Source organism: Bacteroidales bacterium (assembly GCA_035647615.1).
Lineage (GTDB): Bacteria > Bacteroidota > Bacteroidia > Bacteroidales > 4484-276 > SABY01.
In genome coordinates this window covers 1-57,671 of the sequence record DASRND010000034.1, presented here as the reverse complement: position 1 = coordinate 57,671, position 57,671 = coordinate 1, and the positions used below count along the sequence as shown (strand labels likewise).

The following is a 57,671-nucleotide window of genomic DNA, read 5'->3' as shown; positions in this document are numbered from 1 at the left end:
AAGGTATCGTGAAGGTGAGCAACAAGTTTTTTGAAAGCGACGAGGTGAACAAGATCGCACTGGTAGCGCCTAATGCGTCGCTTATTGAGATACGTGATTATAAAGTGGTGCAAAAATCAAGGGTTCAAATTCCTGATCGCATACAAAAGATCGTCCGGTGTTTCAATCCCAACTGCATCACCAACCATGAGCATATCACCACAAGTTTTGATGTAATAAAAGATGAGGAATCGCTGAAGCTGCGATGTCGTTATTGTGAAAAAACAACCTTGCGGGAAGATGCTGTGTTTCTTTAAAATTCAGTTGGAGAGATTAGCGTGCAGCCATCAGATTGAAAAATAAACAGGGGAGCGCCGCAGGACGAGCTTTTTCCAACAAACTTTGACATCTGGTTGTTGAGGATAATGGCTAACGCTATTAACGTTAATTTTGTAAAAAGCATTCATTTTATGTCCGATAACGATCATCATCATCCTTCTGCATTGCATGTCAATGCCGGCGTGCCGCAGCCTGAGCAGGTCAGCAAATCTTCCGTTGAGCGTTTTAAGCGTGCCGGGCGCAAGGTGCTCACCGCACGTGAATATGCTGACGGAATCCTTGCGGGCGACCGCGTCCTGCTTAGTCAGGCCATCACCTTGGTAGAAAGTTCGCGGCAGCAGCATCACGAGCTGGCGCAGGATATTATAAGCCGATGTCTGCCGCATGCCGGAAACTCGATTCGCATAGGAATTACCGGCGTTCCAGGCGTAGGCAAGAGTACTTTCATCGAAGCGCTGGGTACGCATCTTACCGCACTTGGTCATCAGTTGGCGGTGCTGGCCATCGACCCCAGCAGCACCCGCACCAAAGGCAGTATCCTGGGCGACAAAACGCGCATGGAAGACCTCTCTGTCGATAAAAATGCATTCATCCGCCCTTCGCCTTCTTCAGGTTCTTTGGGTGGCGTGGCGCGCAAAACCCGCGAATCCATTATCCTTTGTGAGGCGGCAGGTTTTGATGTGATTTTTGTAGAGACTGTTGGCGTCGGACAATCAGAGACTACCGTGCACGGCATGGTTGACTTTTTTCTGTTGCTTATGCTGGCCGGAGCCGGCGACGAACTGCAGGGCATCAAACGCGGCATCATGGAGATGGCCGACATTATCTGCATAAACAAAGCTGACGGCGACAACAAGTTGGCCGCCCAGCGTGCCATGGTTGAATATAAAAATGCCCTACACCTGTTTCCGCCAGCTCCTTCCGGATGGACACCGCCGGTACAGACCTGTTCGGCTCGCGCTGGTACCGGCATCATAGAGATGTGGGACAGCGTGCAGGAGTATCTTGACAAAACGCGTGAAAATGGGTTTTTTCAGGAAAACCGGCAGGAACAGAAAAACCTTACCCTTCGAGAGGCCATAGATGAAATTTTGCAAAGCGATTTTTATAATGATGGTAAAATAAAAGCCTCGCTTCCGCAAATGCAAAAGGCGGTTCGTTACGATGAAGTAAGCGCTTACGTGGCTGCCCGCCGATTGGTTGATTTGTACGATCAGCAGCAATCAGGCAACAATCAGCCGTGAATCGTTGTTTAGTGCCTGATGAATTATCTGGCACATCTTTTCCTCTCGTTTGGTGACCCCAAAATCATGGTGGGCAACTTTATTGCCGACAGTGTAAAAGGAAAGCAGTTTCTCGCTTTTGCACCCGAAATACAGCATGGCATCATTCTGCATCGGCACATCGACACCTTCACCGACCAGCACCCGGTAACGGCACAAAGTCGCCAGCGTATCCGCAGCCGCTACCGAAAATATTCGGGAGTGATCGTTGACATTTACTACGATCATTTTCTGGCTGCCAACTGGAAAGACTACTCAGAGCAGTCGCTGCAGCTCTATACTAAAAACGCTTATCGTGTTCTCTTTGCCCATTATCTGGTGATGCCGCCGCGCATGAAACGTGTGCTTGCGGGTATGGCAATGGGAAACTGGCTGGCCTCTTATGCTTTTATCGACAATGTAGGGATGGCGCTGAGCGGCTTGGCGCAACGAACCCGCTTCGATTCGCAGATGCAGCATGCTACTGAGGAACTGGTGATGTATTATGAGGAATTGAAAAATGATTTCCTTTGTTTTTTTCCTGACCTTGTGGCTTATGCCCAACAACAGATTCCGGAAATTAAAAAAGAACTATTGATTAAAACATAAATAAATTCACTTTTTAATAACTTAAATCTCAATAACATGAAAAAAAGTACATTTTTAATTTTCGCTCTTATTTTATTTATTGGCTCGGGCCTAATGGCACAGGTTCCCAACGGGGACTTCGAAAATTGGGAGATAAACCTGTCGGGTGGTGAACAACCCGAGGGATGGATGGCTCCTTTTAGCATGGGGGATTTTTCTAACGTCCTGAAGGTAGAAGGCAGAACAGGCTATGGCGTCGAACTCAAGGCCGCTGAGGTTCCCGATTTTGGCATTGTTGCACCCATTATCATAACCGAGCCGTTTGCTGTCAATCAGCGTCATGCTAAGCTCACCGGCTACATTAAAGGTGCGCCACTGGACAACGACACCTTGATGATTTTCGCCGGGATGTTTTTGGATAACGAAAACGTTATAGGTGCCGGTATCGGGGTGGTTGCAAAAACGTTTGAAGACTTTTCACCCTTCACCATAAACATCTTTTATGAAGGCACCGCTACACCCGATTCATGTGTTATTTCATTTATCTTAGGAAACAGCCAGAACACAGCCACGCCAGGATCATCCTATACCATCGACGATCTGTCGTTTTCGGGTTTTGCAGGCCAGGAAGAGCTAAGCCCGGTTTTTGCCGGAATAGGACAAGCGTATCCCAACCCTGTCGCCAGTGAACTTACCATTCCGTTTGAGCTGCAGTCGGCCGATGAGATTTCCGTTGCTGTTTTCGACATCTCCGGAAGAGTGTTGCAACGACAAGCCGCACAACGCTTTATGCCAGGCGCCAACCAAATAAAGATGAATGTTTCGGATTTGCCAACAGGCAATTATTTCTATACCCTCGTCCCTTCCGACGGCATCAGTACCTCACGCAAGTTTATCGTGCGATAAGTTTTATCGTTTTAAAAGTTATCAACAACAAAACACAAACCCCGTAGTGAAAGAAACGCTGCGGGGTTTTTAGTATAAATATTTTCTTCTAAAGCCCATTCCGGACAAAGCTTCCAACTTTTGTGTCAACGATTTCTCACCCCATCACCGTCGCGCAGATTTTGCGTTCGCCGCCGTGGTTGCGGTATTCGCAGAGATAAATTCCCTGCCAGGTACCCAGGTGCATGCGGCCATTGCGGATAGGAATGGTTACCGAAGTGCCGGTGAGAGCAGTTTTGATATGTGCCGGCATGTCGTCGGAGCCTTCCATGGTGTGGCAATACCAGCTTTGGTTTTCGGGCACATATTTATCAAAAAAAGTTTCCATATCGCTGAGCACGGTAGGATCAGCATTTTCGTTGATGATCAATCCTGCCGAGGTGTGCATAAGGAAAACATGCAACAAACCCTGCTCTGGCAGAGTGGGAAGTTGTGCACTGATGTAGTCGGTGATGAGGTGGATGCCGCGGCGAAAGGCGGGCAATCGAAATTCGATTTGGTGCGTCATTGTGGTATGTTTTGTATTAAAAGCTAAAAAAGGAGCCCCAAAAAATCAGGAGCTCCTTTTTTTATTTTATTAAAAAGAACGATTATTTTATTCCTGCTATTTTTTCGAGCATGTCGGTGGTTATGGATTTGGGACGCTCAAGCGGATAATGCAAGGCGCGGTCCCAGATGATGTTGGCGCAGATACCTATAGAGCGGCCAACACCGAAGAGCACTGTGTAGAAGTCGTATTCGGTAACGCCGTAATGCCACTGGATGACACCGGTTTGAGCGTCAAGATTGGGCCACGGGTTTTTAGCTTTGCCTTGTTCTTTCAGGATGGGTGGCACCACTTTGTAAAGCATGTCGACGTATTTAAATAGTTTGTCGTCGGCCATGTGCTTGAGGCTAAACTCGCGCTGGATGGTGTAGCGTGGGTCGGTCTTGCGTAGCACGGCGTGCCCATAGCCGGGAATCACCTGCCCCGAGTTGAGGGTATCCCACACAAATTGTTTCATCTCATCTTCGGTGGGTACCTCATCGCCCATTTTTTCTTTTAGTTCCTGCAGCCAGCGCAGCACCTCCTGATTTGCCAGTCCATGCAGAGGTCCTGCCAGCCCGTTGATCATGGCGGCTATTGCCTGATAAATGTCGGCAAGAGTGCTTGCCACCAGGTGTCCGGTGTGCGCGCTTACGTTGCCGCTTTCATGGTCGCTGTGGATGATAAAATGCAGCCGCGATACATCGTCGTAGGGTTTGGGCTTCATCATCATGTGTGCGAAGTCGGCGCCGATGTCGAGGTTAGGATCGCTTTGGGTGCGTTTGCCGTCGCGGTAAAGCTTTGCGTATATGTACGAAGCTATCTCGGGTAGCTTTGCCAGCAGATTCATGGCATCCTCAAAAGTAGGATCCCAATATTCATTTTTGCTGATGCCGGCAGCATATTTTTTTGCAAAAAACGATTCGCGGTGAAGCGTCAGGATGGCATTGGCAAAGATGGCCATCGGATGGCTGCAACATGGGAATGCATCGATGACATCATAAACGTAACGAGGCACAATGCGTCGCTTGCGAAATTCATCCACTACGTCGTCCACTTCGGCCTGGTTGGGAATATCACCGGTGAGCAGCAGGTAAAAAAGTCCTTCCACGTATGGCATTTCGGCGCCTTTGGGTTTGGGGAGTTTTTCAAAAACCTCGGGCAGGGTGTAGTTGCGATAACGGATGCCTTCTTCCGGATCGAGATAGGATATATCGGTAACGAGGCTCTTGAGTCCGCGCATGCCGCCGATCACTTGCGCGATGGTAATTTTATCCACCACCACGTCGCCGTATTCTTTGAGCAGCCGTTCGGTGCGTGGGCGATGCTCTTCTATTTTTTGTCTTAATTTTTCTTTTAAGCTGGCCATGATAAAAAGCTATTATTGAGTGAATGTTTTCTGTTGAACCGGAAAGCCAAATGTCGTTAGTTTTAGCGATACTGTCAACACGCGGAAACGGTTATCTGTTCAGTTTTTTCCTAAGATTATTACCGAGTGCATCCAAGAAGTTTTCGGTGTTGAGATAATCTTTAGTGGTAAGCTTTGCGCCGTGGATGAGCAACGCCAGATCTTTGGTCATCTGGCCTGATTCCACGGTTTCGATGCACACCTGCTCAAGGCTTGCCGCAAAGTCGATCAGCGGCTGTTTATTGTCGAGGCGCCCGCGGTGCGCCAGCCCCCGTGTCCAGGCAAAGATGGAAGCTATCGGGTTGGTAGAAGTAGGTTTTCCTTGCTCGTGCATCCGGTAGTGCCGCGTAACGGTTCCATGCGCAGCTTCGGCTTCCATGGTTTTACCGTCAGGTGTCACCAGCACGGAGGTCATCAGCCCCAGCGAGCCAAAACCCTGCGCAACGGTATCGGATTGTACGTCGCCATCATAATTTTTGCAAGCCCACACAAAATTGCCTTCCCACTTCAGTGCAGCAGCCACCATGTCGTCGATGAGGCGATGCTCGTAAGTGATGCCGGCTTCAGAAAATTGGGATTGGTATTCATCTTCAAAAATCTCCTGAAAGATATCTTTGAAACGGCCATCGTACTTTTTCAAGATGGTATTTTTTGTGGAGAGATAAAGCGGCCATCGTTTTTGTAGCGCCATATTGAAGCAGGCGTGGGCAAATCCACGGATAGATTCGTCGGTGTTGTACATGGCCATTGCCACACCGTCGTTTTCAAAGCTGTAAACATCATAACTCTGCACCGGTTTTCCGTCGTCGGGTGTAAAAGTGATGGTGAGTTTGCCTTTGCCATGCACGCGGAAATCGGTAGCACTGTATTGATCGCCAAATGCGTGACGCCCGATGCAAATAGGAGCGGTCCATCCCGGAACCAGACGAGGTACATTTTTTATCAAAATAGGCTCCCTGAAAACCGTTCCTCCCAATATGTTTCGGATAGTGCCATTGGGCGAACGCCACATTTTCTTCAATCCAAATTCTTCTACTCTTTTTTCGTCAGGTGTAATGGTGGCACATTTTATCCCAACATTGTATTTGGCAATGGCATGAGCTGCATCGATGGTAATCTGGTCGTTGGTTTCGTCGCGTTTCTCGATGCCCAGGTCGTAATATTTTATATCCAGATCGAGGTATGGGAAGATGAGTTTTTCTTTGATCATCGCCCATATTATCCGGGTCATTTCGTCGCCATCCAATTCGACAACAGGATTGTGTACTTTGATTTTCGTCATTTTGTTCTGCTTTTTTGCCAGGAGACTGATATTTCAGATTCCCAAAGGTTATTAATTAGTGCAAATTTACCATTGTGAACCCAACGGATGATTTACAACTGCGCCTTTTAAGATTAATTAACGGCTGACAAGCTTGGTATCAGAAAATCCACCATTTATCTCATGATCAAAAACAATGAAAAATAAAGCGATGAACTCTTAAAAACCTCTCCAACATATTGCGCAAGATCTTCGATCAGTTACATGAGGAATTTGGAAAAATAGAGGAAGTGTCGGAATTATAATTCGCGCTGCTACAAAAGCTGGTAGCTGTGGTCGAAAAGATCAGAAAGCTCCTGAGGGGCAGCAAGCAGGTGTGCCGACATTCCCACCGCAGTGGCTGCTTCAATGTTAGCGCCTGTGTCGTCGACAAACAGGGATTCCTCAGCTTTAAGATCACAACTTTTGAGCACCATATTAAAGATTTCAGCGTCGGGCTTACGCATGCCGATCTGAAACGACCAAAATGCTTTCTCAAAAAGCGATTCGAAATCATAACCAAATCGTTCTTTAAACTCGCGCATGTAAACCTGGAAATGAATGCTGTTGGTGTTGCTAAGCAAAAAAAGCCGATAGTTTTTCTGCAGATGCTTCAGCAATTCGATACGCTCAGGCACAAAACCTATCAGGATGCTATTCCAAAGTTTATCGAGTTGCTGGTCGGCAATATCCAGCCCGAGGAATGTTTTGGCAGCAGCTCTGAAATCCTTATCTGAAATACGGCCACATTCCAAATCAGCAAATAACGGGTTTTGGCGTGCTTGCGAATAGACTTTGTTGAATCCTTTGTAGCCGAGAGCCTCGAAGGCATCTTGTTGTTTTTGGTGACTGATGTCGTAAATAACACCTCCGAAATCGAGAATTAGATTTTTGATATTTTGTGAATCTTGCATAGTTACTTCGTTAGTTTATGATGAGTTGGACAAAAATATCAAAAATACTTTTGTGAATTGCAAGGCAAAGACTATTTTTGCAGCCCTTTTCAAAATGAAAGGGCATCATCGAAATGATGATTGGGCCTATAGCTCAGTTGGTTAGAGCAACTGACTCATAATCAGTAGGCCCCTGGTTCAAGTCCAGGTGGGCCCACAAAAAGACCAAAACAAAAATGCCATCCACTTTACTCAGGATGGCATTTTTGTTTTGTTAAAAATCGGATTTCACAGATGCAGCAAAAGTTCCATCAGTTGTTCGTGTTTTCTCATCGACACCGGAGCTTCGAGATCGCAGGTAAGTTTTATTGTCCTGCCATTCGATCGTTGAAACGACTTAATGTGGTTTATATTAACAAGGTACTGACGGTGTGATCTGAAGAAAATATCTGTATTAAGCAAATTTTCATATTCTTTGAGCGTCTTGGATACGGTGATTTCGTTCCCGTCTTCCAGATAAAATGTGGTATAGTTACGATCGGAACGACACATGATAATTTCGGCAAGACGAACCACGGTAATGGCGGTATTGGTGCTAAGCACCAGCTTGTCGGATTTGATCATGTCGGGCAGGCTGCTGAAGAGTTTGCGCATTTGCTCGGCAACTTCTTTGTCCTGCAACTTTTTCGATGCTTTATCTACTGCTTCGATTAGCTCATCTGCGATAATAGGTTTGAGCAAGTAATGCGTGGCGCTGTATTTAAAAGCTTTGATTGCATAGTCGCTGTAGGCCGTTGTAAAAATCACATTAAAATTGATGTTCGATAATTTTGTTATCAAATCAAATCCATCGCCATCAGGCATTTGAATGTCCAGAAAAACGATGTCAGGATGGTAACGATTGATGCAGTCGATGCCGCTTTTCACATCGTGAGCTTCTCCTATCACATTTATCTGCGGGCAATGCTGTGATAAAAGTTCACGCAATGTTTCACGCGCACCCAACTCATCTTCCACAATTACAGCAGTTGGCATAGAAATAAGATTTTCGTTACTAATGATTTTTTTTCAGGCACGGTAAAAGTAATAAAAATCTGTCGATAGTGAAGTTTTGTCTGTTTATTTGACTTGAATGCAAACGCTATTATACTTAATGGATTAAAAGCTTTATTAATAATTTTTTTAATAAAAAAGCAACCAGCATATGAAGCGTTGCATGCAGCATCAATTGCTGTTGTTGTTTAAAATTTATCTTTGTTGTCTAAATTCTCAATATTTATGATCAAATCAATGACTGGCTATGGCCGGGCCGAAGGTGGAGATGGCGACCGCAAATACACCATCGAGATAAAAACAATCAACAGCAAGCAATTTGATTTGCAAATGCGCATGCCGTCTTTGTTTAAAGAAAAAGAACTGGAACTGCGCACATCTCTTTTGCAGCGCCTTGAGCGTGGAAAAGTGGAGCTGACCATCCAGGTGGATGCTTCGCAGACCGCCGAAAGCTTTATCATTAATAAAACCCTTGCCCGTAGATATTTTGAAGAGATCAGGCAGTTGCAGCACGAACTCGATCTGGACGAAAAACAAAACTTTGTCGATGTTATTCTAAGGTTGCCCGAGGTGGTTCAGCCGGCGCCCGAAGTTCTTGACGACGACACCTGGAATGCCATGCGTCTGGTTGTGGATGAGGCTGCAGAGCTTTGCGACCAATCGCGCCAACAAGAAGGGCGTCTGTTACAGATCGACCTTGAGTTGCGCATCGGACTTATTCAGGATTACCTGCTGCAGATCGAACCTTTTGAAGTAGCACGCATTGAGCGAATTCGCGAAAAATTGCGCAAAGACCTCGAGAAATATTTCGAAACACAAAACATTGATCAAAATCGTTTCGAGCAGGAAATCATCTATTATCTCGAGAAAATTGATATCACCGAAGAGAAGGTGCGTCTGAGCCAGCATTGCAATTATTTTATGCAAACGGTGGAAGAAAACAGTACCTCCAGCGGCAAGAAACTCAACTTTATCAGCCAGGAGGTGGGGCGTGAGATTAACACCATTGGTTCCAAAGCTTCCGACTACGAAATGCAGCGCCTGGTGGTGCAGATGAAAGATGAGTTGGAGAAAATAAAAGAACAGCTTTTTAATATTTTGTAATCGAGATGGGTAAAATGATTGTCATTTCAGCGCCTTCCGGATCGGGCAAGACCTCTATCGTTAAACAAGTTTTGGCTGCTGATCTCAACCTGGCATTTTCGGTGTCGGCATGCAGCCGTGCGCCGCGTCAGGGCGAGGTTGATGGTCGCGACTATTATTTTTTAACACCGGAAGCCTTCAGACAAAAAATTGATGCTGCCGATTTTATCGAATGGGAAGAAGTGTATCCCGGAAGCTATTATGGCACCTTGCGCAGTGAAGTAGAGCGCATCTGGAGCCAGGGCCGGCATGTAATTTTTGATGTGGATGTACTGGGTGGCCTGAATATTAAGCGGCAATACGGCACGAAATGTCTTGCCATTTTCATAAAAGCACCATCGGTGGCTGAGCTTGAAAAACGCCTGCGTCTGCGTGCTACCGATGATGAGGCTACCATTAGAGAACGCGTGCTGAAGGCGGATTATGAATTGACCTTTGCGCCAGAGTTTGATGCAATTGTTGTAAATAATGACCTTTCGACAGCGATTGAGGAAACCCGTCGGATCATCCTTGAGTTTTTAGAATCATAAAATCTCAATAATTATGACCAAAAGCAACCACCAGCCGTCCGTCATTTTATTCGTGGATTTACACCAGAGCGTTCCTGCCCCAGCGCAAAATGTGGCGGAGCATCAATCGGCGATGAAATATTTTGTGCGCATCATTGGCGAAATCGCTGCAAGTTTGAGTGGACAGCTGGTTTTGCATCAGGCATCGCAAGTGCTGGTTACGCTCACCACTGTAAAACATGCGTTGAATGCAGCTAAAATGATTGCTGCGGAATGGAAGGAATATAGTATTACGTCCCATTTTGATAAAAATCTAATTGCGCCCCGTCAGGCAATTCACATTGGCGAAGTGCGCGTTGACGAGCAGGGAATGGCCATCGGAGCGGATGCCAACATTGCACAACGCATCAGCCTGGCAGCTGTGCCCGGTGGTATTGCGTTATCGGATTCGGCTTATTCGGAGGTGCAATCGGTGCTGCACGAAATCGAAAAGGTGATCACCGAAATGGATTTGCCTGCCGTTGCAGCTCGTTACACGGTTTGTCTTCTCCCATCAATCGATCCTTTACTTTATCCGCTGAAGCATGCCGCGGTTGCGCCAGCAATAGAAAAAGATTTTGCCATTATCCAACTTAAAAATAGCACGCCTGAAAAACTTTCGGCAAAAGATACACTCCTCATAGCTCTTGGCGGTGCTATGTTTTTGGACTTTACTCTTGCTAATATTTACATGCGACTGCACGGCGTCGATCTGAACACTGCATTTTTAACTTTGAGCAACGTTTGGATGCTGCTGCTTAATATTGTAGTAATTGCCGGAATAATACTGTGGCTTTTGAGAAGCGCATTGCATGTTAAGGTGAGAGCCTTGACTGGTGTTGATGCGCTGGTAGCTTCGGTTATAGGAAAGTCAACCGGGGTTAATGCTAAAAACGAAATGTTGCTAAATACGAAAGGGGTGAAATGGCTGAAATTGATGTTCAGCAAAATGGAAATCCGCCTTAGCGGGAATGTTGCTATACTTTCGGGGCATTGGAGTAAGGTGAGGCGAATCAAAAAACTATTGAAAAGCCACAAGGTTTAAAGCAGCCAGAAACTTCAATTGGATTACAGAAGCATCTTTGAAATTTCGTCTGAATTTTCTATCCAAACTTTGCCTCCATTAACGGTTGTAAGTTTGATGTTGAAGAGCTTGTCTTTGAGTTTTTTTATCTTGCTGTTTTTATTGATCTCTTCCCACGAAAAGCGTTCGTAGAGTTGTTCGAGAAGCTGGTTTACTGTTTTACGTTTCATGATGTTGTGCTTTTAAAAGTTAAATTATTAAGGGTAATACACTATGAAATAAACGATTGCCATGAGATGAAAAGTATTTATTTTGGCTGTACAATAGTTCACAGGTATGAAGAATAAGATAGGATTATTATTTGGTTCGTTCAATCCGGTACACATCGGGCACATGATCGTGGCGGGATACATGCATCAGTTTACCGACCTCGATGAAGTCTGGTTTGTGGTGTCGCCCGAAAATCCTTTGAAGGAAAAGCGTGAGCTTCTGGCCGACCACCACCGGCTGGCGATGCTCAAAACCGCCATCCGTGAAAATCCCACACTGGACGTTACTGATATCGAGTTTGAGATGCCGCGCCCCAGCTACACCATCGATACGCTGACAAGGCTCAGTGAGCGCCATCCCGATTATGAATTGGTAATCATCGCCGGCACTGATATTTTAGGTTCGCTTCCGCAATGGAAAAATTACCGGGCACTCCTTGAGTTTTACAAATTTTACATTTACAACCGTCCGGGTTTCGATAAGGGCGAATTTGCAGGCCATCCATCCATCCAATATTTTGATGCACCGCTCCTCGACATTTCATCAAGTTTCTTACGCCAAGCTATCGCTGCCGGCAAAGACGTCCGTTACATGCTGCCTTCCGGCGTATGGGAGTACATCCGTGAAATGCATTTTTACGAAAAGTAGAAAATCCGGTTGTCAGAAGAAGTTGTTAGGTTTTCAATCGTCAATCATTCGGAATCATTATTTCCAGACGCACTTCCATGCTTCTCTAAAATAATTCTTTTTTCTCATCTCTCACCACTCATCTCTTCTTACTAAACCTCAATAGTCTGTCTGCGATCGGGGCCAACCGATACAATGCTGATTGGAGTTTGTGTGTGGGTTTGAATAAAACTGATGTAATCTGCGAAAGCGGCAGGAAATTCATTCTGTGAGGTAATGTTCTCAAGGGATTGGTTCCAGCCTTTTATGGTTTCATAAACAGGTGTCACCTCATGGAATTCAAATGGCACATGGTCGATGGTTTCTCCGTTTAGTTTGTAATGCATTCCGATCTTCAGTTCATCAAACACATCGAGCACGTCGCCTTTGGTGATCACCAAATCAGTAATGCCGTTGAGCATAATGGAATATTTTAGTGCTGTGAGGTCGAGCCATCCACAGCGGCGCGGGCGTCCGGTAGTTGATCCGAATTCGTGTCCGCGATCGCGCATCAATGCGCCTGCCTCGTCGTGCAGCTCGGTGGGAAATGGCCCGCTGCCCACGCGTGTACAATATGCTTTGAAGGTGCCGTAAACGCGTCCTACTTTTGATGGAGCAATACCCAGACCTGAGCATACGCCAGCCGCAATAGTGTTGGAGGAGGTAACGAAAGGATAGGCGCCAAATTCGATGTCGAGCAGTGTCCCCTGTGCACCTTCGGCCAGAATGCGTTTGCCGGAGCGCAGACTGCTGTTGATAAAATGTTCGCTGTCGGTTTGGTGGTAGGTTTTCAGCAATTCGATAGCTTCGAGCCATTGTTTTTCGTAGCTATCAAATTCAAGTCCGTCGATTTTTATATCGGCGATATCTGCATTGTACGAATCAATGATGCGCTGGTGTTTTTCTTTGAGTAACCGATACTGGCTGCTGAAATCGTCTTTGTGAATTTCGCCGACACGAATTCCCTGACGGGCAGTTTTATCGGTGTAGGTTGGCCCGATTCCTTTCAGGGTAGAGCCTATGCGATTTTTACCCATCGCTTTTTCGTACACGGCATCCAGCAGCCGGTGGGTGGGTAAAATCAGATGCGATTTTTTGGAGATGAGCAGATTGTGGTGTGGATTGATGTTTTTGCTTCTGAGTTGTTCTACCTCTTTGCTGAAGATGTAGGGATCGATGACGACTCCGTTGCCGATGATATTGAGCTTCGACTCATCAAATATCCCTGAAGGAATGGTGTGTAAAACGAATTTAAGTCCGTCGAATATGATGGTGTGGCCCGCGTTGGGTCCTCCCTGAAACCGTGCGATGATATCGTAACGGGGTGCAAGCACATCCACAATTTTACCTTTGCCTTCGTCGCCCCATTGCAATCCCAGCAGTACGTCAACTTTCATATTTTTTTTGATTTTGTATTAAAATAATAATGCAAAGCCGATTTTCTACAAAAGTATTCAATCAACTTTGCATAACAAATTTAAAAATTATCCGGATCTGACAGGATTATGCCGTAATCTTCTTGCGCCCTGGCAGCTTCATGGTTTTAACAGAGCGACCGTTGCAGTGGCCATAAAATGTAAGCGAATGGTGCGTGATTTTTACCCCCAGTTCTTTTTCTATGTCCTTCCTTATTTGCTGTATGCGCTCATCGTAAAACTCGATCACCTCGCTGTTGTCGAGGCAAATAAAGTGATCGTGTTTTTTGAAATTGAAGGTGCGCTCAAATTGTGCACAGTTGTTGCCAAATTGGTGTTTGGTCACCAGATTACAGGCCATCAGCAGCTCGATGGTATTGTATAGCGTAGCGCGACTCACCCGGTATTTATTGTTTTTCAAACGAATGTCCAACGACTCGACGTCGAAGTGACCTTCCGTTTTGTATATCTCTCCAAGGATGCTATAGCGCTCGGGTGTTTTACGGTGACCTTTGCTTTCGAGATAATTTGTAAAGATAGATTCTACCGCTTGGTAAGTTTCTTGATAAACGTCCATCGCCTCTGATTTTTGCTACAAAAATAATTATTTTTTGTTATTATTTAGTTTAAATAAAAATAAAGGCCAGGTATGAGTCGAAATGCCGGAATGAGGCTTGATGAGATAATAAAAAAAGATTGTCGGATTTATTCGGAGGGGTTCAGGCGGCTGATTTTTTTGATAGACTTGATTTTTTTCAGGTCGGAAATCAGATCGTTAAGTTGTTTGGTATCGTTCACATAGAGCATGATTATACCTTCGGATACCTCGGCGGAGCTTTTCAGATTAAAGCTTCTGATTTTGAGCTTGTGGCGGTTGGAAATGATATCAGAAATCTGATAAATGAAGCCTATTTTGTCGATGCTTTTAATTTCGAGTCCTGCCAGAAAAAGGATGGTTTCTCTGTCGTCCCATTTGGCTTTGACAATACGGTTGCCAAAACGCGCCATGGTTTCCTGTGCAATTTTACAACTCACCCGGTGGATCATCATGGGTTTTTTCGGATTTATCAGTCCGATGATGTCGTCGCCGGAGATGGGGTTGCAGCAAGTCGCTATTTTGTATTTGATGTCGGTATTTTCGCTTAGCAGCACCTCCTCGGGTTTGTTGCGTATGATGATACCGATATCTTCCTCGTCGGCTTTTATTTCCTGGCGGTTGCGGCTGAAAGGATTCAGTGCATCGTACCATTGGCCGCGCTGCGATTTCTGGCAACAGGCTTTAAGTTCCTTCAGTCCTATTTTTTCTTTGGCTACATCATAATACAAGTCTATCAGGCTGCTTTTACCCAAAAATTCCTGAAGCTGGCGGATGGTTTGTTTGTTGGCTTCTAATTCCAGCTCTTCGAAGAGTTTGCGCAGTTTGCGCAATCCGATGGTATAGTATGTTTTCTTTTCTTCTTTTAGCGCTTCTTTGATGTAGTTTTTGGAGCGTGCCGTCACCACAAAGTCAAGCCATTCGAGCTGTGGGCGTTGTTTTTTGCTGGTGATAATTTCCACCTGATCGCCACTTTTGAGCACATGTTTTAGAGGTACCAGCGCCAGGTTTACCTTAGCTCCGAGGCTGTGTTTGCCTATTTCGGTGTGAATGGTATAGCTGAAGTCGAGCGCCGTAGCGCCAACAGGAAGTTTCACCATGTCGCCTTTGGGCGTGAAGGTGTAGATTTCCTCGTTGTACAAGTCCAGTTTGAAGTCGTCGAGAAAGTCGAGCGCGTCGTGTTCAGGATTTTGAAACTGCTCTCTGATTTTTGTCAACCAACTCTCCACCACATTGTCTTCGTCACTATTTCCATTTTTATAAAAATGATGCGAAGCGTATCCTGTTTCAGCAATCTCGTGCATGCGCTGCGAACGAATCTGTATTTCCACCCATTTTCCCAGGTGGCTCATTACTGTGGTGTGCAGAGCTTCGTAGCCGTTGGCTTTGGGTATCGAAATCCAGTCGCGGATGCGGTCGTGCCGGGGTTTGTAAATTTCGGTGATGAGCGAGTAAACCTTCCAGCAGTCGAGGCGCTCAGTCTCCGGTGGCGAATCCAGAATAATGCGGATGGCAAAGATGTCGTAAACATCCTCAAACGGGATATTTTGTTTCTGCATTTTCTGCCATATCGAATAGATCGACTTCATCCGCACATGAATCGTGTAGGAGATTTCGTGTTTGGAAAGCAGATTTTTGATCGGATAAATAAACTTGTTGATCAGGCGGTTGCGATCGGTGCTTGACTCTTCGAGTTGTTCCTTCAGATGGTGGTACACTTCCGGTTCGGTGTATTTCAGCGAAAGATCTTCAAGTTCCGATTTGATATTGTACAAACCTATTCGGTAGGCCAGCGGAGCTATCAGGGTGAGAGTTTCGCTTGCAATTTTCAGCTGTTTGTCGCGCGGCATAGCGTCGAGGGTGCGCATGTTGTGCAGGCGGTCGGCGAGTTTTATCAGTATCACGCGCATATCTTCTGCCAAAGCAATGATCATGTGCTTGAAATATTCGGCCTGCATGCTAGACTTTCCGTCGTCGAGTATGCCTTTTATCTTGGTAAGCCCGCTGATAATCATGGCTACGCGCGGATTGAACATTTCCTCGATTTCTTCGATGGTGGTGTCGGTATCTTCCACAATATCGTGCATCAGCGCACAGACGATCGAAGTGCCGTCGAGGTTCATGTCTTTGGCGCAGATGGTGGCTACCTCCAGCGGATGATAGATGAACGGTTCTTTGGTGCGTCGCCGCATGCCATCGTGCGCTTTCACAGCAAAATCGAAAGCCTTGCGTACCATCAGAGCTTCCTCTTTACTTCGCCGGTTTTTCCATTCCCGCAAAAGAATGCGATACCGATGCGTTATTTCTTTGCGTTCTTCTTCCGTGTGCATTGAGAGAGACAACGTTTTTGGAATCAACAAAATTAGCTAAACATTCGTACCTGTTGGCTTTTGTATTAAAATTTAAAAAAATAACGTTATTAATTTTCGTTGTGATGAAAAAATGGATACTTTGCCGTCAAATTTTGGCAATACCATATCTGGTGTTTTTTTGTAATAATGTTGTTGCTTGATGAGAAAATTTACGCTTCTGATTTTTCTTCTTTTCGTCGTGTATGCTGCTAATGCCACGCATCAGCGTGCCGGCGAAATTACCTACAAAGCTATTTCGGCTCTCGAATACGAATTTACCATTGTCACCTACACATACACGCCGAGTCCTGCCGACCGTCCTGAACTTAGAATTAATTGGGGCGACGGAACTATGCAAATCGTGCCAAGAACCCTGCGGCAAGATCTTCCTAACAATATCCGTCGCAACGAGTACGCCGGGGCTGTTCATATTTTTCCCGGGCAGGGAACCTATGTTATTTGGGTAGAAGACCCCAACCGCAACTATGGTGTGTTGAATATTCCCAACTCCGTCAACGTGCCATTTTATATCTACACCGAGCTGGTGATTAATCCTTTTCTGGGGCCAAACAATTCAGTGGAACTGCTCTCGCCACCCATCGACAACGGCTGTGTGAACGAATTGTTCTTGCATAACCCTGGTGCCTACGACATCGACGGCGATAGTATTTCGTACAAGCTGGTGAACTGCCGTGGCGCTTTTGGGCTACCTATTCCAGGGTATGTGTTGCCCAATCAGGTCGACAACAGTGTGCCTACTACCTTCGATATAGACCCGGTAACGGGAACCATTGTGTGGGATAAGCCGCTGCTACAGGGCGAATACAATATTGCTTTTCAAATCGAGGAGTGGCGGAGCGGCATCAGAATTGGCTATGTAACGCGCGACATGCAGATAACCATTTTGGCCTGCGACAATGAACAACCGCAGATTGGGGCTTTGCAGGATACCTGCGTGCGTGTCGGCGATACCCTGACGTTTGAAGTTACCGCCACCGATCCCAACGCAAAGCCAAACGAAGACCTGGTGTTACGTGCATTGGGCGGCCCTTTTGAGGTCAGCGAAAGTCCGGCAACTTTTCCCACCACAACCGGCCATCTCTCCGTTTCGTCAACTTTTACCTGGAACACTACCTGCGCTCATGTGCAGATGCAGCCGTATCAGGTGGTTTTTATTGCCCGCGACACATTAAATTTCCCGCAGCTCACCGATATCAAAACGATGAACATTCGTGTGATCGCTCCGCCCCCCGAAAATCTGGCAGCTTCTCCTGTTGCCAACAGCATTCATCTTAGCTGGAATCGTGCGCTGTGCGCGCGCACCAGCGGATACCATCTTTATCGCCGCGATGGTTTTTATGGTTTTGAGCCTGGCTATTGCCAAACCGGCGTTCCGGCCTACACCGGCTATCAGCACATTGCTGCACTCGAAAACATTACTGATACCACTTTCGTGGATAACAACGGCAGCGCTGGTTTGGTGCCCGGAACCGACTACTGTTACATGGTGGTGGCCTGGTTTGCCGACGGCAGTGTTAGTTATGCTTCCGAAGAGGTGTGTGCCGCGTTGGTGCGCGATGTGCCTGTGATTACCAATGTTTCGGTATTGGAAACATCCAACGATGCCGGAAAAATGTTTGTGGCCTGGAGCAAGCCGGTCGAACACGACACCCTGCTGTTCCCGCCACCTTATAAATATGTTGTCAACAGAGCCTCCTCTCAGAATCCGGAATTTATCGCTGTTGCTGAATTGCAGGGTATCGAAGACACCACTTTCGTGGATTTCGACCTCAATACTGCGCAACTTTTTTATACCTATCGGATTGACATGTACAGCCTGGCGCTGGCGGATGATTTTATGGGATCATCGCGGCCGGCTGCAAGTATGTTTCTCAGGATATCTCCCACCGACAGGGCTTTAAATCTTTCCTGGAACCGCGATGTTCCCTGGCAAAACGATTATTACACCATTTATCGATATGACGAGCTTACGCAAAAATACGATTCTATTGCCGCCAGCATCAACACCTTTTATCAGGATACAGGTTTGATAAATGGCGAAACGTACAGTTATTTTATTCGGAGCACCGGTAATTATTCACAGCCTGGATTTGTATCACCCATCGTTAACTTTTCGCAGATCACCTCCGGAAGTCCAGTTGACAATGTTCCGCCCTGCCCGCCCATATTAAGCATTCGCGTCGATTGTGAGCTCATCGAGAATAAACTTTCGTGGGTAAACCCGCCTGATTGCCCCGCCGACATCGCTGCCTATTTTATCTATTTTGCCTCTTTTGTTAATGAAATCCCTCAACTCATCGACAGTGTGATGGATCCTTTCGTGCTTAAGTACACACATGGTAACCTGCCGTCGATTAGTGGGTGCTATCAGGTGTCGGCCATCGACTCGACGGGCAATATGAGCGAGCGCTGTGCGGTGCTTTGCGTAAGCAGTGACAGCTGTTCCAGTTACAAGTTGCCCAATGTTTTTACGCCCAACGACGATCCTTATAATCAATATTTCCAGCCATTTCCTGACTTTTCCTCAGTGGACAGAGTAAACATGACCATCTTTAACCGGTGGGGGCGCATTGTGTTTGAAACGCATGACCCGAAAATAATGTGGGATGGCCGCAACCAGAACAGCAATGAACCCTGCGACGAGGGCGTTTATTTTTATGTGTGTGAAGTTTACGAAATCACGCTCGAAGGCCTTTCGCAACGTACCATTAACGGTATCGTGACGCTGTTGCGATAGAGCATCGCAGTACAATTCTTATGAGGTGAACCTTTTCAAAAAGGTGGCGTTTTTCAATCTACATATTCACCATTTCAAAACGTCTATTTTTATTAAAATCTAATTACCTGAGACGATGTGTTTGATGCTTTTCCAGTGTTTTCAAATAATGGGAAATATCTGGTGTTTTCTTCCAATAGGAACAATGGTGGAACCCACGACACCAATCTGTATTCCATAGATAGACGCCAATTAGGTTTTACCTTTTATCACAAAGATTATGCGTGTACTCATTGCCACCGATTCTTTCAAAAATTCGCTTACAGCAAAACAAGCTGCCCAAAGTATTGCCGCCGGCTGGCGAAAGATTTTTGCGGATGCGCAGATTGAGCTTTGCCCGGTGGCTGACGGTGGCGAAGGAACAGTGCAGTCGTTGATTGACGCCACCGGCGGACGAATGGTGCGCCTTCTGGTGAAGGATCCTTTGCTGCGACCGGTCGATTCTTTTTTTGGCATCCTGGGCGATGGAACCACTGCCGTGATAGAAATGGCGGCTTCATCCGGCATAGAGCTGTTGAAACCTGAGGAATTGTCGCCACTGGAAACTTCTACCTTCGGCACCGGGCAGTTAATGCTGAAGGCGCTCGAAATGGGCTGCCGCCGGATGATCATTGGCATTGGCGGAAGCGCTACCATCGATGGGGGAGTGGGTATGGCCGTGGCACTGGGAGCGGAATTTACAGACGGACAGGGAAAACCGCTCGCGCCGGGTGGCGGATCGCTCGGTAATCTTGTACATATCAACATAGGCGAGTTGAATCCCGGACTGGCAAATTGCGAGATCATCGTTGCTGCAGATGTGACCACGCCACTGCACGATGCAGTGCGTATTTACGGACCACAAAAAGGAGCATCGCCGCAGCAGGTGAAGCAGCTCGAAAAAAATCTGGCGCACTATGGCGATATTCTGCATAAAACTTTCGGCCGTAATATCGCAGCAGAAACGGGATCAGGAGCAGCAGGCGGGCTGGGTGCCGGATTGCTGGCTTTTGCCGGGGCACGCATGATGGCAGGCTTCGAGGTGGTGCGCGAGACGGTGGGATTGGACGAAAAAATCAGCAAAGCCGACCTGGTGATTACCGGAGAAGGAAAAACCGATGCCCAAACGCAGTATGGCAAAACGCCTTTTGGCGTGGCGCAGGTGGCCAAAAAATATAACAAGTCGGTAATTTCGTTTGCAGGTGCTTTGGGCGCGGACTATCAGGTGCTTTACCAGCAAGGATTCGATGTCATTTTTCCTATCACCGACAAGCCCATGCCGCTCTCACAGTCCATCAGCGATGCTGCCATGCTGCTTGAAGACGCCGCCGAACGCATTGCTCGCATGCTGTTGCTTTCGCAAAGATATTTTGGTGCGCAGGATGCAGGACGCTAGGCGCAGGGAGCATGGCGCTGGGCGTAAGGAGCTGACTCTGACGGCTTGCCTACTGCGAACTTTTCCTGCCAGGAATCATGCACTGGTCGCGCCGGCCAAACCACCGATAGCGATTGCGTGCTACGAAATTGTAAAGCTTATCCCGCCACGCTAATGGCAAATATTTCAATGGGGCCATCAGGCGCAATCCCCCACCTAAAATTTTAAAAATTTCCAGGATCGCTTCTGATCGTTCCCAAATGGTTCCGTCGTGATACAAGATTACGGTTTCGGGATCATCCGATGGGTCGAACTTCATTTCTGAAAGTTGTAAAAGTTGTTTGCCTTCTGCGGATTGTAAAGGTAAAAACCGGAATCGGGCTGACTTATCGCGACGGATAAGCCAACGCACGAAGCCGTTGCACAGATTACAATATCCGTCGAAAAGAATGAAGTATGGGCTGCTGAAATTTGTGATTTTCATTAATAAAAAAGGCTTTGCGATTTAACATTTGCAAAGCCTTAAAGTTTTATTCGTTGCTGGGGTTGGGTTTGTCGCCGCTTCCAGCACCGCCACTGCCGCTATCTTTGCGTCGACGGTTGGGGCGTTGGCCTTTGTTTCGGTTGGATTGACCGCGGGTGCTGTCTTTATTAGAGACTCTACGGTTCGGTTCGTTGCGCTCGCTGCTTCTTTTGCGTTGCTCGTAAGGGCGACGTGGGCGCTCGGAGCTTTCCTGACCTGCTGCCGGTTTATTGTCGGGGCGGCTGTCGGTTTTTGTCTGTGCCTGCTGATTGGGGCGTGCGTTGTCCCTGGATTGTGGGGGCCTGCTCTCGCTGCCGGGTGGCGCATTGCGCCGGGATTTCTTTTTGCGCCGGCGTTGGCTGGCAGGCTCTTCCATTTTATCAAAACGGCTGATGTCTTCCTCGGTAAGACCGCCGTTGCCAATGTCGACTTTCACTTCGCGGGTCAGGGCGCTGTCTTCGAGTTGTGAAGGGAAGTTGCCTTTCCGGTTTTCGGCGATGATCTCTTTCACCCGATCTACACTAAGGGCCAGCATGTTGTTTTGATCGTTTTGATAAGCGTACCACATGATGCGTTTAAAAATGTCTGACTTCTGATGGGTTGCCTGGCCTTTGGCAGTTTTGAGATAAATATTGGTGTCGGGGAAATCTTTGAGTGCATCGAGATAAACATCGTTTTCGTAATTGAGGCAGCATTTGAGTTTGCCACATTGACCGGCAAGTTTTTGTGGGTTTGGCGAGAGCTGTTGTATGCGCGCTGTGCCGGTGGTTACGGAGGTGAAGTCGGTGAGCCAGGTGGCACAGCAGAGTTCGCGGCCACACGAGCCGATTCCTCCCAGGCGGGCTGATTCCTGCCGGACTCCGATTTGGCGCATCTCTATTCTGATTTTAAACTCATCGGCCAATACTTTGATAAGTTCCCGAAAGTCGACACGCTCTTCGGCGGTATAAAAAAACACTGCTTTGGTTTCGTCGCCCTGAAACTCTACGTCGTTAATTTTCATGTCGAGCCTAAGGTTGCGGGCTATCTTGCGCGCTTTTATCTGAACGCGGTCTTCCTGGTCAACAGCATTGAGCCATTTTTCGATGTCGGTGAGGCGTGCGCGGCGGTACACTTTTTTGATGGTATCTGCTGCCGGATCCACATTTTTTTTGCGCATCTGCAACTTTACAATTTCACCCGTCATGGTAATGATACCGATATCATGTCCGGGTGAAGCCTCTACTGCAACTATGTCGCAAACTTTAATATCCATATCCGGGGTGACGCGGAAGAAATCTTTCCGGCTGTTTTTAAAACGCACCTCCACGCAATCGAACTGAGTATGATGGTCGGGTAAAGTAACGTCGCTCAGCCAATCGACGACGTCGAGCTTGCAACAGCGGTGGCTGGCAATGTGGCTGTTGTCCTGGTATATTTGGGGAGCGTGGCAGCAACCTCTCGAAAGAAAAGGGTTGTCGCTGTCCTGGTCGGTATATGTTGTTTCGTCGTTCTCCATAATTCTGATTACAAAAATAATTCTATTAATAAAAACCTTGCAAAAATAATCATTCCTGAGAAGCCGGTTGAAGCTTCTTGATCTTTAGCAATTTTGCAATGGTAAGTGAGAGGTCGAGTATGATCATGCCCGTGTGTACATTGCGTTCGATGTGAAAAATGGCCTTGTCGAATTCTTCGACGAATTGGCTGATGTTTCCCTGGTGCACAAAGCGGGAGAAACGGGTATAGAAATCCTGCTCTTCACGAGTGCTACGCACCAGATTGCCCATATCAAATCCTGTGAGCAGACACTGGCGCAGGATGATCAATCCGGACTGGAGGAAGCTCTTGAGTTTTTCGCGTGTTTCTTTACCCATCTCTTCGCTCAATTTTAAAATAGCAGGCACGTCGACGCTATAGCAAAGGCGCATCCAATCGCGAAAGCGCAGAAAGTTTTCAGAGAGTTCGTCACCCGTTTCGAGCAGCGTCAAGGCCTGTGTGAAACTGCCATCGGCCAGGCGTGATGCTTCGGCAGCGGCCGCTTCGCTCATGCCCAGGCGCTGGCGGCAGGCATCGTAAAGTGGCTGATTTTCGATGGCAGGAATTTTAACCAAATGTACTCGCGACATGATGGTGGGCAATATCTTCTCGGTTTGTTCGGCGATGAGCAAAAACAAAGTCTTGTCCGGTGGTTCCTCCAGCATTTTCAGCAGGCGTGGTGCAGCAACATGATTTAGTTTTTCAATCATCCATATAATCATCACCTTGTACTCCGATTCGTAGCTGGTGTAGCTGAGCGTGTGGATGATATTGCTACTGTCGTTGGTGTTGATGGTAGCTTGTTTGTTATCGATGCCGATTTCGTGGTACCAGTCGTTAAGGGTGATATAGTAGTTTTTTCTTTCCAATAACTGACGCCACTCTTTGATTACCTGGCTGCTGGTAGGTTTAACAGAATCCTTCATCTTAGTTGAGGAAGCCACCGGATAAATGAAATGCAGGTCGGGATGGATGAGCTTGTTGTATTTGATGCACGACACACATTTGCCACACGAATCGCGGTGTACAAACTTATCTTTGTCGCGGCAACTGATAAACTGAGCGTAGGCCACTGCCAGCGCCAGCTTACCATAACCGTTATTGCCATAAAACAATTGTGCATGCGCCACACGGTTAGTCGCCACGGTGCCGATAAGTTTTTCTTTGATTTGTTCCTGTCCGATGATCTCTCTGAAAAGCATCCTTTTATAAATTTATCCTAAAGCGACAAAGGTAAAATTTCTCTGGCCATTTTTAGATAAGTTCTCAGTCGGCAGACTCAGAGACACATTGCATGCGATAGAAAATGCAAATGAATAATGATTTAAGCCTGCCCTGCGGTGGTTGTGGCGGTTGAGCTTGTCGAAACCAGCGTAGTCGAAGGGAATATCGAATTTCGAATCTTGAATTAATGCCCCAATGGGCCGACATCTGATTTTAAAATGAGAAGATGAAATTCCAACCCGGCTGCTGTTTTTAAATTTCTACTTTTTCGTCTCAAAATTCATTGTGGATATGGAAGAGAATAATAAGTAGCCAAAAAAATAAAGAAATGCTTCACCGAATGTAAGAAATATTATTTTTGCGGCATGGGATGCTAGCTCAGTTGGTTCAGAGCGCTGCCTTCACACGGCAGAGGCCACTGGTTCGAATCCAGTGCATCCCACTAAATTTCTCCCGATTTCCTTCCCCGACAAAGCTTCGAAAAAAATCCTGCAGCATCAGGTCGAACCTTCTTTTGCCTGACAAATCATTTTCAACTGGCTTTTTAAACATTTTTAATTAGCTGGCAATTGGCCTTAACAGTTTGATAACATTTCGGTACTTAATTTCGCAATTCTTATTCCAAGTCAGTTTTTTTAATCATTAAAACCTAAGTATTATGAAAATTTGTACCTTTTTATTTTCTCTCCTTTTTATTTGTTTTTTGACGGCCAAAGCGCAAATCGTAACTAAGCAAAGCTCGAAAGAGGAGCTTCTGCAGTACCATCTTGCACAACTAAAAAACGACAATCATGCGCCATACCGACTCATCGTGAAATTCAGCGACAAGGTTCTGATGACTGACGGCGGCAAAACCACAACTTCTGACCAAGTCAACAATGTTTTGTCTGATATTAAAATGAAAGCTATGAAACCGCTTTTTGAAAAAACCATTGAAAAAAACGCAGCTTTAAAAGCTCAAATTGGATTACAGCGCTATTACATTATCAATTTGGATCGCAAAACAGACTTAAGTGCTGCGTTAATCAAACTTAATGCTTTGGACGAAATTGAGGTAGCGGAACCGGATTATCTGGCAACTATTACCGGCGTGCCGAACGATCCTTATTATACACAACAATGGGCTTTGAATAACACCGGCCAGGCTGTTCAATTTGAAACCAATTTTCCGGTGGGAAAAGTGGGCGTTGACCTGAATATGCAGGCCGTGTGGGACCTTCAAACCGGCAGCGAAGATGTGGTGGTTTGTATCCTTGATACCGGTGTGGACACCGACCATCCTGAATTTATAGGCAGGATTGTTCCGGGGTACGATTTCCAGTTTGATGATAATGATCCAAATCCTCTCCCGGGAGAAGATGGCGGGGCGCACGGAACCGCTTGTGCCGGTATCGTTGGCGCCTCAGGTAATAATGGGATGGGTGTGGCAGGAATTGCGTGGAACACCAAAATTATGCCTGTAAAAGTATTGTACAATGGCACGGGTGCATGGAGCATCATTGCCAATGGAATAACCTGGGCAGCCGACAACGGTGCCGATATTATCAGCGCAAGCATTGGCGGGACTTCTTATTCGAGCGCACTCGAGGATGCAGTGGATTATGCTTTTAGTCTGGGCTGCACCCTCTTTGCAGCTTCCGGTAATAGCAACAACGACCTCAGCGTCGAGCCTTCATACCCCGCTTCATTTACCAATACAATTTGTGTTGGCGCATTGAGCCCTTGCGGCGAACGGAAAAGCTTCACCAGTTGTGATGGCGAATACTGGTGGGGAAGTAACTATGGCAGCGCAATGGATTTCCTGGCGCCGGGTACCCGGAATTACACAACCGATATTACAGGTGCTGATGGTTACGATGGTGGAGATTATTACCCTTTCTTTAATGGTACTTCTTCGGCTTGCCCGCATGCAGCAGGCGTTGCCGCGCTGATGCTGGCCGAAAATCCTTCGCTCACCAATGTAGAGATACGCTCGAAGATGCAGATGTCGTGTGTTGATATGGGTGCTCCCGGTAAAGATGACGATACAGGTTATGGCCGCTTAGATGCCTTTGAGGCTTTACTAAATGCAACCAACAACCAAACGATCGTTCGCATTACTCCATTACTACAGACTGTTGCTCCGGGAACAAATTTTTCGATTGATTTTATGATTCAGAATGTGACCAACCTGGCATCTTATCAATTTAACTTTAGCTACGAACCCGATTACATGGATCTTTTGGATGTGGAATTTAGTAACTTTCTTACCTCCACTGGTCGGACTTCGGTTACTTCGGTAGTCACTCCTGATCAGAACAATGGGTTTATTTTGGTTTCTAATGGAACCACCGGCCTCACGCCTGCAGGCCCTGATGGAACTGCACGATTGTTCACGGTTAACTTTCAGGCAAGCGAAACCCCACCGGATTTCTCAACCCTGCAATTTAACATCATGGAATCTGTGCTGAAGCAGCCCAATGGCACACTCATCGCTCCATTCATTATCAACGGTGCTGTTACCGTTGAGCCTGATTATTGCAAAACAGGACTTTATACTTCAGGGTGTAGCGCTGGAGATTATCTAAATTATGTGGGCATAGCAAATTTAGAAAATTCCAATTCGGGATGCAGTACAGATGGATATGGTGATTTTTCCTATAAAGTTGCTGATGTAATTCAGGGGCAGACCTATTCACTTAGTCTAAAAATCGGCCATGGTGGGAATTATGTTTCGGCTTGGGTAGATTACAACGACAATATGGATTTTGAACCTGAAGAGAAAGTGCTAAATGATTACTACTATTCCACGGCAAACGTGATGAGAACAGTAAACATTACAATTGCGGAAGATGCACCTGTGGGATCATACCGATTACGTTTGAGAACGGTACGCAGTATTCAGGGCGCGGATGCTTGCAGTGAAGAGGAGTATGGCGAGGTGGAGGATTACACACTGAATATTCTTCCGAAAGATCAATTTGGCAGAATCGAAGGGTTTGTCTCGGCTGTGACTTATGAATCCATTCCCGGAGCGCTTATTCAACTACAACCATCCGGTGCCTCAGTGTTGTCTAATTCGATGGGTTATTATTGTATAAATGTCGAAGCAGGAACGACGAGTATCACCTGTTCAGCCAGCGGCTACGCTACTTTCTATGATGAAATTTATGTTTCGGCAGGTGAAGTTTACAACCTTGATATCTACTTATGGTTGCCGGACGGCCCCTGTACTGAGGACCTTTATGGAACCGGATGTTGGGGTGGTGATGGTATCGAAGACTTTTTCTTCGAGGATATTTATCATCCAGAGTCAGGCTGCAGTCCGGATGGCTATGGCGATTTCACCTATATGTCCACCACCCTCACCTGTGGCGAGTATTATTATGTGGAGATATCTTCCGATTTTGGTTATAATTTCTTGAATATCTGGATTGATTTTAATGACAATAATATTTTCGAACCTGAAGAATTGATTCTTGAAAACGAACTGATCGATAATGGCGGAGAACTCTATTACTTTGATGTGAATTTGCCCTGGGATTGCCAGCCCGGTGAACACATCATGCGGGTCAGAACTGTTTTTGGCGAACCTTTTGACGACCCCTGTGCCTGGTATGAATGGGGCGAAGTGCAAGATTACACCGTTTATATAGAAGGCGATGAGGCATATGGAACGCTCCAGGGGATAGTGTACAATTGGGATAACAATTTGCCGCTGGCAAATATTCAGGTAGAAATAGATGACCTTGGACTTTCTACTATTTCCGGTCCTGATGGCTATTATGAATTTGAATACGTTCCTGCCGGCGAGTACTTCGTTTCGATCAATCAGGAGGGATATTTCCAGACAGCAATTTTGGCGGAAATTGCTCCCTGGGAAACAAGCTACGAAGATATTTTTGCCATCCCCATCCATGATAATCAATTCCAGATTCCACAGGGGTGGAGTGGCATTTCGAGCGTTTATTACATGTATCCGGATGCATCGGATATATTTGCCCAGCACAGCGATGATGTGGTCATTCTCTCATCGATGGATGGATTTTATTATCCCGGACAAAATGTAAATACTTTGGGCAGGTGGGAAAATAGTCCAGGCTACAAAATTAAGACACTGAACGCGATCAGCTTTAGTTATCCCGGTTGGATGCGCCAACCCCCCACGTTATCTATTCCGGCAGGGTGGAGCATTTTGCCGTGCTGGAGCGATTGTGCAGTGAACATTGAAGATATCTTTGCCACGGCAGGCACACAACCCGTCATCGTTAAAGAAATTGCCGGCACCGGCGTGTATTGGCCCAATAAATCGGTTTATTCACTTTCTGATCTCAATCCGGGCAAAGCATATTTGGTTTTGATGAACAATGCAACGACGGTTCAATATCCCGAATGTGCATTCAATTCATCCGGAGTTTCACAACCATCAGCTATTGTAAATACCACAAGCTGGGAAACGCCCGTGCCAACTGGAAATTCCCATCTGATTCATGTGCCGCAAAACCTGATTCAGGATGCCGGTCTGGTTGCTGGTGATTATTTGGGTGCTTTTGACGCCAGCGGCGCCTGCTTCGGAATTGCCCAAATCACAGGATTGCAAAATCATGCGCTTGCAGCATTTGCTGATGACGCTCTCACGGCTGTAAAAGATGGCTTTGCCGATGGAGAAGAAATTCATCTTAAAGCATTTCGCGCAAAAACGGGTCAAACCGAATTGCTCGACGTGTTGTTTGATGGGCAGATGCCCAATCAGCAATACTTTGCTGCCGATGGATTATCATCTGTGAGGTTAAAATCAACCGGAATTTCATCCAACTTCTCCGGATCGCAAAGCAATTTCGCGCTCTATCCCAACCCAACCTCCGGAATCATCAATCTGCAAAGCACAATCGAAACAGAAAGCTTACAGGTAAAAGTTTTTGATAGCCAGGGAAGGCAGCTCTATGAAAGCAGCAATCTTACGAGCACCGCATCACAACCTGTGCGCTTCGATTTCACAGGATTCCCATCCGGCTTTTACACCATGAAAATTGTAAGCCCACGGGCTGTATTCGACGAAAAGTTTATCATCAAATAAATAAAAAACAAGTCAAAAAACAAAGCTCCCCTTCAAAAACGAATTTTGAAGGGGAGATTTTTTTGACTTTTGATGAAAAGGCTTACGCTTTGAATTCCGGTTTTCAATTTTTAATTGCGGGATTCGATCAAAACTTCGTTTTAACAAAAGCTTGATTGGTTATTTAAGCAAAGTCCAGTTGCGTTTTCTGCTGCTTTTTTCCGAGATCCAGTAAAAATTCAGGAGCAAGATCCAACTTATTTTCCCAGGCAATAGTGTTCAGAGTAATACTGAATTTTTTAAAATAACCAATATCTCTTAGTGGCTCGAATATTTTGCGATGGTCATTAAAAACCACCTCCTTTAGGTTAACCGACACCGTTTCACCGTTGTTAAATTCGAGGTGGATTTGGTATTGTTTCTTGTAGTCAGCCTTTACGACGTTTAGTAACATAATATCTTTATTCTAAAGGTGAAATTTTATTGTACTCGCCGGTTTCAATTATCGAATTCCAGTTGTCCATTAATTCATCCTTGTGAATTTCGTACCATTCCAAGACAAGATTTAATGCACGTTTTGGGAATTTTCCTTCTACGATACCTGATTTTATTTGTACAAAAGTACGAAAATTTAAAAAGGGAAAAGATTAGTAAAAGTTGAAAAAGCCTCCCCGCATTTCGCAGAGAGGCTTTTGGATTGTGCCAGTTTTCGCTCTTGGCTTAGTCACCCCGTGAATAGCTTCTGAGTGCATTTCTGCTCTCAGAAGCTCAGTCCTAATCCTTGGTGAAATTCACGGGGTGACTTGCAGTATGTTATTGCACCACCAGCTTTTCAACGGTTTGCCATCCTCGTTGTGTAATTTTTAAGTAATAGATTCCTTTCGGATAGGTAGAGATGTCGATGGTGAAATCGTCAGAAGAGTTGTTGCCTTTGGCAATACCTGCCCCGTGGGTGTTTGAAATCTCCCAGGACATTTCTGATGAGGCTTTGGTTCCGGAAAGGGTTTTAACGTGAAACACTCCCGTTGACGGATTCGGATAAACCGAAATGTTTATTCTCGTATTATCCACCTCATCCACACCGGTAATCTTCAGCTCTTTGATTGCCGATATGCCATGGCTAACAAAATTTCTACCCTGTGGCATTTGCGCATCAAACACAACTTCCAATGTAACCTCTTTTCCTGTTTCAGGATTAAAGATGCGGAAGTTCATGACTTCGCCTTCGGTCATTCCGTCGATTGCCGGAGTGGTGGGGTCGTCGCCAAAAGCGTTTATAACCAGCGGTTCACCCGGCATTTCAACCATGACTGCGCCGCAACAAATATTGTCAGGCGTAAACAGGCCTATAATATCGCCGGCCAGAAGTCCTGAAGTGACACCGGGAGCTATAGCAACCAGATGCGAAACGGGCGAAGCTTCCGGTTGGTTCCAAGGAGTTTGTAACAGCGTAGTCTCAGGATATTTGCCATCCCAGCCTGCATCGGTATTTGTGGGGAAGGTTATAAAACCAGGGGAAGCTACGCGCGTGTAATAGGCCTTGCCCGGCATCAGGTTGCCGATAGTGTTGATGCCATAGGCTGGCCAGTAAACACCGGTTCCCGCGACCTCTTTCACAATCTGAAAGCTAACTGTTGTGGTCAGGGTGGCTACGTTTACCGGATTGTTGGCGATAACGGGTATCAGGTTCCAGCCTGCAACAAGATCGTAGGTTTTGTCGGTTTCGGGCATTCCAAATATGGATAGCGTGGCAGCATTATTCATTTTTACCGCATAAGCCGACTGGCTTGCCCAGGTGCCGATGGTATTGATTGGCCCTGCCGGATAATAAATGCCGCTCAAAGTTTGAGCAATGATTAGTTTGGGTGACAGGGGAGCAAACACATTTACGATGTTGTTATCGGCGGGCATAATGTAGCTCGACAGCCCTTGCCATCCGGCACTCAGACTAATGACCTGACTTGGATAAGCGCTTTGAGAAACGGTAACCGTTACTGCGGGCGATCCGCCAGACGCCTTCACGAGGATACTTCCAACGCGCGAACTTCCTGTGACATTTGCACTGTAGTTAACTGTTAAGGTGCCGTTTCCGGTTCCCGACATGGGAGTTACAGTAAACCAGGCAACGCTTTCGGTAATACCCCAACTGGTATTTGAAGCAACGCCAAAGGTGGTTTGTCCCGCTGCTGCAGTCACATCATGGTTTGCCGGAGTAACAGTAAGTGTTGCTCCTGCACCGGTCTGGCTCACCGTTACCGCTACTGGTGTGAGTCCGGCGACGGTAACGGTAATTTGTCCTGTACGCGGAGTTATCGAAGTGTTTTGCTCATAATTTACCGTGAGGGTTCCATTTGAGGAGCCACTCATGGGAGATACCGTTAGCCAGATAACATTCTTGTTCACCGTCCACGAAGTATTGGAGGCAACGCTGAAAGTAGTTTGTCCCGCTGCTGCAGTCACATCACGGTTTGCCGGAGTAACAGTAAGTGTTGCTCCTGCACCGGCCTGGCTCACCGTTACCACTACTGGTGTGAGTCCGGCGACGGTAACGGTAATTTGTCCTGTACGCGGAGTTATCGAAGTATTTTGATCATAATTTACCGTGAGGGTTCCATTTGCGGAGCCACTCATGGGAGATACGGTTAGCCAGGAAACGTTCTCGCTCACCGTCCACGAAGTATTGGAGGCAACGGTAAAGTTGGTTGATCCAGCGCCGGAAGTTACAGCCTGGTTTGCCGGAGTAACTGTAAGTGTTGCTCCTGCACCGGCCTGGCTCACCGTTACCACTACTGGTGTGAGTCCGGCGACGGTAACGGTAATTTGTCCTGTACGCGGAGTTATCGAAGTATTTTGCTCATAATTTACCGTAAGGGTTCCATTTGAGGAGCCACTCATGGGAGATACGGTTAGCCAGATAACATTCTTACTCACCGTCCACGAAGTATTGGAGGCAACGCTGAAAGTAGTTTGTCCCGCTGCTGCAGTCACATCACGGTTTGCCGGAGTAACCGTAAGTGTTGCTCCTGCACCGGCCTGGCTCACCGTTACCACTACTGGTGTGAGTCCGGCGACGGTAACGGTAATTTGTCCTGTACGCGGAGTTATCGAAGTGTTTTGCTCATAATTTACCGTAAGGGTTCCATTTGAGGAGCCACTCATGGGAGATACGGTTAGCCAGATAACATTCTTACTCACCGTCCATGAAGTATTGGAAGCAACGCCAAAGGTGGTTTGTCCCGATGCTGCAGTCACGTCACGGTTGGTTGGAGTTACAGTAAGTGTTGCTCCTGCACCAGCCTGGCTTACGGTTACAACAACATTTGGAAGTCCTGTTGAGGAAACGGTAATTTGCCCGGTGCGTGGTGTTGTCGCTGTGTTTTGCTCATAATTTACCGTGAGTGTTCCGTTGGCTGTGCCGCTCATCGGCGCCACGGTAAACCAGGAAACGCTTTCGCTTACCGTCCACAAGGTATTAGAGCTTACGCTAAAAGTAGTAGTTCCTGCTGGTGCAGTTACGTTTTGTGAGGCGGGCGTTACAGCCAATGTTGCTCCTGCCTGATTCACCGTTACGATAACATTGGGTACGGAAGGAGCGGAAATAGTGATGGTTCCCGAACGTCCGGAGGCTGATGTGTTTTGGTTATAAGTAACCGTGATGGTTCCGTTATTGGTTCCTGAGGATGGGCTGATTGAAAACCATGCACTACTTTCGGTAGCCGTCCAGGCAAGGTTGGAGGTGACGTTGATGATAGCTGTTCCTGCCGGAGGAGTTACATTTAGCGTAAGCGGCGAAGCTGAAAGCCCCGGCGTAAACCAATCGATTCTGTTGTATGGGTCGCTCTCGTAGGCAGCACCGGCAAAGCCACCGCTGTAATCATTAAAGGTTATGCGGCCTGCATTAACAGATTTCTTCACATTGTAGGTTCCGCCCCAATTGTTGGCCGGGAACACAGCTCCGGTGCATTCGAGCGTTTGTGAGCTGTTCATGGTGAGTAATGTATTTGCTGACGCGCCCTGGCGGAAAGTACAGTTGTTGAACGCCTGTGCAGGGTCAACCACTGCGCCGCTGGCGATATTAATACCATTTGCACCCATGTATTCAAAAATGGTGTTGGAGGCGGCAATATTGGCACCCGACTGAACGTCGAATAGATAACGGTTTGTTGCGACAGCGTGTGTAACCAGGTTTTCAAGACCAGCAGCGCCCGTTGACCGGAAGGTTCCTCCATTTTTCACCGTCAGCGAGGTATTGAGTTTTAATTGAGTTGAAGCCGACATTTCGAGCGTGGCGCCATTTTCGATGCTGGCGCTACCAATACACGTCATGTCGTAGTCGGCGGTTCCTATATTTAGTTTTCCGGCATTGACCGTCAGATTGCCATTAACAAAAACATCACCACCGAGATTAACCTGATTGGCTCGCGAAAGCGTTATTGTTTGTCCATTGCGATCCTGAGTAATGAGCGGCTCAGGGCCTCCATCGGAGCCTCCTGATTTGTTGATGGTGAGATTATGAAAATAACTCCCCGCAATATTTATAATTCCTGCATCAATGCCACCATACAACTCAATAGTTCCACCTAATGGAGTGAAAGCAGCATTTTCAGCTATAAAGTTTCCTGCCGTTCTGATGGTGCCATTAGTAATGTTCTCGGTAAATGTGTAGGAGTAAGAATTGTTAACAATAATTCCCACATCTTTAAAATCGAGCACACCAGTTGGATGCGCCATTGTAATGGATGCGTCACCGCCGTATGGCCACCAGCTATCTCCGTAACCACCGTAAACATTTAATGTTGCGTCGTAGCCAACAATGATCTCTCCATTGAGGTCAACATACTGCAAGGCATCCTGGTGCAAGTCCATTGTTCCACCAAAAATGGCGAACGATCCGAATAGCCCGTCATCAGCCAGATCGGCAGCGCTAAAGTTGCCGGGAGATATCCAAAGTCCTCCGCTTGTCCAGTCGTAAATCTCGCAATTGATGGTGCTGGAACCCACGCTATATAAAAGTTCAGAAGGCTTATTGATTTCAAGAATATTAAAATTCTCGGTAGAACAAAACTGTGGGTCGGTTCCGTTAAATATTACACGGCCGGCGGTTTCATCAAATGCTGATACGCCCACATTATTAAGCCAATCGCCGCCGATGCTTATTGTTTGGTTATTTGAATTTAAAGTGCCGGCATCGATCGTCAGATCGCCCAGGATAGTAATCTGGGAGCCAAGGTCAGATACAAAAACAGTATTCCCCCTGGTTTGCTCTATTGGGTTTCCTTCCCGGTCGAACAAAGGCGTGGGCGGTGCGTCATCAGCAACGCCTTTGTTGATAAGCAGATTGTAAAAATAATTTCCACCGGAACAGTAAATCGTGCCATCAGAGGTGTTGCCGATTATTTCGACAGTGCCTCCTGTAGGTTCAAATACTCCTGCGCCGGTAGCATAAAAAGCTCCACCGCTTCTAAGAATACCTCCGCTAATAGAAGTATTAGCCGTGTTACTAAAGTAGATGCTGTTGTGGGTAATTTCAAAAAGGCCATCGCTCATTTGCAGGTTGCCATGTATGAATTCCCAGCCTTTGTATACATGGGGACTGTCGGCGATAAATGTGCCGCCATCGATAATCAACGAGCCGGTTGCAGCCATGGTAAAGCGGCCATGTACGTTTACATTTCCATCAGCAATATCGAGCAAGCCATTGAGCGTAAAATCGGTGTCGATTTCGAGGGTTCCGGCCCGGGATTCCTTATTTGTTTGCTGCTCCGGTAGCAGAGTGCTGGATGATTCTGCCAGGTTTTTTGAAACATCGTAAACTACAATCGAACTGGTGGCATTATCTGTTAGGATGCCATGCACATTTAAGGTGTTATTTTGCAGCTCAAAAATGTTACCAGCGTTTATTGTAACATTGCCATCTACTACCACAGGCTCTGTGGCCAAATTATCGATATAGGTAGTTTGCCCGGGATTTTTGTTGATTACAATATTTCCATAAACCGCTGTGGGTTCAAAGCATGATGGGCCACCGCCGGTAGTTCCTGTAAAGGTAATGGTATTGTAAGGGGATGCTGTAAAACTGCTACCCTCATGCGGAAGAATCCAACCCTGGGTATAAATATTACCCGCAGAAAGTAATGCGGAACCTCCCTCTTTTACAATCAAATGACTATATTTATAGATCATATTTATTACATCTGCCGGATTGTCCATAATTAGGGTTCCGCCATCATCAACAACAAGATAATTATTTACAGTAGCTTCAAAACTATTCAAGCTTAATGAACCACCATTGATGTTTACATCGTCGTTTACAATAATATCGGAAACGAGATTCACATTATTAGCCTTGCTGTTATCTGTGGGCAGGCTTCCATCGCGGTTTTGCTGTTGTGATGGGGGCATCCCATCACTCGCTACTTTGTCCACTTTTAAATATCGAATGGGTTTGCCCTCGGCAAGGAACAAGGTAGCATCGCTTGGGCCATACATTTCCACAGTTAAGCTTGAGAGGCTGACATCTGTCCTTTCGTTTTTAAAATTGTTGGCCATGCGAATAGTGCCGCCGCTAATGTTGGTGGTTAAGGTACGTGCATTATTCCTTATGGAGATCCCGCAGGTTTTGAAATCGATTACCCCGCTGGTCATTTCAATCAGAGCATCGTTGGTATAAGGCCAGTCACTCACTGTACCCGAAACATTGATGGTTCCGCCAAAATTATGGATTTCCCCATTCAGGTCAACCCAGCTATCGTTGGTGAGGTTTATCACCCCGCCGGGGTTTACGTAGAAGCTGCCGTAAAGCCCGTTATCAAAAAGATCTAAAGCAGTAAATGTTCCGGCCACCACATCAATACCTCCAGTTGTCCAGTCGTATTGATTACATGTTACAACACTGCTTGCATTATCCACTCGCAAGGCATTACCCATGTTGGCTTCGATGATATTAAAGGTTTCGCTGGTTTTTACATAATTGTGACCGGTGCCATTAAATATCACGCGACTGGTACCTTCGTTAAATGCAGATGTTCCCACATTGTTAGTCCAGTTTCCACCAACTTTCATAGTCCTATCCTGCAAACTGAAAACTCCGGAGGATATCACCACATCCTTTTTAACATTCAGGACATTGGTGTTTGAGGTATTGACAATTACGGTACCACTCTGGTTGAAGGTAAGGTTATTGAAATAATTATCCACGTTCATCCGCAGGGATTGTGAAGCTCCATTCAGAACAAGTTTACCAAAGCTGCAGATAAAGGATCCGTTTGAATTTATACTTCCCTTCAATTTAACATCCTTAGTATTGTAAATGCCAAAGATTGCCCCCGGATGCACATAGATATCTCCATTTATCTTCAGGGCTTGTGTTGAATTATAACTGATACCAAGTTTTGCACCACCTGATTTGTAGCTTCCGACATTGTTAAATGAGCTGGTTAATGAATTGCTGGTAATATATTTATCTGTTGTTCCCCAGAATAAAATGGTACCATTGGCCAGATTAGCATTGGCTCCACTTTCAAAAAGCCACTCTCCATGTACATGAAATGGCGCAGCGGCTGTAAAGCCTGCTGTTGAATTGGCTTTCCAGGTTACATTGCCATAAACAGTAAGCACACCTGTAGCGTTATTCATTTCCAGATTTCCACTTATAGTCAGATTGCCATTAACCGTCAGGGTCAATCCAGCAATAATAAGTCCTGCACCGCTTTGGATGGTAAGATCCCTACAGGCTTCATCATAACTACTGGCAACACTGGGAGGGTGATAACCCGCCGACGTCATAATCACATCTTCGGTGGCCGTGGGGATATGGCCAAGGCTCCAGTTGCCTGCATTGTGCCAGTAATAGTTAAAAGCGCCAGTCCAAACGTTCGTAGCGGTCACCCCCCGAGTTGGATAATCCTCTGTTTCGGCTTCTGGCGCCCAGTTTTTTTGTGTTGCCATTTGAATGGCTTCAGCCTTGTCGGCTTCCATGCTGATAAGGGTTTCCTGTGCAAGCTGCACCAGCTTTTCATCCTGCTGCAGTTTGAGGTTCACAAGGTCTCTGTTCTGGGCTGCCACAGCACCCCACAGAAGAGCTACTGATAAAAAAAGTACAATTTTTTTCATAATATTAAGTATTAGGTTAAAGAATTTTGAAATCATCGTATCCAAAAACAGGTTTTTCGTTTGTAACGAGTGAGGTTACAATGGCGCTTTCAGGCCCTTTGTTGCACCATTCTACAAAAGCATCAAGCCGGCTCTCTTCCCCTTCGGCCTCCACCACCAACTGCTCCTGCCTTATCATCACGCACCCAAAAATTCCCAGCATGCTGGCGCCGCGTAGTGCATAAAACCGGAAGCCGGTATCTTCGACATTTCCCGAAATAATTATTTGAATGTGTTTCATAATCGGGTGCGTTTTAATTTGCAATGGTGAAAGTAGAACAGGGTTCAGCATTAGCCAAATTATGGCAATAGACAAACAATAGACAAAGCCAAAGAGGCTGGAAATGAGGAGGCTCAAATGCGATAAAACTTCAGATTTGAAGCGAAGTGGGTTTTTGCTAGTGGAAAGGCTTCGTAAATTTGATACTTTTGCCTTAGTGTAAATAGAAGGTTATAAGAAATGTGGATGTAAAAAGCCTTGCATCCGAAAGTCACCATTGTACTGAAAATGTGCGATTCGGGCATTAAATTTTAAAATGCCTTAATTATGAGCAACGAAATTGAAAAATTACTATTCAGCGACCTTGCGCAAATTATAGAGCACGGGAAACAGCAGGCAGTTTCGCAGGTGAACAGTGCCCTTACCATAACGTATTGGCATGTTGGCAAAAAAACCAACGAGCATGTTCTGAAGAATGAACGGGCAGAGTATGGAAAAAAAATTGTCGTTTCAGTGGCACGACAATTAGCTGAGGCTTTTAGTAAAAGCTTTGAAATTCGCAACTTGCGGAGAATGATGCAATTTGCTGAAGAATTTCCCAATATTGAGATTGTGACATCACTGATGACACAATTGAGTTGGACGCATTTCATGCAGCTATTCTCTTTAAAGACTCAAGAACAAAAAATGTTTTATGTTTACAAAATAGCTGAAGAGAAATGGAGTGTCAGACAAACCCAGCGGTACTAACCCTTTAGATTTGTGATTCAACTTTTGATTTTTTATAGCAAATGAACAGACGCGATTTCATTATCAAAAACAGCCTGGCCATCGGAGGACTTAGCATGGCTTCTTTCCATTCGATGGCTTCTGTGATAGTCCCGGGAGAAAAATTTATTTCCAACCGGCCGCCATTATCAGCAAGAACTTTTACCAGCCCGGCGGTTGAAGGTTTGTTGGCTGAGGTAAAAGCAGCCATCAGCGACCAGGAGCTTGCCTGGATGTTTGAGAATTGCTACCCCAATACTTTGGACACCACTATCGACTTTGAAATCATCGATGGCAAGCCGGATACTTTCATCATCACCGGCGACATCGACGCAATGTGGCTTCGCGATTCCACAGCCCAGGTGTGGCCATATATGCCGTTGATCGGAAAAGACGAGAAACTCAGGTTGCTCATCAAAGGCCTGGTAAACCGTCAGGTAAAATGTGTTTTGAAAGACCCGTACGCCAATGCTTTTTATAAAGATTTGGATAAAGAATCGGATTGGAAAAGCGACAAGCCCTCGCCAATACCCGGTGTACACGAGCGAAAGTGGGAAATCGATTCGTTGTGCTACGTGGTTCGGTTGTCGCACGAATATTACAAATTGAGTGGCGACGCTTCCATTTTTGATAAGGTTTGGGATGAGGCCATGCGACTGATCGTAAAAACTTTTAAAACCGAGCAACGCAAAGATGGAACCTCCCCCTACTTTTTTGTAAGGGAAACCACGCAAATGATTGATGCGCCTATTTTTAACGGCACGGGCAGACCCATCAGGCCGGTGGGAATGATCGCTTCCATGTTTCGACCTTCCGATGACGCAACGCTCTTTCCCTTTTTGATTCCTTCAAATATTTTCGCAGTAATCTCTTTGCGCCAGTTGACCGAAATTTATAAAAATGTACTGAATGATAAACTCTTTGCCGACGAATGCGCCGCGTTGGCCAATGAGGTGGATGCAGCCGTAAGAAAGTACGCAATTGCCACGCATCAGGATTTTAGCGAAATATATGCCTACGAAGTGGACGGATTTGGCAACCGGCTTTTTATGGATGATGCCAACGTTCCCTCGCTCATGTCGCTGGCCTATCTGGGCGCACACAAACCGGATGATATTTTATACAAAAACACCCGAAGGTTTTTGCTGAACGATTCCAATCCCTGGTATTTAAAAGGACGTACAGCCGAAGGGCAGGCAAGTCCGCATACGGGGAAAGAGAAAATCTGGCCGATGGGAATTATCCTCCGCGCCATGACCAGCACCGACGATGATGAAATTATAAAATGCCTTGCTATGCTTCGGCAAACCCACGCCGGCACAGGATTTATGCACGAAGCTTTCCATAAAGATAATCCTGCCGACTATAACCGCTCGTGGTTTGCCTGGGCCAACACGCTTTTCGGTGAGTTGATCATCAAAATCTATAACGAGCGCAGGGAAATACTATCGATAAAGGATTTCAATGGTTTGGACAAAAGAATTTAGAACAATAGCGAGCAACAGGAATTATTGATAAAAAACCAGCAAATTAAAAACCAACATGGCACAAGAAATCGAACGCAAATTTTTGGTGAAAGGCGACTTTCATCCTTTCGTAAGCACGAAAACCCGGATCATTCAGGGCTTTTTATCCTCTGTACCCGAGCGCACGGTGCGGGTGCGCATCATGGGCAACAATGGCTATTTAACCATCAAAGGCATTGGCAGCGCATCGGGCGCAAGCCGCTACGAATGGGAAAAGGAAATCACGATTGAAGAGGCCAAAGAACTCCTCGAACTTTGCGAGCCAGGAATAATAGACAAAACACGCAATATCGTTCCCGAGGCCGGCGGATTAAAATTTGAAGTGGACGAATTTCACGGAGACAACAAAGGCCTGATCATAGCTGAAATCGAACTTCCGTCCGAGGATCATCCTTTCGAAAAGCCAGATTGGCTGGGCAAAGAGGTGACCGGCAAGACACGCTATTACAATGCGCGACTATCAAAAAACCCATATAAGAATTGGTAGAAGTTGATTGGAAGTTCTTTTGATCAAACCATCGAAGCAGGAATAGCGCCATCCAAATTTGAGTAGTAATCGACAAATATCGGCAATTATGTCGATCGCCATTCGACATAATTGTACAAATATGTCGATTTTGATTCAGAAAAAACTAAGCTTTTGATGTTTTAAATAGTGTGAATAAAGCTGTCCAGCGTTTCTTCGGAGGGTAAAGTCAGCTTTTTGCGCAAGCGGTAGCGGTGGGTGTTCACCGATTCGGGGGTGATGTTCATCAGCCGGGCAATCTCTTTGGTGGCCATGTTTAGCTTGATGTAGGCGCACAACTGCAGGTCGGGCTGCGTGAGTGTTGCGTTGTTTTCACGCAAAGTGGAAAAAAAGGATTTATGAATGCTTTCGAAATGCCCCTTGAATTGTTCCCACTGGTTTTCGATGTCGGTCTGGCGCTCAATCTCACGCAGCATCTCTTTTTTAATTTCCGGATGTCCCTGGCCATTTTCGCAATCCATTTTATCGGCAAGTTTGGCCAGATTGTCGAACACCTCATTTTTGTTGGCAATAAGAATGGCTGCTGAGGTCAGCTCGTGGTTTTTCTGCTCGAGGCTTGCTGCCTGCAAGCGCTTGATTTCTTTCTCAGCAAATAGAACCTCCTGCAGGTGCTGGTTCCGCTTTTCAGCCTGGTCAATTTTCAACTTGTTGAGTTCCGTTTCTTTTTCATATAAAACCTTGCTTTGCAGCAGCGACTTTCTCTTTAGCCGAAAGGCATAAAACAGCGCCAGCGAAACAAATATCAAAGCAATAATAAATGTCCCCATCAGCCATTGCGTCCTGGTTTTTATCTCTATGTCTTTGGTTAGCAACTGCACATCTTTGGTTAGCAAGCGGTTTTCGTTTTCCTTTTTCTCAGTTTCGTATCGTATTTCAAACTCATTGATCTGTCGGGCGCTGGCCTCCGAAAATATGGAATCTTCGGTCATTTTATAAATCTCGAAATAGGTGAGCGATTTTTTATCATTCCCTTGTTTTTTATAAAGGTCATAAAGTCCTTTAGCTGCTTCCACAACGGTTGGTTTCAGATTGAGCTGCTGCGAGAGCGTAAGGCTTTGCTGGTAAAAATCTTCTGCTTTTACCTGATCGTTGAGTGCCATATAGGCTTGACCAATCACAGCCAGTACATGCGCAGTTTTAAAGTCGTAATGCAGCGTTTCAAAAGTTTTTTGCGCCTCCTTCAAGTGTCGGATGGCTTTACTATAATCTTTCGCTGCCAGGTAACTCATGCCGAGTCCCTGCAACCGGGTTGCAATTTTAATGGAGGCATTCATCTCCCGGTCTATCTCCAGCGCTTTATTAAAATAATTGACGGCTTCCGCGATACTGTCCCACGCCAGATAAACCTGCGCAATATTGCTATAGCGAATTGAGAGTTTGTGGCGATTGTTTAGGCGAAAGTCGATTTCCAGCGCTTTCTCGTAAAACTCGATGGCCAGGCCATATTCAGCCCAGGCCTGATACACCGCGCCAATGTTGTTATAATCTCCGGCCAGATCAGTCTCATTGCCTTGCAGTTTATCCAATTCCAGCGTCTGGTTAAAAGCTTCAATGGCTTCTCCGTATTTGCCAAGCATTTTAAACGAAATAGCAATATTCGACAGGTTTGTGGCAATTTCTAAGGTATCACCAATAGATCTGGCTATGGCCAAAGCATCTTCATAATAATTTATAGCTTTATCAAACAAACCCATTTCCTGGTAGCAAAAACCAATATCGGCAAACCGATAAATCATTTTTTCAGGCCTCGGATTTTCCAGTAATTCCTCCGCTTCAAGCGCCTGCAGATAAGTAAATGTGGCCGGTTTGATGCTGTCGAGATAAAACAAGGCATCAGCTTTTACTTTCAGGGCATCGCTTACTGAAATTTTGTTCCCGCTCTCAAGGGCAAGCCTTACTGCCTCATTCGCATACACGAGTGAAACCTGGGGGTTTTTATTAAAATTCTCGATGGCCAGACGGCAAAGCAGTTCAATTCGTCCGGAGCCTTGCGGAGCGTCAGGCAGACTTAACAAACTGTCGGAATTGATTGTTTGCGCCCCGACCCAGAGCGGTAGCGACATTAAAAGCAGAAGAATACGACGGTTTGATTTTTTAAAATTATCCATCATCTTCATAACCAAAACGCAAGCTGAAGCCAGAGTTCTCACTGTTCAAAAGTTTTATAAAAACCTGCGTGAAAATAGGATAATTTGAAAGATTACAAGCTGTTGGATTAAAAAAAGCAGCATTCATGAAATTGAAAGTCACACCGTGAATATAACCGGGTAATTGTTCGCAATTCCAAGCCGGCAAGCATACATTTCAACAAAGACTGTTTTTTCATAACCCCATGTTAGATTTATCTGATGATGATCTTTTGACTATAATGTTCTTGTTCCGATGTGATTTTTAATAAATAAATACCTGCTGCTTGTCGCGATAAGTCGAGCTTGCAGCTTGTGGCATTTGGCAACAGGGTGGTTACGGCGGTGCCATCCATTCGGATCACTTTCACCGTTTCTGTTCCCCGCAAATTTTGAATGTTAAATAATCCCGACGATGGATTTGGACTTACGTTAATGGAGGCAGTCTCACCAGCATTTATTGTTGTAATAAAGTCGATAGCTTTGATGGCGGATATTCCATTAGCAACAAACTCCGGAAGCTGCTGCGGAAACATTTCATCAAAAACCACTTCGCATATTTGTTCCTTATCTGAGGCAAAAGCCCAATGCCGAAAAGTAATGGTTTCTTCGGTGTCAAATCCCTCTTTGGCGGAAGTTGTAGCGTCGTCGCCCCAAAGTACCAGTGCATCGGCGCTGCCGGTGAGGGTTACAGCTCCTGCACATTGGCCGGAGGTAGTGAAGGCGCCCAAAATGTCGCCAGGTTCCAACCCATTTACAACAGAGGCGTCTATCCGAATAATGTGCGAAACAGCCGTCGACGAAACGGTTGGCCATCTCTGTGGCACAACAGGATTTAGGTTTTGAGCTTTTAATGATTTACCGGCACAATCCGGAAAAGTAACGGTTACCGGTGCATCGAAATTGGCAAAATAAGCTTTGCCAGGTTGCAGCACCTGCAGGGTATAAACCGAAGCATCTGGCCAGAAAACGTGGATGTCGGCGATACTTTTTACCATTACCACGTTATCAATAACCGGCGACAGCAGCTCGGTGAGGTCAACGTTGCACATGCTCGTTACAGGCAAATAATTCCATCCTGCAGCAAAATTCAGTGTGCCACTGGTAGCAGTGCCTTGCACGGTGAGTTGGCGCGATTGGGCCATCTTTAGTTGTCCGGCGGTGGCAACATCCCATCCTGTAAAAGTGTTGATCTGCATGGCTGGCCAATAGATGGAATTATTGTTTTGTAAAATAATAATATCATTTGCGGAAGCACCAAAAATATCGTTTATCGTGGTTTGTTCCGGCTCGAAAGGCAGCGAGAAACCGCTCCATCCTTCCGGTAGATCAATGGTTGCAGAGAGCGGCGTGTTAAAGCGAACCGTGTAGTCTTCTACTTCTCCATAGTCGAAATTTTCGCAGGGAGTGGGCAAGCCATTGTATTTCATGGAGACACGCATGCGGGTAGTGCCATTGGCAGTGGAGGGAACCACAAACGATCCTGAAACGGCCTGTTTACTCCCCGTGGAAGTAAACACCAGCTCGCCCGCATTATCAAAATCGCCATCTTTGTTGTAATCTATCCAGATGCGCCAGTACTCGTTGTAGGTCCACCACGTGCCAAATTCAGGTGTTAGCGTGAAGTTGATCGTTTCCCCCGGTTCCCAATCCAGCACCAGATTGGTAAAGTCTGTGTAACCCGCGGCTCCCGATGGATTGCTGAAATTGTTGAACTGTGTCTTGCTAATCCATTCTAAAGTGTAAGTGCCTCCAGCCGAGGTGCAGTAACTTATCGGCATCACATCCACGGTCACATAATTTGTTTTTATTTTGGTGCCGGAACCCAAAGCGTTGGAGGCGGTCAAGGATACATCGTAGGTTCCTGGTGTGTCGAAAACTACGATAGGATTGCGTTGTGAAGAAGTGGCCGGAACTGCCCCTTCAAAAGTCCAGTTCCAGGTGTAGGGGAATTGAGTGGAAAGATCAGTAAACTGTACATCAGCGCCTATAAAAACGGTAGTGTTAGCTGTATGAAAATCAACAACCGGCGGAGCAGTGGGCTGCTGCGTGATACCGCTGACGATCATTGAGTAGGCTTGTGAGCCGCCGCTCAACGTGCCGGCATGATTCACAAGTATCGTGTAATACTGGCCTGCGATGGGGTTGTCGATTACGAGATGTTCTACATTGTCCACATAGTTTTTTCCGGAGCGTGTGGCAGCAGCTGACGGGTTGGTGGGATTGAGTTTCCAGGGATACCAGGTGGAGCTGTTGCGCGTTACCCGCAGATCGAGGTCATTGACGATCATCGGATCGAGTGGGTCGAGCTGCGGAGCCACAGGAGTGCCCGGCACATCTGTCCAAACGATGGTTACCATCAGTGGGCCATCGCCCGAAGCCTGCACCGATCGGGTAAAAGTCGCGCCATTGTTGAGGTTGTATTCTTTGATAACAGCGAGCGAGTTGCTCTCGGTAATTTTTTGAGCAGCTTTGTAGGTGTTCAGTAATCCCCAGCCAAACATATAGTCTGGCCCCGAATTGGGACCTGCCTCGTCGGCGGTATTTATTACCAATGCTTTTAGTGTCGCAGCTTTCATCAAGTTGCCTGTGCCGTGTGTGGCCTGGTAATGTTGCTGCAGCAAAATAAGCGAACCGGCAGCGGATGGCCCGGACATAGAGGTACCGCTGAGTGTTTCATAGGCGCTGTTGCTGGCATCATCCGAGGAATAAAGGCCAACACCGTTGGCGACGATGTCGGGCTTTACACGTCCGTCGTCGGCAGGCCCCCATGAGCTGAAAGAGCTCATCACCACGTCGCCGGGCTGGGAGTATCCATTTGGGATATCGTTTACAGCACCAACGGTAAGGATATTTTTGGCTACACCGGCATTGCCGATGCAATCATAAGGGCCATCCTTTGGATAAGCGCCGCCATTCGGACCTTCTCCGCGGTCGTTACCAGCCGACTTGACGATGAGATAATAAGGTGCGTTGCGCGCGATGTAATCCCAGTCGTGGGCTTGTTCATCATAAAATCCAAAGCTGTAATCTTCGAGGGTGCTGATGGATGGATCACCATACCAGGTCCAGCTACCGCCGTTCGATGACCAGCCGTTGAGATAGCCGTAGGAGTGGTTGGATACCAGCGCGCCATTGGCTCCGGCGGCGGCCATCTCTGATTTATCGTTGTCCCAGTCATAAGCGTTGAGGTGGGCGGCGGGTGCCATGCCCTTTGCAGCACTCTGCACGCCCGAAGCTATCATGGTGCCGGCCACGTGTGTCGAGTGATAATGGGTGTTGTATGGATTGTCCACTTGCGTAACGCGACCGCTATATTCCTGATGGTTGGCACGTACGGCACCGGCATCCCACTCGTGCACTGTCATTCCGGCTCCATCCAGCGCAAAACCATAGCCGGCTCCCGGATGTACTTTGTTGGTGGAAGTAGTTTTGGCCGAAGTGGCGTTGTGGGTGGTGTAATAGTAAAGTTGTCCTTCAGCGCCTACCTGCATCAGCTCCATAAAGGTGGTGCCGGTTTCGATGGTAAGCGGGATGTTATTGCGCAAAGCATATTCGGTTGCTTTATTTTTTTCGTTGGTAAAAATGGCCTCTTTCTCAGCCGAAAAAGTCTGCAAAGCTGCACGATTGGCAGGTGTTTGTGAAAATAATAATCCGGGAATTATTATAATGATTGCGGTTGCAACAAGTAATAGTTTGTTCATGATATCAGGTGTTGGTTAAAAATTATTTAGCGTAAGCGGTATCAGTTATTTTCATCAGTAAGATTATCAAAATTATTGTGATACTCGACAAAGTCCTGAAGATTTTCAGGTAAATAATCGTTGATGATGGATTCGACCAGGTTGATGTATTCTGATTTCTTTTCTGAATATCTTTTCAAACCCTTCGTCATGAGCAATGCGTCGGGGTACTTACTTTTGATGCGTAAAGAATGGCGTTGTTTCCTGAGATTTTCGTAAGCAAAACCTGAATTGAGCATATTCAGATATTTGTCCACAGCGTCTTGTGCTGTGGGAAAGGAGCGCACGTAAAAGCTTGGGTTATCGATGTCGCGGGGAGCCATGCCGCAGCCGGGACGGTAGCATCGAATTCCAAAGTAGTTGTTTCCTTGCCGGGCAAATTTGCTTTTTCCCCAGCCCGACTCGACGATAGCCTGCGCCATAACAAGCCTTTCGGGGATATAATCGACGCGGTAGAGCAGGGTGTCTATTTGTGCTTTGTATTCCCGTCGCGTCAGGCTGTCGTTAAAAAAGTTCTCGCCGTAGCCATACTCTTCGGCAAGCTGGTTGATCCAACCGAAGTGATTATTTTTTCGGATGACGTACCGGTAGTCGTTGCGCAGATCGAGCAGGCGCGCTCGGTCGGTCATTACCTTTTTATTAGCTTCTGCGATGCGTGGATAAAATGTCAGGATAAATTGAAGGTTACTTTCGGTGAGATCTTTGGTGGTCCACTCTTCCGGAGAATCAGCCTGGTTGCTGCGTCCACGTTGGCACGACCATTGCGTAAGCACAAAAGCTATCAGAAATAATAAGATGAGCGATTTGTGGTTTAAAAACATAGGCGAACGTTTACATGCAAGCAAAAGTAAATCACAAACTTACAATTTTATTTTTGTGTGATAACCTTTAAAAATGTTTTTTGTTATTTATAGAAAGTAACGCTAATCATGTCAGAAAAACCTTTAAATCGTGAGCTTAATGCGCTGGTGAGCCTTATCGACGAGCCCGATCAAACCATGTTTGATCAGGTGCGCAATAAGATTTTTGCCTACGGACTAGATGCTGTTCCGCTGCTCGAAGAAGCCTGGGATACTAACGCCGACGGGCAGGTGCAAAAGCGTATTGAGACAATTATCCATACCATACAATTCGATCACAATTTTCATCAATTCAACCTTTGGCGCAATACACCCAATCAGGATCTGCTTGCCGGTTTTATTCTGGTAGCCAAATATCAATATCCGGAGCTCAACGAAAAAACCATCACCGACCAGGTTGGTCAGATCATTCAGGATGTGTGGCTCGAAATCAACAACAACCTCACGCCGCTGGAAAAGGTAAAAATTATTAACCATATTTTTTATGACGTGCATGGCTTCCGCGGCAACAAACGTGATATTCAGTCGCCGCAAAATTCGTATGTCAATACGGTACTCGAAACGCGCAAGGCCAACCCGATTTCTTTGAGTATCATTTATATGGTGGTAGCACAAAGTCTAAAAGTGCCGATTTACGGAATCAATCTTCCACAGAATTTTATCCTGGCCTACCTCAACGATTTTGTAACTGACTACTCCACAGTGACGCGTAGGCAGGTTCAGTTTTACCTGAATGTTTTCAACAATGGAGCGGTATTTACCCAGCGCGAGGTAGAGATGTTTTTGCGACAGATCAATCTGGAGCAGGAAGACCGTTATTTTTTGCCTTGCGACAATGTCACCATCATCAGGCGGGTAATGAATAATCTCATTTTTTCTTACGAAAACTCCAGAAATCCCGACAAGGCTGCTGAGCTGAAAAAACTACAGCAGGCGCTGGATTAGTCTTCGAGTTGGGTGTAATCGGGTACCTCTTTTAAAAAATTAAATTGCTGATTTTGCCAATCAATGCGTGCGCAATAGTGCTGCAGGCCGTTGGTTACCACCAGATATTTTACCTGTAGCGCCAGATTGTAACGGCCTATTTGCTCGAACACTTTTTGGTCGATGGCTACCTGCGGCGCTTTGCATTCGACCAGCAGCAAAGGCTTGCCCTGACGACTGTGGACAAGTATATCCGTTCGTTTGGTAAGGCTGTTTAAAGTCAATGATTTTTCTATTGCGATAAGCATTTCAGGCATTTGTTTCTCCGTTACCAGGTAGCGTACAAAGTTTTGGCGCACCCACTCCTCGGGCGTGAGGGCAACCCACAGGCGCCGGATGCTGTCGAAGATTTCGCGACGGCCGTCCTGTTCGCGCAAGCGCAGCGCATATTCTGGCAAGTTGAGCTGTTGAATGTTTTCAGTCATTGGTGCAAAAGTATCTTTTATAGGCGCTTTTCCATTACTTTTGCTGCCAAAATTTAGTTTATGAAGACCAAAAAAGATATCGTTTTAAATTGGCTGCCGCGTTACACCGGGACACAAATTGAAGATTTCGGCAAATACATCCTTCTTGTAAATTTCACCAAATACCTCGAATTGTTTGCTGAGATGAACAACGTAGAGATAAAAGGGCTGGATCGTTCCATGCCCAGCGCTACTGCTGGCGACATTACCATGATAAAATTTGGAATGGGAAGTGCAAACGCCGCTACCATTATGGATTTGCTGAGCGCCATCAAACCCAAAGCCGCTCTGTTTTTGGGAAAATGTGGCGGGCTGAAAAAGAAAAACCAGCTGGGCGACCTGATCCTTCCCATCGCAGCCATCCGAGGCGATGGTGTTTCCAACGATTACTTCCCGATAGAAGTGCCAGCGCTGCCTGCCTTTAACCTGCAAAAAGCTATCTCCACCGCCATCCGCGAGCATGGCCGCGACTACTGGACCGGGACAGTATATACCACCAACCGCCGCGTGTGGGAGCACGACGACAAGGTGAAAAAACACCTGCGCAAAACACGCAGCATGGCCATCGACCTGGAAACAGCTACCATTTTTATAGTAGGCTTTGCCAACGAAATTCCTACCGGCGCACTGCTGCTGGTATCCGACCAGCCCATGATTTCTACCGGCGTAAAAACCGAATCCAGCGATCAGCTCGTCACCGACCGTTTCCTTAACGACCACCTTCTTATCGGCATCGATTCACTGAAGCAACTCATCGAAAACCGTCAGACCGTTAAACACCTGCGGTTTTAAAAAATATCTTTTTGTAATGGATTTTGGAACTATCGTCGAACGTATCAAAAAAAAGATTTTCGACCCGGTATATTTTTTAACCGGCGATGAGCCTTTTTTTATCGATAAGATCAGTCGCATGCTCGAAGATGAGGTGCTCACCGACGATGAGAAGAGCTTTAACCTCACCGTGCTCTACGGCCTCGAAACTACCGAAGACCAGATAGTTTCGTATGCCAAGGAATACCCCGCTATGGCCAGCCACCGCGTGGTGATTGTGCGCGAAGCACAGCATCTGCGTCAGCTTGCCGACAGCAAAAGCCTGCTGGCTTACCTGCAAAAGCCGGTTCCTTCGACGGTTTTGGTTTTTGATTATAAATACAAAAAAGTTGATGCCCGAACCAAATTGGGAAAACTGCTCAAAAGCAACACAGTGTTTTTTGAATCGAAGCAGCTCTATGAAAACCAGGTGCCCGACTTTATTCAAAAGCAAATAACTGCCCGTGGATTCACTTTATCACCATCAGTAACCCAACTCCTGGCAGTGAGCCTCGGAACCAATCTTAGTAAAATAGAAAATGAGATAGGTAAGCTGGTGCTAAATCTGGAGACGGGAGCGGAAATTACGGCTGAAAATGTGGAACAAAATATCGGTATCAGCAAGGACTACAATATTTTTGAATTGCAAAATGCGCTGGGAAAGCGCGACTTTCCGCGCGCCATCAGCATTGTTAATTACTTTGGCAGCAACCCCAAAGAGTTTTCGGCAGTATTCGTGCTGGTGATGCTTTTTGCCTATTTCCGCAAGGTGTTTCATTACCAGTTTCTAAAAGATAAAAGTCAGAGGAATGCCGCTTCACAGTTATCTGTAAGTCCTTTTTTTGTACAAGATTATCAGCAGGCAGCTAAAAATTATACCACCACACAGGTGCGCTGCGTACTTGGGTTGCTGCGCCAGTACGACCAGATGGCCAAAGGCGTCGACAGTGCGGCGGTGCAGGATGGCGAGCTGCTGCGCGAGCTCGTTTATAAAATTATAATGATCCGGTAGGATTAGGGCTGAAGGCCGCCGACTGAGACTGGGTGTTTAGACGAGGCTGTACCCCGTCCTGTTTATTTTTACAGGCTTTGCCTGTTTTTCATTACGCTCTTATTTTATAAAAAAGCAGGCACAGCCTGCAAGAATAGATACGGCTTAGATAAAACCTAATCCGAACACATGAATTGAGAGCTAAAGATGGTTTTACACAAAATCCAAACCTGGCTGCACCAAAAGCTGGCGGGTAGTAAGCTCGAAAGCCAGTAGATTTCCCATTCCATTATTACCACTCAAATAACAGCCGTTGTCGAGCGGGATGTATTTACTTGTTTCGTCGGCTATCTGGCTTTGGATAAAAGAAAGGCTCACAGGCACGTGGCCATGAACTACAACGCGCCCTCCAATTTTTTCGGGGTTTGCTACAAACGACCGGCTCCAGAGCATGGCATGCTTATCCTCCAGCGGATCGCGTCGCTCAAAGTTGAGCCCGGCATGGACGAAGAGGAAATTCTCCTGCTGTGCAAAAAGCTGCAGGCTGTCAAACCAATCCAAATAAATCTGAGGCAACTGTCGCGGATGTTTTATGCCAAAGCTCTGCAGGGTGTTGTTGCCGCCATGTCGCTGCCACTTGTCGAAGAGATGGTTTTTCTTTAGTTTGGAAAAGAAACCTTTCTGCAGCTCTTTGTCTTTTTCGTTGGCCAACAGCAGATACTCTTCGTGGTTGCCTCGCAGGGCAATCATCTGCTGACCATCGGCCTGAAGTTGCATAAGATAATCAACCACACCTTTGGAGTCAGGCCCGCGGTCGATGTAGTCGCCCAAGAATATCAGCAAATCATCCCTGAAGGGCTGTATTTGTCGTTCCAGCAGAACCTTTAGTGTTTTCGCACATCCGTGGATGTCGGGGATAACCCACTTTTTCATTTAATAATTATTTAAAAAAAAACAAAAATACAATGAAATTTTGGCAAAACAACCCGCAAAACAAAGCCTTCTTGTTGATTGTTCCATCATGAAAAGCTAATTTTGCACACTTAAAGGCTAAAATCACTAGATTGTTGTTTATTTGATAGATTTAAAATTAAGAACATATGACACACGATAGTAATAGAAAAGTATTATTAATGATCCTTGACGGATGGGGAAAAGGGGACAAATCGAGAGCTGATGCGATTTTTAACGGAAAAACGCCTTACATCGACGGCCTGATGAAAAAATATCCAAACGCTGAATTGCTGACCAGCGGTGAAAACGTTGGCCTGCCCGACGGACAAATGGGAAACTCGGAAGTTGGCCACCTCAATATTGGTGCCGGGAGGATTATTTACCAGGATTTGGTGAGGATCAATCTGGCAGTAAAAGATAATTCGATAGCAAAGAATCCACAGCTGGTAAAAGCATTTACCTATGCAAAAGAAAATAACAAAGCTGTTCATTTCCTCGGGTTGGTTTCTGATGGCGGCGTACATTCAATGGATACGCACCTTTATAAACTTTGCGATTTAACCATGGATTACGGATTGGAAAATGTTTTTATTCATGCTCTCACTGATGGCCGCGATACCGATCCAAAAAGTGGAAAAGGATTTGTAAAAAACCTACTCAATCATCTGCAGCATTCAAATGGACAGATAGCCTCACTTACTGGTCGCTACTATACTATGGATCGGGACAAGCGTTGGGAAAGGATAAAAATGGGTTACGATCTGATGGTGAATGGGCAAGGCAAACATTCAACTGATATTCTACAGTCGATGCAGGAATCGTACGATGAAGCTGTGACGGATGAATTCATCAAACCTATAGTTATGGTCGATGGAAATGACAAGCCCATTGGCGAAATCAAAGAAGATGATGTGGTGATTTGTTTTAATTTCAGGACTGACAGGCTACGCCAGATTACAACTGCACTTACACAGAAGAACTTACCAGAACATGGCATGCACACCCTCGATTTGCAATATTATACCATGGCCAATTACGATGATTCTTTTAAGGGTATCAATGTAATTTATGATAAAGACAATGTGGAGAATACGATTGGGGCAGTGGTGTCAGCCGCTGGCAAAAAACAAATCAGGATAGCCGAAACCGAAAAATATGCCCATGTTACCTTTTTCTTTTCGGGGGGCAGGGAGCAAGAGTTTGAAGGTGAAAAACGCATTTTAATACAGTCGCCCAAAGTAGCCACCTATGATTTGCAACCCGAAATGAGTGCTTTCCTCGTAAAGGATGCTATAGTGGAAGAGCTGAAAAAACAGGAGGTCGATTTTGTATGCCTCAATTTTGCCAATGGCGATATGGTAGGGCACACCGGAGTTTATGAAGCCATTTTAAAGGCCGTTGCCACTGTTGATCAATGTGTGCATGAAGTTGTTGATGCAGCAAAAGCAAATGGTTATGAAGTATTGATTATTGCTGACCATGGCAACGCCGACAATGCCGTTAATCCTGATGGTTCGCCCAATACGGCGCACTCGCTTAATCCCGTGCCATGTATCCTGGTTTCCGAAAGGTATAAAAAAATCAGCAACGGAATCCTTGCCGATATAGCCCCAACCATCCTGGCGCTGATGGGCATGGATATTCCAAAGGAGATGACCGGGAAGGTTTTATTCCAATAATATTTTTGTGTTTTTTTTACCGTGTGGTGACGATTTTTCCGTTTACCACACCTTGGTCTGTTTTGATGGTAACGAAATAAACGCCCGGTTTCCAGGATGAAACATCCACTACAATGGTTTCATTCACCACATTGTAATTTTGGTCAAACACCTTTTTGCCGCCCTCGTCGGTGATGGATATTTTTTTGATTTTGAGATCAGGAACAAAAATATGCACCGCTTTGGTTGCCGGGTTTGGATAGATATTTATTGTTTGGATGTCCGGCTCATCAGCCGAAAGTGAAAGGTAATCGAGACTTGCCAGAAGCCAGCGTTCCGGATCAAAGCTGGCCGAAATCATTTCAAAGCCGGGATTCTCAAAAATAAATTCCTGCCCCGAAAACTGTGGATCACAGCGGTAAACGATGCTGTCGGTAGTACCGTAAACTGTAACCGGCACTGGTATTTCATAAAAATCTACCGACGGGTGTGACTGCTGCTGATGGATGATGATTTTTATCTTACCATCCTCGAGCTGCGTCAAGTTGATGCCATAGCGCGGATACCCTTCGCCATAATACCAATCGTCAAAAAACTCGGTTAAGTCAATTCCGCTGGTACTTTGCAGATGATAAATTAAATCCTGCAGCGTGGCAAAGCGATAGGCCAGCGCCGGGTCGGCTACATAATTGCGCAAAGCTGTAAAAAACGCTTCGTCGCCTATCTTCCAGCGCAGCATGTGCAGCAACATCGCAGCTTTGTAATACGACAGTCGCGCGCTGAAAAGCCTGCTGATGTCGGCGGTATCTTCTACGAAAACCGATCCGTCGGGGGCAGAGAGCACCGAGTTGATGGTATTGCTTTTCCAGATGTCCCAGTAGTAGCCATCGTACATCTCCTCGAAGGTGAGGCCGGTGGCATAGGTGGCAAAGGCTTCGTTGAGAAAAATATGCTGCCAGGAACCCAGGGTGATCTTGTTGCCAAACCAGGAGTGCGCCAGCTCGTGTGAGCGCAGGTCGTGGCCAAAGCCGCCCATAAAACTCATCGTTTGGTGTTCCATGCCGCCCGGCCACGAAAACTGTGCATGGCCATATTTTTCGCCAGCGAATGGATACGGCCCAAAGAGGCTGTCGTAGATGCGGATCATTTCGTCAGTGTTGCCGCTTTCTAAAAGGCCTATGGCGGAATCTTCGGGATAAAAGTAGTTGATGAGAGGCAGGGTGTCGCCGGCAGAGATGGTGTATTTTGTAAATCTGGCATAGTTGGTCACTGCGATTGCCACCAGATAGCTCGCGATGGGATAGCGATGCTGCCAGTGGAAGGTAGCCATTCCATTGGTGCTGGTTTCGCTTATCAGCATGCCATTGCTTGCCACCCGGTAAGTGACGGGCGTGGTAACAATTATGTCTATCGAATCGATCTTGTCGGTGAGGTCGTTTTTTCCGGGCCACCATTCTTTGGCGCCATAAGGTTCGGAAAGTGTCCAGATTACAGGCACTTCGTTGTGATAAGCCTGTTCAAAGGCGCCAAATCCCTGTCCTTGCTGCGGGGCACCCTGATAGAAAATCTGAATAGAATCTGTTGTGCCACCAGGCAGTGTTTCAGGTAGCATTATTTTAAAAAGATATTCCGACAAATATTCATGTGCAATCGGCTCTCCATGATAGATGATCGAATCGATTGTCATAATATTGTTAAGTTTCAGGGTGATCTCTTGCACAGCATCGGCAAGCGTAACGAAAGTATGTGTTACGCTTCCGCTGATGTAAATCACTGCCGGATCGAGCTGCCACCGGAAGCAGGTGTGGATGATGTCGATATTTTCGCCTGCAGGCACTGCGTCCGTCTGCGCCTCAAAAGAAAAGCGGCGGCTTTCGGCTTTGGCTATTGCTTCGGTATTATCTTCAAACGGCCGCAGCTGTGCCGCCATTGGGATTGCATAAAGCAGTAAAATAAAAAACAAGATTGTGGCAGATAATTTCATAGGTCTTCTTTTTTTTCATTAACAACAAAAAACAAAAAAGGATGCTAATGAAGCATTTTTCATGAATCAGGCGTAATGGTAAATTCATACCCAATTAATAATTGGCTAAATTACATAATAACGGAATGAAGACTTTTGAAAAATTTATAGAACCGGATGGTGGCAATCAAGGCGGGGCAGCGATTAATACAGCTTGTAACTCACACCCGTGAACCAACTCAGCGAGTAGGGGTGATAGCCGAGGTTGTTGGAGTTGTTTACCGGCGTAAGTGAATATTTGAAGGAGGGCGCCAGATTGACGGATACTTTCTTGCTGATGGCATATTCCATCCCGATTCCCAGCACACTGTTGTAAATCATGGGCTGAATATTTTCGGTGGTTCCGGTTTGCATCTTATGCCCTTCAAACTCAAAGTAGGAGCGGTTGTTCACGAGTATTCCGGGGCTGATACCTCCCATGAGATTTATTTCAAATCTTTTGTCCAGCAGCTTGTATTTCAATACAAGCGGCACCTCCAGGTAGTCGAGGTTTTGCACAAAACTGCTGTTGGCAACGTAGTCGCCGGGAATTTCATCTTTGGCGCTGGCTGTCAGTTCGGCAAGTACCGGTGAAAACTGCACAGGATTTACCGATACAGAGCCTGTGGAAGTGGCCAGTTTGTACATGCCATGGCCGTCGGGATCGTTGTAAGCCAGTACCGACTCGTTTTGCTGGCCGATGCGCGAAAGGTAAAGCCCGGAAGCTATCGTCAGGCGTTCGCCCAACTGATAGTCCAAGCTGATGCCGCCACCAACGGACATGATGCCCGATTCCATTTCGTTAAAATATTCGGTTCCTACTTTTTCCTTAGGGGTAGAATACGCATCCCCAGTGAGCGTGCGGTATGAATAGGAAGGCGAAAGTTGCCCGCCGATGCTCCACCCTTTTGGGGCAGTGTTTTCTTCGGTGGTTTGATTCTCATAGGCAAACGCATCTTCGCCCAGCAGCAGGCGCTGCAGCATCTCATCGTCCATCAGTATCACCGGGTCATCTGTGGGCATTTGATAATTGTCAAACAAAAAAGCATAATGCTCCGTGGCGCTTGCGGGTAGCATGACGGGCTGTCGCAGTTGCGTGTGTGGCGGGGTGATGATGATATTTTTTCCGGACAATGCCACTTTCAACGGGATGAGCTGCGACAAAGCTGCTTTTGTAAGTGAATGTCCTTCTGGTGTTTTATTATAAAAATCTGTTTCAGCTTGACCGGAACCTGCATTGGCAGTAGCAATTCTTTGCCTTTCGGCAGATGTTGCAGATGAATTTTTTTCGGTAGAAACTTCAGAAGCTATCGTAACATTACCATCAATAGCCTTAGTTTTCGGATTGTCGGCATTGGGTTTGACAATTACAGTGGATACCTCTGCCTGTGTGCGCAAGTTGTTGTCACGATAATAATCCGACCAGAAAAAGCCTGCGCCAAAAGCGAGCATCACTAATACGGCAGCGGCCGCAGCGCGCGGAATCCAGAGCATACGGCGCCGAGCTGGCTTGTGCAGCGTTTCCTCAAGCCGCAACCAGCCGTCGGCAGGAGCCGCAACTTTATGTCCCTGCAACTTCTCGCGGAAGAGCTTGTCGATATTATGACTGTTATCAGACATTTATTTGTGATGATGATAAATAAAAATATTCCTTCACCCTTTTTTGAAGTATTAACCTTGCCCGTGACAAATTCGATTTGGAGGTGCCTTCAGAAATCCCAAGCTTTTCGGCGATTTCTTTGTGCGAATAACCTTCCAAAGCATACAAGTTGAAAACCATGCGGTACTGTGGTGTCAGCTCTTGGATGAGTTGCATCAGGTCGTCGGCAGTGATGTTGCTGATGATGTCCTCGCGGTCGCTGTCTTCGTAGCGGCTGATGTCGTCGCCATCGGTAACATACATCAGGTTTTTGCGCCGGTATTTCTCCAGCGCGGTGTTGATGAGTATGCGACGTATCCATCCTTTGAGCGATCCGGAGCCTTTAAATCCTGCGATGTTTTGAAACACCTTTAGGAAACCTTCGTGGAGCGTATCTTCGGCTTCGTCGCGTGTAGGCGAGTAGTAAATGCATACAGCAAACATCTCGTCGGCAAACATGTCGTAAAGCGCTTGCTGCGAACGGCTGTTGCCGCGGATACATCCATCGATGATTTTTTGTAAATCCAAAATTGGCAGTTGACAGATAGTTTGTTACACGCTGGTTGGCGTCAAACAAAGTTATTCAAATACTTCAAAGAACGGTTTTTAAAGTCAATTATTAGACGTTCAACTTCAAAAATAGGTTGCGTGGATGGGGATATTTGTTCGTTGTTCCCTTCGGCTACGCTCAGGGTAAATGTTGTTCCCTTCGACTTCGCTTCTTGCAAATGTGAGGTTTTTAAAAAAAATCCCACAGTGTTACTCTGTGTAAAACATGGTGTAACACTGTGTAACTATACGTTTAGGAAATCTTACAGTATTAATAATTCATCACGAGCATCGTTTACTGCTGATGGTTTCAAAAAATCCGCGATCATTTTTTAAAAAGCTACGCAACCATTTTTTAAGTGTTGCCGTCTTAGCGGTATAATCTGAAATGTATTTTTTTATGAAAAGTATTCGCACCTTCATCTTGTCCTTCGGAAAATTCAACCTGCTCGAATCCAAGTCTATTTTCTATTTCCTGCTGTTTGCCTTTATCATCTTGCTCATTGCCACCGAAAGCGTGATTAAAAATACTTTTCTCCCGCTCTAAAAATATGAATGATTGGTTTTTTCATGAATAGCTTTTTGAGTTAGTTAAATTAATTTGATTTAGTGAAAAAAAGCCGCCCGGCATAAAGCTGGGCGGCTTTGTTATTTTTGGATATTATCCAAATGAAAAATCCCAAAAAGCAAAAAGGCAAGTTCCAAATAAATCTCAAATTCCAAAAGCCCAAACCGTTAAGCGTATTTGAAATTTGATGGTTGGGATTTACTGTAACTATTTAAGGGCTTTTTCACCAGCTCTTTTTGAAATAGCAACTTCCTAAGACCCCCTCTAAATCCTCCGTCAGCCAACGGCGAGGATGCCTGCGCACTAGCCGCTGTTGTGGCTTGTGCGGCTGGCCTCCCTTCTCCTAAAGGGGAAGGGGCGGGGATGGGGTCATGAT

The 57,671-nt window shown here is 46.1% G+C and carries 43 protein-coding genes and 2 tRNA genes (1 of these 45 running past the window's edge); 21 read left to right on the top strand and 24 right to left on the bottom strand.

All coding sequences use genetic code 11. The annotated features are described in order from the left end of the window. The 4 genes from pyrI to VFC92_11370 form a co-directional block, all read left to right on the top strand. A protein-coding gene (pyrI, locus tag VFC92_11385) for an aspartate carbamoyltransferase regulatory subunit (GenBank protein ID HZK08790.1) crosses the window boundary here: on the top strand, nucleotides 1-296 show its 3' portion. 175 nt of this gene lie to the left of the window's left edge; only the last 296 of its 471 coding nucleotides appear in the window; the start codon falls outside the window, past its left edge; it ends in the stop codon at nucleotides 294-296. Nucleotides 297-449: 153 nt separating this feature from the next. After that, nucleotides 450-1,562, top strand: coding sequence for a methylmalonyl Co-A mutase-associated GTPase MeaB (meaB, locus tag VFC92_11380; protein ID HZK08789.1), 1,113 nt, complete (start codon nucleotides 450-452; stop codon nucleotides 1,560-1,562). Nucleotides 1,563-1,580: 18 nt separating this feature from the next. Further along, complete coding sequence (locus tag VFC92_11375; protein HZK08788.1) at nucleotides 1,581-2,189, top strand: ACP phosphodiesterase; 609 nt, start codon at nucleotides 1,581-1,583, stop codon at nucleotides 2,187-2,189. Nucleotides 2,190-2,225: 36 nt separating this feature from the next. After that, the gene (locus tag VFC92_11370) at nucleotides 2,226-3,074 is read left to right on the top strand and encodes a T9SS type A sorting domain-containing protein (protein ID HZK08787.1); all 849 of its coding nucleotides are present in this window, start codon (nucleotides 2,226-2,228) and stop codon (nucleotides 3,072-3,074) included. Nucleotides 3,075-3,210: 136 nt separating this feature from the next. Here VFC92_11370 and VFC92_11365 read toward each other — a convergent pair whose 3' ends face one another. The 4 genes from VFC92_11365 to VFC92_11350 form a co-directional block, all read right to left on the bottom strand. Next, nucleotides 3,211-3,621, bottom strand: coding sequence for a secondary thiamine-phosphate synthase enzyme YjbQ (locus tag VFC92_11365; GenBank protein ID HZK08786.1), 411 nt, complete (start codon nucleotides 3,619-3,621; stop codon nucleotides 3,211-3,213). Nucleotides 3,622-3,703: 82 nt separating this feature from the next. Beyond that, a complete protein-coding gene (locus VFC92_11360) occupies nucleotides 3,704-5,008 on the bottom strand; it encodes a citrate (Si)-synthase (GenBank protein HZK08785.1) in 1,305 nt (434 codons plus the stop codon). 91 nt (nucleotides 5,009-5,099) lie between these two features. Continuing rightward, nucleotides 5,100-6,329 carry an isocitrate dehydrogenase (NADP(+)) gene (locus tag VFC92_11355; GenBank protein ID HZK08784.1) on the bottom strand — a complete coding sequence of 410 codons (1,230 nt, stop codon included), beginning with the start codon at nucleotides 6,327-6,329 and terminating at the stop codon, nucleotides 5,100-5,102. Nucleotides 6,330-6,622: 293 nt separating this feature from the next. Beyond that, nucleotides 6,623-7,261 (bottom strand): HAD family phosphatase, encoded by a 639-nt coding sequence (locus VFC92_11350; GenBank protein ID HZK08783.1) that lies wholly within the window; start codon nucleotides 7,259-7,261, stop codon nucleotides 6,623-6,625. A gap of 122 nt (nucleotides 7,262-7,383) precedes the next feature. Here VFC92_11350 and VFC92_11345 point away from each other — a divergent pair. Further along, nucleotides 7,384-7,457, top strand: a tRNA-Ile gene (locus VFC92_11345). Nucleotides 7,458-7,528: 71 nt separating this feature from the next. Here the strand turns inward: VFC92_11345 and VFC92_11340 are convergent. After that, nucleotides 7,529-8,275 (bottom strand): LytTR family DNA-binding domain-containing protein, encoded by a 747-nt coding sequence (locus VFC92_11340; GenBank protein HZK08782.1) that lies wholly within the window; start codon nucleotides 8,273-8,275, stop codon nucleotides 7,529-7,531. A gap of 243 nt (nucleotides 8,276-8,518) precedes the next feature. Here VFC92_11340 and VFC92_11335 point away from each other — a divergent pair, with 243 nt between their 5' ends. From VFC92_11335 to VFC92_11325, 3 genes are read left to right on the top strand one after another with little or no spacing between them, the layout of a single operon-like run. Next, nucleotides 8,519-9,397, top strand: coding sequence for a YicC/YloC family endoribonuclease (locus tag VFC92_11335; GenBank protein HZK08781.1), 879 nt, complete (start codon nucleotides 8,519-8,521; stop codon nucleotides 9,395-9,397). Between the two features lie 5 nt (nucleotides 9,398-9,402). Then, entirely contained in the window at nucleotides 9,403-9,966 is a 564-nt protein-coding gene (gmk, locus tag VFC92_11330; protein HZK08780.1) for a guanylate kinase, read from the top strand. Nucleotides 9,967-9,979: 13 nt separating this feature from the next. Beyond that, nucleotides 9,980-11,029 carry a hypothetical protein gene (locus tag VFC92_11325; GenBank protein HZK08779.1) on the top strand — a complete coding sequence of 350 codons (1,050 nt, stop codon included), beginning with the start codon at nucleotides 9,980-9,982 and terminating at the stop codon, nucleotides 11,027-11,029. A 23-nt stretch (nucleotides 11,030-11,052) separates the two neighbouring features. Here the strand turns inward: VFC92_11325 and VFC92_11320 are convergent, their stop codons facing one another. Beyond that, nucleotides 11,053-11,238: a hypothetical protein gene (locus tag VFC92_11320; GenBank protein HZK08778.1), complete on the bottom strand. Its 186-nt coding sequence runs from the start codon at nucleotides 11,236-11,238 to the stop codon at nucleotides 11,053-11,055. Between the two features lie 106 nt (nucleotides 11,239-11,344). Between VFC92_11320 and nadD the strand changes: the two genes are divergently transcribed. Continuing rightward, nucleotides 11,345-11,926, top strand: a complete 582-nt coding sequence (gene nadD, locus VFC92_11315) for a nicotinate (nicotinamide) nucleotide adenylyltransferase (GenBank protein HZK08777.1) — start codon at nucleotides 11,345-11,347, stop codon at nucleotides 11,924-11,926. 131 nt (nucleotides 11,927-12,057) lie between these two features. Here nadD and VFC92_11310 read toward each other — a convergent pair whose 3' ends face one another. From VFC92_11310 to VFC92_11300, 3 genes are all read right to left on the bottom strand, one after another. Then, complete coding sequence (locus VFC92_11310; protein HZK08776.1) at nucleotides 12,058-13,341, bottom strand: adenylosuccinate synthase; 1,284 nt, start codon at nucleotides 13,339-13,341, stop codon at nucleotides 12,058-12,060. A 106-nt stretch (nucleotides 13,342-13,447) separates the two neighbouring features. Continuing rightward, nucleotides 13,448-13,936, bottom strand: a complete 489-nt coding sequence (locus VFC92_11305) for a transcriptional repressor (protein HZK08775.1) — start codon at nucleotides 13,934-13,936, stop codon at nucleotides 13,448-13,450. Between the two features lie 128 nt (nucleotides 13,937-14,064). After that, nucleotides 14,065-16,284, bottom strand: coding sequence for a RelA/SpoT family protein (locus VFC92_11300; GenBank protein HZK08774.1), 2,220 nt, complete (start codon nucleotides 16,282-16,284; stop codon nucleotides 14,065-14,067). A gap of 181 nt (nucleotides 16,285-16,465) precedes the next feature. Here VFC92_11300 and VFC92_11295 point away from each other — a divergent pair, with 181 nt between their 5' ends. Continuing rightward, on the top strand, nucleotides 16,466-19,063 hold the full coding sequence (locus VFC92_11295; GenBank protein ID HZK08773.1) for a gliding motility-associated C-terminal domain-containing protein: 2,598 nt from the start codon (nucleotides 16,466-16,468) through the stop codon (nucleotides 19,061-19,063). 259 nt (nucleotides 19,064-19,322) lie between these two features. Then, nucleotides 19,323-20,477 (top strand): glycerate kinase, encoded by a 1,155-nt coding sequence (locus VFC92_11290; protein ID HZK08772.1) that lies wholly within the window; start codon nucleotides 19,323-19,325, stop codon nucleotides 20,475-20,477. Nucleotides 20,478-20,526: 49 nt separating this feature from the next. Here VFC92_11290 and VFC92_11285 read toward each other — a convergent pair whose 3' ends face one another. From VFC92_11285 to VFC92_11275, 3 genes are read right to left on the bottom strand one after another with little or no spacing between them, the layout of a single operon-like run. Continuing rightward, nucleotides 20,527-20,940, bottom strand: a complete 414-nt coding sequence (locus VFC92_11285; protein HZK08771.1) for a DCC1-like thiol-disulfide oxidoreductase family protein — start codon at nucleotides 20,938-20,940, stop codon at nucleotides 20,527-20,529. A 46-nt stretch (nucleotides 20,941-20,986) separates the two neighbouring features. After that, nucleotides 20,987-22,477, bottom strand: coding sequence for a regulatory iron-sulfur-containing complex subunit RicT (gene ricT, locus VFC92_11280; GenBank protein ID HZK08770.1), 1,491 nt, complete (start codon nucleotides 22,475-22,477; stop codon nucleotides 20,987-20,989). Nucleotides 22,478-22,526: 49 nt separating this feature from the next. Further along, complete coding sequence (locus VFC92_11275) at nucleotides 22,527-23,699, bottom strand: DNA polymerase III subunit delta (GenBank protein ID HZK08769.1); 1,173 nt, start codon at nucleotides 23,697-23,699, stop codon at nucleotides 22,527-22,529. A gap of 389 nt (nucleotides 23,700-24,088) precedes the next feature. Here VFC92_11275 and VFC92_11270 point away from each other — a divergent pair. Both VFC92_11270 and VFC92_11265 read left to right on the top strand, forming a co-directional pair. Then, a tRNA-Val gene (locus VFC92_11270) sits at nucleotides 24,089-24,163 on the top strand. 216 nt (nucleotides 24,164-24,379) lie between these two features. Next, on the top strand, nucleotides 24,380-28,777 hold the full coding sequence (locus VFC92_11265) for a S8 family serine peptidase (protein HZK08768.1): 4,398 nt from the start codon (nucleotides 24,380-24,382) through the stop codon (nucleotides 28,775-28,777). A gap of 163 nt (nucleotides 28,778-28,940) precedes the next feature. Here the strand turns inward: VFC92_11265 and VFC92_11260 are convergent, their stop codons facing one another. The 4 genes from VFC92_11260 to VFC92_11245 all read right to left on the bottom strand — a co-directional run bounded on the left by VFC92_11260 (nucleotide 28,941) and on the right by VFC92_11245 (nucleotide 37,148). Next, the gene (locus VFC92_11260; GenBank protein ID HZK08767.1) at nucleotides 28,941-29,210 is read right to left on the bottom strand and encodes a DUF2442 domain-containing protein; all 270 of its coding nucleotides are present in this window, start codon (nucleotides 29,208-29,210) and stop codon (nucleotides 28,941-28,943) included. A gap of 7 nt (nucleotides 29,211-29,217) precedes the next feature. Further along, complete coding sequence (locus VFC92_11255; GenBank protein HZK08766.1) at nucleotides 29,218-29,367, bottom strand: DUF4160 domain-containing protein; 150 nt, start codon at nucleotides 29,365-29,367, stop codon at nucleotides 29,218-29,220. Between the two features lie 202 nt (nucleotides 29,368-29,569). Beyond that, complete coding sequence (locus VFC92_11250; GenBank protein HZK08765.1) at nucleotides 29,570-36,868, bottom strand: BACON domain-containing carbohydrate-binding protein; 7,299 nt, start codon at nucleotides 36,866-36,868, stop codon at nucleotides 29,570-29,572. A 16-nt stretch (nucleotides 36,869-36,884) separates the two neighbouring features. Then, complete coding sequence (locus tag VFC92_11245; GenBank protein HZK08764.1) at nucleotides 36,885-37,148, bottom strand: acylphosphatase; 264 nt, start codon at nucleotides 37,146-37,148, stop codon at nucleotides 36,885-36,887. 306 nt (nucleotides 37,149-37,454) lie between these two features. Between VFC92_11245 and VFC92_11240 the strand changes: the two genes are divergently transcribed. Genes VFC92_11240 through VFC92_11230 form a run of 3 tightly spaced genes read left to right on the top strand, consistent with a single transcriptional unit; the run spans nucleotide 37,455 to nucleotide 39,908 of the window. Continuing rightward, nucleotides 37,455-37,877, top strand: coding sequence for a DUF1016 N-terminal domain-containing protein (locus VFC92_11240; GenBank protein ID HZK08763.1), 423 nt, complete (start codon nucleotides 37,455-37,457; stop codon nucleotides 37,875-37,877). Nucleotides 37,878-37,918: 41 nt separating this feature from the next. Next, complete coding sequence (locus tag VFC92_11235; GenBank protein HZK08762.1) at nucleotides 37,919-39,382, top strand: glycoside hydrolase family 125 protein; 1,464 nt, start codon at nucleotides 37,919-37,921, stop codon at nucleotides 39,380-39,382. A 55-nt stretch (nucleotides 39,383-39,437) separates the two neighbouring features. Beyond that, nucleotides 39,438-39,908, top strand: a complete 471-nt coding sequence (locus VFC92_11230) for a CYTH domain-containing protein (protein ID HZK08761.1) — start codon at nucleotides 39,438-39,440, stop codon at nucleotides 39,906-39,908. Nucleotides 39,909-40,069: 161 nt separating this feature from the next. On the opposite strand, the gene VFC92_11225 is transcribed toward VFC92_11230, so the two are convergent. The 3 genes from VFC92_11225 to VFC92_11215 form a co-directional block, all read right to left on the bottom strand. Beyond that, nucleotides 40,070-42,097, bottom strand: coding sequence for a tetratricopeptide repeat protein (locus VFC92_11225; GenBank protein HZK08760.1), 2,028 nt, complete (start codon nucleotides 42,095-42,097; stop codon nucleotides 40,070-40,072). Between the two features lie 191 nt (nucleotides 42,098-42,288). Further along, the gene (locus VFC92_11220; protein HZK08759.1) at nucleotides 42,289-45,777 is read right to left on the bottom strand and encodes a S8 family serine peptidase; all 3,489 of its coding nucleotides are present in this window, start codon (nucleotides 45,775-45,777) and stop codon (nucleotides 42,289-42,291) included. A gap of 41 nt (nucleotides 45,778-45,818) precedes the next feature. Further along, on the bottom strand, nucleotides 45,819-46,637 hold the full coding sequence (locus VFC92_11215; protein HZK08758.1) for a glucosaminidase domain-containing protein: 819 nt from the start codon (nucleotides 46,635-46,637) through the stop codon (nucleotides 45,819-45,821). Nucleotides 46,638-46,745: 108 nt separating this feature from the next. On the opposite strand from VFC92_11215, the gene VFC92_11210 reads away from it, so the two are divergent. Continuing rightward, nucleotides 46,746-47,621 carry a transglutaminase-like domain-containing protein gene (locus VFC92_11210; protein HZK08757.1) on the top strand — a complete coding sequence of 292 codons (876 nt, stop codon included), beginning with the start codon at nucleotides 46,746-46,748 and terminating at the stop codon, nucleotides 47,619-47,621. On the opposite strand, the gene VFC92_11205 is transcribed toward VFC92_11210, so the two are convergent. Continuing rightward, a complete protein-coding gene (locus VFC92_11205; GenBank protein HZK08756.1) occupies nucleotides 47,618-48,085 on the bottom strand; it encodes a type I restriction enzyme HsdR N-terminal domain-containing protein in 468 nt (155 codons plus the stop codon). The two genes, VFC92_11210 and VFC92_11205, sit on opposite strands and share 4 nt — an antisense overlap. Nucleotides 48,086-48,145: 60 nt before the next feature. Between VFC92_11205 and VFC92_11200 the strand changes: the two genes are divergently transcribed. Together VFC92_11200 and holA are read left to right on the top strand one after the other, a co-directional pair. Next, on the top strand, nucleotides 48,146-48,916 hold the full coding sequence (locus VFC92_11200) for an AMP nucleosidase (GenBank protein ID HZK08755.1): 771 nt from the start codon (nucleotides 48,146-48,148) through the stop codon (nucleotides 48,914-48,916). Between the two features lie 16 nt (nucleotides 48,917-48,932). Further along, the gene (gene holA, locus VFC92_11195) at nucleotides 48,933-49,946 is read left to right on the top strand and encodes a DNA polymerase III subunit delta (GenBank protein ID HZK08754.1); all 1,014 of its coding nucleotides are present in this window, start codon (nucleotides 48,933-48,935) and stop codon (nucleotides 49,944-49,946) included. Nucleotides 49,947-50,138: 192 nt separating this feature from the next. Here holA and VFC92_11190 read toward each other — a convergent pair whose 3' ends face one another. Continuing rightward, nucleotides 50,139-50,858, bottom strand: a complete 720-nt coding sequence (locus VFC92_11190) for a metallophosphoesterase family protein (protein HZK08753.1) — start codon at nucleotides 50,856-50,858, stop codon at nucleotides 50,139-50,141. 167 nt (nucleotides 50,859-51,025) lie between these two features. Here VFC92_11190 and gpmI point away from each other — a divergent pair, with 167 nt between their 5' ends. Beyond that, the gene (gene gpmI, locus VFC92_11185; GenBank protein ID HZK08752.1) at nucleotides 51,026-52,558 is read left to right on the top strand and encodes a 2,3-bisphosphoglycerate-independent phosphoglycerate mutase; all 1,533 of its coding nucleotides are present in this window, start codon (nucleotides 51,026-51,028) and stop codon (nucleotides 52,556-52,558) included. Nucleotides 52,559-52,574: 16 nt separating this feature from the next. On the opposite strand, the gene VFC92_11180 is transcribed toward gpmI, so the two are convergent. From VFC92_11180 to VFC92_11170, 3 genes are all read right to left on the bottom strand, one after another. Continuing rightward, nucleotides 52,575-54,521 (bottom strand): M1 family aminopeptidase, encoded by a 1,947-nt coding sequence (locus VFC92_11180; protein HZK08751.1) that lies wholly within the window; start codon nucleotides 54,519-54,521, stop codon nucleotides 52,575-52,577. Nucleotides 54,522-54,704: 183 nt separating this feature from the next. Continuing rightward, nucleotides 54,705-56,159, bottom strand: a complete 1,455-nt coding sequence (locus VFC92_11175) for an outer membrane beta-barrel protein (GenBank protein ID HZK08750.1) — start codon at nucleotides 56,157-56,159, stop codon at nucleotides 54,705-54,707. Then, nucleotides 56,152-56,706, bottom strand: coding sequence for an RNA polymerase sigma factor (locus tag VFC92_11170; GenBank protein ID HZK08749.1), 555 nt, complete (start codon nucleotides 56,704-56,706; stop codon nucleotides 56,152-56,154). Before VFC92_11170 ends, VFC92_11175 begins: the two co-directional genes overlap by 8 nt. Before the next feature lie 421 nt (nucleotides 56,707-57,127). Between VFC92_11170 and VFC92_11165 the strand changes: the two genes are divergently transcribed. Beyond that, entirely contained in the window at nucleotides 57,128-57,274 is a 147-nt protein-coding gene (locus tag VFC92_11165; GenBank protein HZK08748.1) for a hypothetical protein, read from the top strand. The last annotated feature ends 397 nt before the right edge of the window (nucleotides 57,275-57,671 follow it).

Coding starts and splice junctions, on each gene's coding strand:
- meaB (HZK08789.1), top strand. CDS start 450: ATGTCCGATAACGATCATCATCATCCTTCTGCATTGCATGTCAATGCC.
- VFC92_11375 (HZK08788.1), top strand. CDS start 1,581: ATGAATTATCTGGCACATCTTTTCCTCTCGTTTGGTGACCCCAAAATC.
- VFC92_11370 (HZK08787.1), top strand. CDS start 2,226: ATGAAAAAAAGTACATTTTTAATTTTCGCTCTTATTTTATTTATTGGC.
- VFC92_11365 (HZK08786.1), bottom strand. CDS start 3,621: ATGACGCACCAAATCGAATTTCGATTGCCCGCCTTTCGCCGCGGCATC.
- VFC92_11360 (HZK08785.1), bottom strand. CDS start 5,008: ATGGCCAGCTTAAAAGAAAAATTAAGACAAAAAATAGAAGAGCATCGC.
- VFC92_11355 (HZK08784.1), bottom strand. CDS start 6,329: ATGACGAAAATCAAAGTACACAATCCTGTTGTCGAATTGGATGGCGAC.
- VFC92_11350 (HZK08783.1), bottom strand. CDS start 7,261: ATGCAAGATTCACAAAATATCAAAAATCTAATTCTCGATTTCGGAGGT.
- VFC92_11340 (HZK08782.1), bottom strand. CDS start 8,275: ATGCCAACTGCTGTAATTGTGGAAGATGAGTTGGGTGCGCGTGAAACA.
- VFC92_11335 (HZK08781.1), top strand. CDS start 8,519: ATGATCAAATCAATGACTGGCTATGGCCGGGCCGAAGGTGGAGATGGC.
- gmk (HZK08780.1), top strand. CDS start 9,403: ATGGGTAAAATGATTGTCATTTCAGCGCCTTCCGGATCGGGCAAGACC.
- VFC92_11325 (HZK08779.1), top strand. CDS start 9,980: ATGACCAAAAGCAACCACCAGCCGTCCGTCATTTTATTCGTGGATTTA.
- VFC92_11320 (HZK08778.1), bottom strand. CDS start 11,238: ATGAAACGTAAAACAGTAAACCAGCTTCTCGAACAACTCTACGAACGC.
- nadD (HZK08777.1), top strand. CDS start 11,345: ATGAAGAATAAGATAGGATTATTATTTGGTTCGTTCAATCCGGTACAC.
- VFC92_11310 (HZK08776.1), bottom strand. CDS start 13,341: ATGAAAGTTGACGTACTGCTGGGATTGCAATGGGGCGACGAAGGCAAA.
- VFC92_11305 (HZK08775.1), bottom strand. CDS start 13,936: ATGGACGTTTATCAAGAAACTTACCAAGCGGTAGAATCTATCTTTACA.
- VFC92_11300 (HZK08774.1), bottom strand. CDS start 16,284: ATGCACACGGAAGAAGAACGCAAAGAAATAACGCATCGGTATCGCATT.
- VFC92_11295 (HZK08773.1), top strand. CDS start 16,466: ATGAGAAAATTTACGCTTCTGATTTTTCTTCTTTTCGTCGTGTATGCT.
- VFC92_11290 (HZK08772.1), top strand. CDS start 19,323: ATGCGTGTACTCATTGCCACCGATTCTTTCAAAAATTCGCTTACAGCA.
- VFC92_11285 (HZK08771.1), bottom strand. CDS start 20,940: ATGAAAATCACAAATTTCAGCAGCCCATACTTCATTCTTTTCGACGGA.
- ricT (HZK08770.1), bottom strand. CDS start 22,477: ATGGAGAACGACGAAACAACATATACCGACCAGGACAGCGACAACCCT.
- VFC92_11275 (HZK08769.1), bottom strand. CDS start 23,699: ATGCTTTTCAGAGAGATCATCGGACAGGAACAAATCAAAGAAAAACTT.
- VFC92_11265 (HZK08768.1), top strand. CDS start 24,380: ATGAAAATTTGTACCTTTTTATTTTCTCTCCTTTTTATTTGTTTTTTG.
- VFC92_11260 (HZK08767.1), bottom strand. CDS start 29,210: ATGTTACTAAACGTCGTAAAGGCTGACTACAAGAAACAATACCAAATC.
- VFC92_11250 (HZK08765.1), bottom strand. CDS start 36,868: ATGAAAAAAATTGTACTTTTTTTATCAGTAGCTCTTCTGTGGGGTGCT.
- VFC92_11245 (HZK08764.1), bottom strand. CDS start 37,148: ATGAAACACATTCAAATAATTATTTCGGGAAATGTCGAAGATACCGGC.
- VFC92_11240 (HZK08763.1), top strand. CDS start 37,455: ATGAGCAACGAAATTGAAAAATTACTATTCAGCGACCTTGCGCAAATT.
- VFC92_11235 (HZK08762.1), top strand. CDS start 37,919: ATGAACAGACGCGATTTCATTATCAAAAACAGCCTGGCCATCGGAGGA.
- VFC92_11230 (HZK08761.1), top strand. CDS start 39,438: ATGGCACAAGAAATCGAACGCAAATTTTTGGTGAAAGGCGACTTTCAT.
- VFC92_11220 (HZK08759.1), bottom strand. CDS start 45,777: ATGAACAAACTATTACTTGTTGCAACCGCAATCATTATAATAATTCCC.
- VFC92_11215 (HZK08758.1), bottom strand. CDS start 46,637: ATGTTTTTAAACCACAAATCGCTCATCTTATTATTTCTGATAGCTTTT.
- VFC92_11210 (HZK08757.1), top strand. CDS start 46,746: ATGTCAGAAAAACCTTTAAATCGTGAGCTTAATGCGCTGGTGAGCCTT.
- VFC92_11205 (HZK08756.1), bottom strand. CDS start 48,085: ATGACTGAAAACATTCAACAGCTCAACTTGCCAGAATATGCGCTGCGC.
- VFC92_11200 (HZK08755.1), top strand. CDS start 48,146: ATGAAGACCAAAAAAGATATCGTTTTAAATTGGCTGCCGCGTTACACC.
- holA (HZK08754.1), top strand. CDS start 48,933: ATGGATTTTGGAACTATCGTCGAACGTATCAAAAAAAAGATTTTCGAC.
- VFC92_11190 (HZK08753.1), bottom strand. CDS start 50,858: ATGAAAAAGTGGGTTATCCCCGACATCCACGGATGTGCGAAAACACTA.
- gpmI (HZK08752.1), top strand. CDS start 51,026: ATGACACACGATAGTAATAGAAAAGTATTATTAATGATCCTTGACGGA.
- VFC92_11180 (HZK08751.1), bottom strand. CDS start 54,521: ATGAAATTATCTGCCACAATCTTGTTTTTTATTTTACTGCTTTATGCA.
- VFC92_11175 (HZK08750.1), bottom strand. CDS start 56,159: ATGTCTGATAACAGTCATAATATCGACAAGCTCTTCCGCGAGAAGTTG.
- VFC92_11165 (HZK08748.1), top strand. CDS start 57,128: ATGAAAAGTATTCGCACCTTCATCTTGTCCTTCGGAAAATTCAACCTG.